Source organism: Prevotella sp. BV3P1 (assembly GCF_000479005.1).
Lineage (GTDB): Bacteria > Bacteroidota > Bacteroidia > Bacteroidales > Bacteroidaceae > Prevotella.
In genome coordinates, this window is the sequence record NZ_AWXC01000011.1 from 1 (window position 1) to 57,671 (window position 57,671).

The window sequence follows — 57,671 nt, forward strand, 5'->3', positions numbered from 1 at the left end:
ATAAAAAAAGGAGCAGAAAGCACGGCCGAATGGGTTCCACAGATTGACGAAACAGGCGAATACGCTGTTTATGTAGCCTATCATACCGTGCCAGGAAGTACCAATGCAGCCCGTTATACCGTTTATCATCGGGGAGGAATCAGCGAGTTTAAGGTGAATCAACAAATGGGTGGCGGTACCTGGATTTATCTTGGCAAATTCGCTTTTGACAAGAATTTAGGCAAGAGTCAGCGCATCGTCCTCAGCAACAAGACAGGTAAAGCAGGCGAAGTGGTGACAGCCGATGCTATTAAAATTGGTGGAGGAATGGGGAATGTCGGCAGACCAGAAATAAGTACCTACCCTCGTTTCACCGAAGCAGCACGCTACTGGATGCAATGGGCAGGCGTACCAGACAGCATCTACAGTCCTACGGCTGGCAAAGACGATTACAAAGACGATTATCAAGCACGTGGCGAATGGGTGAACTGGCTGGCAGGAGGGTCAGAAAGCTATCCCGAAGGCAAGGGTTTGCACATTCCCATAGAGATGTCTCTGGCGTTCCATACAGATGCAGGCGTTACCAAGAACGACAGCACGATTGGTACTTTGGGTATTTACTTCACACAATCGTATGATAGTGTGTTTGCCAATGGTGCGTCACGACAGCTTTGTAAGGAGTATGCTGAAACCATTCATAACAGCATATTACATGACATACGGGCACAATTTGACCCAACGTGGCACAGCAGGGGCAACAGAAATGGTTCTTATTATGAGGCACGAACTCCACGAGTGCCAGCTATGTTGTTGGAATTGCTGTCGCATCAAAACTTCGCAGACATGCGTTATGGACTTGATCCTCGTTTCCGATTTGCAGTAAGTCGCGCTATCTACAAAGCCATGCTGCGCTTTTCGTGCAAACAACATCAACAGAAATATGTGGTGACACCGCTCCCCGTGAGTCACATGGCAGCCCATTTGACGGATAAGGGACAGGTGGAACTTACTTGGCAAGCTGTTGAAGACACGCTTGAACCCACGGCAAAACCCAATCGCTACATTGTGTATACGCGCTATGGAAATGGAGAGTTTGACCATGGAAAAGTGGTAAAACAATGTAAATATGTGGCAGACGTACCCAAAGGTATGGTGTGCAGCTACAAAGTGGTGGCGATGAATGAGGGCGGTGTGAGCTTCCCATCCGAGATTGTAGCCGTAGGACGCAGCAGTAAAGCAGACGCTAAGAAGGCTTTAGTGGTCAATGGATTCGACCGAATTTCAGCTCCGGCCGATTTTGTTGCACCTGCTCCATTGGACACCTTGTATGCTGGATTCTTGGATAGCGAAGACCATGGTGTACCCTATATGGTAGATATCAGTTATGTAGGCAGCCAAAAAGAGTTCAACAGGTCGCTCCCATGGCTCGATGATGATTCGGGTGGCTTTGGTGACAGTCACGGAAATGAAGAAACAACGGTTATTGCGGGCAACACGTTCGATTATATCGCCCTGCACGGAGATGCCATTTTAAAGGCAGGTTGTTCGTTCGAATCGTGTAGTCGAGAGCGCTTCAACCGTGTTGAAAAAGACATCCAATGGATTGACATCATCTTAGGAAAACAGCGACAGACAAAGTTAGGTAACGGCAAAATATACCCTTTGCGCTACAAAATCTTTACGCCCGAAATGCAACAAATACTCACTGCTTACACCCAACAGGGCACATCCATATTCGTATCGGGGGCATACGTAGGCAGCGACTTGTGGAATAACAAATTGGCAAAGCCACAAAAAGAAGACATTCTCTTTGCAACAAACGTACTGAAGTACAAGTGGCGCAACAGTAGAGCAGCCGTCACAGGACGCTTGTCGACCGTAAAATCACCAGTCAATCTCGCACCAGCGGCCTATAACTACGCGCATACGTTGGGGCCTAAAACCTATATTGTGGAATCACCAGACGCTATTGAACCTGCTTGCGACAACGCCTATACGGTGATGCGTTATCCCGAAAACAACTTTAGTGCAGCAGTGGCATACCGCGGTGACTACAAGACATGGGTCATGGGCGTGCCATTTGAGTCGATATTAGATGCCACCAACAGAGAGAAGCTGATGGCAGAAATCATACAGTTCTTTAAACAATAAATCCCATTACTAATTTCACCCATCATCATGAAGAGAATACAGACCTTTATATACAGCTTATTAGCTCTTGCTTTCTGTGTGCAAGTACAAGCACAAATAGGAACTTTTCGCTTTGCTCAACTGACAGATATACACCTCAATCAAAATAATCCCAATCCAACCGAAGACTTGCTTCGATCCATTGCACAGATTAATGCGACGGACAGTCTTGACTTTATTCTCGTTACGGGCGACCTTACCGAGGAGGGCGACAATGCAACGCTACACAAAGTAAAACAGTGTTTAGACCTTTTACGCTATCCTTATTATACCGTGATGGGCAATCATGAAACCAAGTGGAGCGAATCTGGATGTACCATGTTTGCCAAGATATTCGGTGGCGAACGCTTCTCATTTTTTCATAAAGGCATTCAGTTCATAGGTTTCAATACAGGTCCTTTCATGCGCATGGCATTCGGTCATGTGAAACCGCAAGATATATCGTGGATTCAATCAACCATCAAGGACAAGAAACAACCGGTGATATTGGTTACCCACTACCCCATTTTAGAAGGCGATGTAGACAACTGGTATGAGGTGACCGATGCTGTGAAGCCATATAACATACGCCTTTTCATTGGTGGCCATTATCACCGGAACAAACAATTTACTTACGATGGAATCCCAGGCGTACTCATCCGAACCAATCTTCGTGATAAAGACGCACTGCCAGGATATGGCATTTATGAAGTTTCGCCTGACTCTATCATCGTTTACCAGCAACGAATAGGAGAAAAGAAACAGCGTCTATGCGCCTATTCTTTAACCCTACAGCTGTTCAGCCACGACAAGAAAGCTGACAAGTATCCTGACTTTTCAGTCAACAAGACCTACCCAAACGTGAAAAGAAAATGGTGCGTACAGACGGGTACGGCCATCTATAGTTCGCCTGTCGTTGAGGAAAACCGAGTTTTTGTGGGCGATGATGCCGGCATACTAACGGCATACAACTTGAAAACGGGTAAAAAACTGTGGGCATACCAGTCGGGAAACCGTATTGTGGGAACGCCTGCGGTTGAAAATGGGATTGTTGTTTTTGGCTCAGCCGACCAGTACATCTACGGCATTGATGCCAAAAACGGCAGTTTAAAATGGCGTGTTCAGGCCGAAGCGCCTGTGTTGGGAGCCGTTACCATACAGCAAGGCATCGCATATATAGGCAGCAGTGACCATATTTTCCGTGCCATTGACATCCAGAACGGAAAAGTAGTGTGGACCTATAACAAGGTAAAAGGATATGTAGAAACAAAGCCTTTGGTTTCAAACAATCAAGTTATCTTCGGTGCATGGGACAACACACTTTACTCGCTGAATCAAAAGAACGGTCATGAGAACTGGCGTTGGACAGGCAATCTCACTCGAATGCACTTTTCACCAGCAGCCGTTTGGCCTGTTGCCACGCAGAATCGCGTTTTCATTGTAGATCCCGAACGAGCCCTCACGGCCATCGATTTAACAACGGGTGCAACCATTTGGCGCACCTATCAGTCGAAAGTACGAGAAACGATTGGCCTGTCAGCAGACCAAACGCGCATCTATGCCAAGACCATGCAAGACAGTGTGGTGTGCTACAGCGCCACCTCTGAACAACCCAAACAACTATGGAGAGCCAATTTACAGTTTGGTTACGAACACGCTACCTCCATGATGGCAGAACAGGGCGATGTGGTTTTAGGTAGCACCAAAGAAGGTTTGGTGTTCGCTTTGGATGCCAAAACAGGAAATTTGAAATGGAAACACAAAATTGGCAACTCACTCATCAACACCGTTGTGCCTGTTGGACGCCGACAACTGTTAGTAACTGCCGCCAGTGGAGAGTTATGCCTCTTAAAATATCAATAGCATTTAACCACAAAAACATTTATAAGTTATGAAACAAATAGATTGCTTTTTACCATACATTGATGAAAGTCAGTACAAGAAACTGCAAAAGGCATTTGAAGATGTCAGCGCATTCGTCACACTTCACGCATTGAAAGACAGCCTTTATCAAACCACAACCATTCAACAAATTGCGAAGGAAACGAAGGGCGAATACTGCTTAATCATCACCAAGTCCACACCGTTAAAGCTGCATTACTTGGCTTTAGAACGCTTACAGCTAATAGCTGAAGACACCAAAGCAGGACTTGTTTATGCTGACCATTATCAATTAAAGGACAACAAGTGTGTTAATGCGCCTGTGATAGACTACCAACAAGGCTCTTTGCGTGATGATTTCGATTTTGGATCGGTCTTGCTTTTCAATTCAAAAGCATTGAAAGAAAGTTGTCAACGAATGAAAAATTCTTATCAACACGCAGCTTTATATGACCTTCGACTAAAATTGAGCCAACGTTATGACTTGGTTCACGCTAACGAATACTTGTACACAGAAATAGAAGAAGACAACCGTAAGAGTGGCGAAAAGCAGTTCGATTATGTTGATCCACGCAACCAAGAACGACAAAAGGAAATGGAAAGGGCGTGTACTGAACATCTCAAGGCGATTGGAGGATACCTCAAACCATCTTTCAACACAGTAGACTTTGTTCATGATGCGTTTGAATTCGAAGCTTCAGTCATCATCCCTGTGAAGAATAGAGAGACTACTATCAACGCTGCCATACATTCTGTGCTGGCACAAAAAGCCAATTTTAAGTATAACATCCTTGTGATAGACAACCATTCTACGGATGGTACTACCGAAAAGGTCGACCAGTATAAGGACGATGAGCGTGTGGTACACATTGTTCCAGAACGTAACGATTTGGGAATAGGCGGCTGTTGGAATCTCGGAATACACCACCCAAAGTGTGGAAAGTTTGCCGTTCAACTTGATAGTGACGACCTTTATCAAGACGAGAACACCTTACAAACAATTGTCAATGCTTTCTACGAACAACAGTGTGCAATGGTGATTGGCTCTTATCGCATGACCGATTTCGACCTCAACACGCTCCCTCCCGGGGTGATTGACCACCGTGAGTGGACACCGGAGAATGGAAGAAACAACGCACTGCGTATCAATGGGCTCGGTGCTCCTCGTGCCTTCTACACCCCTATTGCACGAGAAATTGGATTCCCCAACACAAGTTATGGTGAAGACTATGCCATGGGACTGAACATTTCGCGCCACTATCAGTTAGGACGTATCTACGACGTGCTGTATCTGTGTCGTCGTTGGGGTGGCAATTCAGATGCGGCCTTGAATATAGAGCAAGTAAACGCCAACAACATCTATAAAGACCGAATCCGCACTTGGGAGTTACAAGCTCGTATGGTTCTTAACAAACAAAAATAGAATAAGAACAGCTAATTTTATACTGAATATCAAGTAGTTATAGAATGATAGAATCTATGCGTTACAAACTCAATGAGATTAAGGCTCAAACTCAATGAGATTAAGGCTCAAACTCAATGAGATGAAGGCACAAACTCAATGAGATTGTAAACCCAATGTTTTACTCCGTACATAGAAGCTGTATTAAAACAGAGAATAAAGAATGAAACATATAACATCTAACATCAGTCCTTGGGCCTGGATACCCACGCTCTATTTTGCCGAAGGCATCCCCTATTTTATCGTTAACAACATATCGGTTATCATGTTCACCAAAATGGGAGTGCCCAATGGTGACATGGCCATGTTTACCAGTTTGTTGTATCTGCCGTGGGTTATCAAGCCCCTGTGGAGTCCGTTTGTCGACATCCTGCGCACCAAGCGTTGGTGGATTGTGATGATGCAAGCCCTCATGAGCTTGGCTTTCATTTTGCTTACGCTTACCCTTCCACATCCTTCACCCGACATCATCGCTTCGGGCAATACACCCGTGAGCATGTTTACGCTTACTTTGGTGCTGTTTATCATCACCGCCTTTGCATCTGCTACCCACGACATCGCTGCTGACGGATTCTATATGTTGGCACTCAATCCTTCACAGCAATCGTTCTTCGTCGGCATCAGGAGCACATTCTATCGCTTTGCCTCTATCTTCGGACAAGGCGTTTTGGTGTTCGTTGCTGGATATTTAGAGCTGCACACGGGCAACATTCCGTTGTCGTGGATGATTACCTTGGGCATTACAAGCGTTTTGTTCACCATCATTACCATTTATCACACCTTCTTTATTCCTTATCCCCAACAGGACAAAGGAAAAGTAGGTGCCACAGGTGTGCATGCTAAAGACATCGTTTCAGAGTTCGGACGTACCTTTGCAACCTATTTCAAGAAGCCCGGACTGTGGATTGCCATTGCTTTCATGTTGCTGTATCGCTTGCCCGAAGCCTTCTTACTCAAGATGGCAGTGCCGTTTCTTGTTGACTCTGGGGCAGACGGAGGTTTGTCCATGTCTACACAAGAAGTTGGATTAGTTTATGGAACCATTGGGGTTATTGCACTGACCATTGGTGGCATCATCGGTGGTATTGCGGCTTCCAACTGGGGACTCAAGAAGTCGTTGTGGCCAATGGCTGCCTGCATGACGCTCCCCTGCTTTACCTTTGTATATCTTAGTATGTTCCTTCCTCACAACATCATTATCATCAGTGCTTGTGTGGCTGTCGAACAGTTTGGTTACGGATTTGGTTTCACCGCCTACATGTTGTACATGATGTATTTCTCTGAAGGCGAATTTAAGACCGCCCACTATGCCATTTGCACGGCATTCATGGCATTAAGCATGATGATTCCAGGCATGTTTGCCGGTTATCTGCAAGAGTGGTTGGGTTACGAACACTTCTTCTGGTTGGTCATTGCCTGCTGTTTGGCTACCGTCATGGTAACATTAATTATCAAAGTTGACCCTCACTATGGACGTAAAGATCCTGAAAATGTTAAATAATTCATTCAAAAAACTATTTTTACTTGCCTTCATGCTTTGTTTCATTGCCCCCGCTTTACCGGCAAGAAACAAACAAGTATTAACTGGTATTGATGTGTTAGAACGTCAAAATTTCAAACAGTTGCAAGGCAAGCGCATTGGTCTTATCACCAATCCTACAGGGGTTAACCGCTATTTGAAGTCGACCATCGACATCTTGCACGATGCTCCTGGTGTCAAACTGGTGGCACTCTACGGTCCTGAGCATGGTGTACGAGGCGACATCCATGCAGGTGCCAAGGTGCAAGACCAAAAAGATGAGAAAACAGGTTTGCCCATCTTCTCCCTCTATGGCAAGACACGAAAACCCACCAAAGAGATGCTTCGTGACATCGACGCTTTGGTGTACGACATCCAAGACATTGGCGCACGCTCGTTTACCTTTATCAGTACCATGGGGTTGGCCATGGAAGCGGCTGCCGAGAATGGCATCGAATTCATCGTTCTCGACCGCCCCAACCCACTTGGCGGTCTGCACGTCGAAGGCAATGTGGTGGAAGATGATTGCATGTCGTTTGTCAGTCAGTTCCGCATTCCCTACATCTACGGACTGACTTGTGGTGAATTGGCGCAGATGCTCAATGGCGAGCGGATGTTGAAGCATGGCGTTCAATGCAAACTAACGGTCATTAAGATGAAACGTTGGAAACGAAAAATGACGTACGAAGACACCAATTTGCCATGGATTGCATCGTCTCCACACATCCCACAAGCAATTACCGCCTGGTATTATCCTACTACAGGCATTGTTGGAGAGTTGGGATATCTGTCTATTGGCGTTGGATATACCCTGCCCTTCCAACTGTTTGCCGCACCTTGGATTAAGGCCGAAGAATTTGCCAAGGCCATGAATGCCCATCGATTACCTGGTGTTACCTTCCGTCCCATTCATCTTAGTCCGTTTTATAGCGTAGGGAAAGGCGAGCAACTGCAAGGCGTTCAGATACATATCACGAACTATAAGACAGTTCAACTCACCCCCATTCAATTTGTATTTATGCAAGAAATAGCTCGTTTATATCCCGAACACTCGGTGATGGAGCATGCCAATCAGGCCCGTTTCTCCATGTTCGACAAAGTTTGTGGCTCTAAACAAATACGCGAACGCTTCATGAAACGCAACCGCTGGGAGGATATTGCACCTTATTGGAACAAGGACGTGAAGACTTTTAAGCAACTGTCAAAGAAATATTATCTATATCGTTAAAATCATATTGCGCTATGAATGTTACACAAAAGCCACAGAGTAAACGCATCTTAGCCATCGATATTCTCCGAGGCATCACCATCGCTGGCATGATACTCGTGAACAATCCAGGCAGCTGGGCACACATCTTCGCCCCCCTCGAGCACGCAGAATGGAACGGAATGACACCCACTGACTTGGTGTTTCCTTTCTTCATGTTTGTCATGGGAATGTGTATTTTTATTTCCATGCAGAAATATCAGTTTGCGTGCAACCGCCAAACGGTTTACAAAATTATACGCCGCACGCTGCTACTCTACCTCGTAGGCATATTCGTTGGTTGGTTTTCAAGGTTCTGCCATCGCTGGGCTTTCCCTTTAGAAGACGCCACTTTAGGCCAGCAGATATGGCATACCGTATGGTCGTTCGACACCATTCGGCTGTCAGGCGTGTTGGCACGGTTAGCCATTTGTTACGGCATCACGGCCCTGTTGGCCATCACCGTGCGTCATCGTTACTTGCTCGGCATCGTCATCACCTTGTTGATAGGCTATACCATCTTATTGCTTTGCGGCAACGGTTTTGCGTATGATGAAACAAATATCCTGTCCATCGTCGACCGAGCCGTTCTTACCGATGCGCACATGTACCACGACAATGGCATCGATCCCGAAGGATTGTTAAGTACATTTCCAGCCATTGCCCACACCCTCATTGGCTTTTTGATTGGAAAACTGGCTTTTAGCAAACAAAAAAACACAGTTGCCACCACCTCAAGCGACCCCAAGGCAGGCCTTATTTTACACAACATCGTTCCGCTGTTCATTGCAGGAACCATTCTGACCTTCAGCGGTTTGTTGCTTGCCTATGGATGTCCGCTCAACAAAAAGATATGGTCGCCCACCTTTGTACTGACAAGTTGTGGATTGGCCTCAACACTTTTAGCCTTGTTAATATGGCTCATCGACGTGAAAGGATATAAGCGTTGGTGCCGCTTTTTTGAAGTATTTGGCATGAATCCACTTTTCTTATATGTCATGAGTGGTGTGATTGCCATCTTGTTTGGTTCGTTCCAGTTCCCATTTGGCGATGAGCCAACCTCAATCACAGGTTTTCTTTACCGTGATATTTTTTCACCGTTGTTAGGACAAACCTTTGGATCGCTGGCCCATGCCCTGCTCATCATCACGATACTTTGGAGTCTCGGCTACATTCTCTACAAGAAACGTATATTCATTAAATTATAAAATTACTGCACGACATGAAACAAAACATATATTTGATAGCCGACAGTGGCTCGACAAAAACAGACTGGGCGGTCATTGAAAACAATCAATTGGGAAAGGTCATCACCACAAAAGGGATGAATCCTGTCTTTCAATCGACCGACGAAATAATAGCTGAAATCACAGAAAATCTTCTGCCTCACCTGCCAACCAAACATTTTTCCAACATCTTCTTTTATGGAGCCGGCTGCATACCCGAAAAGGTTTCGGTGGTTGAAAATGCCCTACGACAGGTGCTCACGGTAGACGAAAAGGTTGAAGTAAACTCAGACCTCTTGGCTGCGGCCCGCGCTTTGTGTGGGAAAGAGCCCGGCATTGCCTGCATCTTGGGCACTGGGTCGAACTCATGTTTCTACGATGGTGCGCAAATAGCGTGGCAAGTGCCTGCCCTTGGCTTTATCCTTGGCGATGAAGGGAGTGGCGCCAACTTAGGTAAGCGGTTGGTGAGCGACCTCTTAAAAAACCAGTTGGATGACCAACTCAAAGCGGATTTTTTCGCACAGTTCAACACCAACATGGCCGACATTATAGAAAATGTTTACCGCAAACCATTTCCAAGTCGTTATTTGGCCAGCCTAAACGTATTCTTGGAGCAGCATAAAACACACAAAGCCGTGCACGCGCTGCTGGTAAACGCTTTCTCTGATTTTATCCGCCGCAACGTCATGCAATACGATTACCATGAGTATCCCATGAATTGCATTGGCACCATCGCCCTTGTCTATCAATCGGAACTCACCGAAGCCGCACAGGCATTGGGCGTGAAGATAGGAACCATCAGCAAAGCCCCCATGGAGGGACTGCTCAAATACCACACATTATAAAAATAGGAGGATATGTCATGAGCTTTAAGAAGATAACCGAAGAAGCTTCGCTGTACAACGACTTGGAGCATAAGTCGGTAGAAGAACTTTTACAAGACATCAACACCGAAGATCAAAAGGTGGCGTTGGCCGTACAAAAAACCATTCCACAAATAGCCAAATTGGTGAAGCTGATTGTGCCAAGAATGAAACAAGGCGGTCGCATTTTCTACATGGGAGCCGGAACCAGTGGCCGTTTAGGCGTGTTGGATGCTTCTGAACTGCCCCCTACCTTCGGCGTTTCAAAGACATTAGTCATCGGACTCATTGCTGGTGGCGACACGGCTTTGCGCAATGCGGTTGAAGCGGCAGAGGACGATGAGGAACATGGTTGGAACGAGCTGGCTGAGCATAACATCAACAGCAATGATACCGTGATTGGCATTGCCGCATCGGGTACGACGCCATACGTTGTGGGCGCACTGCGCGATGCACGCGAACATGGTATTCTGACAGCCTGCATCACCAGCAATACTGATTCGCCAATGGCAGCCGAGTCGGACATAGCCATCGAAATGATTGTAGGACCGGAGTATGTTACCGGTAGCTCGCGCATGAAATCGGGTACGGGACAAAAGATGATTCTCAACATGATTAGCACCGCCGTCATGATACAATTAGGACGAGTGAAGGGCAACAAGATGGTCAACATGCAGCTGACCAACCAAAAACTCGTAGACCGTGGCACGCGCATGCTGGTCGACATACTGGGGTTAGACTATGGCAAAGCCAAAAGTCTGCTGCTGCTTCACGGTTCTGTAGAAAAGGTGCTGCAAGAAACAAAACTACCCACGAAGGACAAATGATGACCACCCTTAACTTAAAAACATATCAACGATGAAACGAATGAGCTTTCTGTTGCTCTTAATCGTGGGGATGCTTTCCTCCATCAGGGCCAACGATATCCCGGTAGTCTACCCCGAACAGGTAGGCATGAACAGGCTGCGTCTGCAAAATGCTGACTGCGTTATCAACCAAGCCATCCGTGAGAAACAAATTCCCGGAGCAGTGTTAGCGGTGGTTAGACATGGCAAGATGGCCTATCTCAAGGCCTACGGCAACCGTCAGCTCATTCCGACGGTGGAACCCATGACCACAAACACGGTATTTGACTTGGCGTCGTGTACCAAACCAGTGGCTACAACGATGGCTACCATGCTCCTCATTGAACGGGGAATGTTGCGCACTGCGGATGCTGTCAAGATGTATCTGCCCCACTTTCAAAGTTGGAACAGCCAACAAAATGACACCACGACCATACGCATCAGTAACCTGCTGACGCATACATCAGGCCTGCCTGCCTACGCGCCCGTCAAACAATTGAGCAACGAGCGCGGCGCTGACAAGCAACAAGTGTTGGCACGTTACATCGACCAATGCCAGCGACAATACAAACCGGGAACGGACATACGGTATAGTTGTCTTAACTATATCACCTTGCAACGCATCATTGAACACATTACCCATCAATCGTTAAGAGCCTTTTGTGCTGAAAATATCTTCATTCCGTTAGGTATGAGCCACACCGACTTCATACCCTGCGCACAAGATAAAAAGGGAAATTGGACGAACACCGATGACCCACGATGGGACAAAAGTAACGATGCTGCCGCTTATCCCCTCGCTCCTACCGAGCAACAAGCCAACGGACAAGTGCTCAAAGGACAGGTTCACGACCCCTTGGCACGCGTCATGAACGCGGGGATATCGGGCAATGCCGGCTTGTTTTCTACAGCTTCCGACTTGGCTGTGCTTTGTGCCATGCTGCAAAACGGAGGTTCGTGGAACGGCAAACGCATCCTGTCACCCATCACCATCCAAGCCATGCGCACCATTCCATCAAGCCTGAAAGACTTTGGACGCAGCTTAGGATGGGACGTGTCGTCGCCATACGCCTCGAACAAAGGCGATCTGTTGAGCAACGAAACCTACGGACATACGGGATATACGGGTACTTCTATCGTGATAGATCCCGTGAACGACCTCTCCATCATCCTGCTTACCAACTGCGTACATCCGCATGACAAGGGCAACACCGTACGTTTGCGTGCCTTGGTGGCTAACGCCGTTGCAGCCAGCATCACCAATGAGGAACCTTTGTACCATGAGCATTACTACCAACGCATGCTGCAATTTGAAAACGAACCTGCCATACAGACAAACAACATCGTGATGTTGGGAAACAGCATTACGGAGGGTGGTAAAGATTGGGCTGCCAAGTTGGGTAACAAAAAGGTCATCAACCGCGGCATCAGTGGCGATGTGGCCACAGGCATTTACGACCGGTTGCACACCATCTTGCCCGCACATCCTGCCAAGATATTCTTGATGGTTGGGGTAAACGACGTGAGCCATGACCTCAGCACCGACAGCATTGCACACATGATTATACGACTGACGGAACGCATTCGACGCGAATCGCCACAAACCAAGCTCTATCTGCAAAGCTTGCTTCCTATCCGCGAATCAACAGGCAGATGGAAACGACTGGTGGGTAAGACCGAACAAATACCCGAAATCAACGCGAGGTTGCAGGCATGGGCAAAGCAAAACCACGTTACTTACATCAATCTCTTCCCGCTATTCACTGAGCCAGGCACGCATATCATGCGCCAAGAACTAACCTACGATGGCTTACATCTGACAGAAAAGGGATATGAGGAATGGATTAAAGTGTTGAAAAAATATTTATAAACCCCAAGTTAAATGTACGAGGGAGATAGATGTTTATTTACCTCCTCTTATTTACGAATGCCATTGAACGAGAAGCCGCGTTGACAAGCATACGTCTTCTTCGTATCTATGGCTCCTTCTGACAGCATGAACAAGACTTGAGCCACCTTGAAAGTGGATCCGGGCGAATAAGATGTAGAAATGGCACGATTGACGCCATCGTCCAATTTGTCGTTACTAACCAGCGCAAGCACTCGCCCCGTAGCTGGCTCGATGGCCACAATACTGCCCTGCTTGTTTTGCAACAGGCGTTTCGCCAGGCGCTGTAGCGATTGGTCTATCGTCAGCTTTCCAACACTTGGACCCTCTTGGGAGTATCCTTGGAGGGGAAAAATAACCATGAAAAAAGCGAAAAGTATCTGGAAAACAGTTCGTATCATCGTTTAGTTCAACTCGTTGAATTTTCAGGCAAAGATAACAAAAAATATCGACCGCCGCAGCATTTTTTCTTAAAATGCAAGAACGACTCCAAACCTTTCTCATCTGGCGAAAGCGGTACGATTACGGCATCCGACCAGAGCGGAATTTTCATGACATTAAGGTACCTCATTAAAGTCATTGACTTTACGCCTCATAGTCAATGACTTTAACGTCTAAACTCCATGACTTTGGCGTGCAAACTCCATGAGTTTAAAAAGACTTCATAACACAATGACTATCAACACCTTATTTCATTGAACAATTACTCTAAAAAGAAGTAATGACCATCAATCATCAGCAGTTGTATTTTTCGTGGCATAACAGGCTCGTTCTCAGTGCGGGCTCATGATGCACATGAATCATTTGCATTTTTTCAAGCTGTCGTGTTCTTTTCCAAAAAATAATATCGTACCTTTGTTTCTGTTAACGGATAGGCCACCATCATTTGCAGTCAATGCAGCCTGCGCTGCCTAACTAAACTCTAACTTAACAATAAACTCATGAAAAGATCGGCTTTGCTCTCCATACTTCTTCCTTTCTTCACATACCAAGCTTGGGCCACTGAAGATGCATCCCTTCAACAAGACCGAGAGTTAGCAAAAGTTACTATACCTGGACATTGCCAATAATAAAAGTGAAAAATCAAATATCTATCAAATTACAAACATGAAACATGCATTATTAACATTACTTTTGCTGATTTCGGTAACGCTGTCAGCAAAGACCATTAGAGTGTTGGCCATAGGAAACAGTTTTTCCGAAGACGCCGTTGAACAGTATCTTTACGAACTTTGCGCCGAGAACGGTGACCAACTGATTATCGGAAATGCCTACCGAGGCGGACAAGGACTTGAATCGCACTGGAAAGTAGTGGTGAACCAAGAGCCGGCTTTCAGCTACAGGAAGATTGTAAAAGGCAAAAAGACAACATCTGAGAAGCGCACACTTACCTCCATCGTCATTGATGAAGAGTGGGATATCATCACCTTTCAGCAAGTAAGTCAGGACGCTGGGCTGTATCGTACCTACGAACCTTTTCAAACAAACCTCATCCGATACGTCAAGGCGATTGCAACGAACAAGAATCCGCGTATAGGTTTTCACATGACGTGGGCTTATCCTCAATATTCAAAACACGGAGGATTCAAGAGCTATAACAATGACCAAATGACCATGTACAATGCCATTCGGAATGCCGTTCGTCAAAACTTGGAGCATCATCCTGACATCCATTTCGTCATTCCTTCTGGTACGGCTGTGCAAAACGCTCGCGCCACCTATCTTGGCGATCACCTCAACCGCGACGGTTTTCATTTGGATTTGGGCATAGGTCGCTACATCGCCGCATGTACATGGGCAGAAGCACTGACGGGAAAAAGCTGTGTAGGTAAGAAGTTCCGCCCCGCAAAAGTAACGGCCAAGGATGCATTGACGGCACAAAAAGCCGCTCATGCAGCTGTTAAAACCCCGTACAAGTTGGCAGAATAGCAACGGCTGGCTGATGCAATTTATCAGCCAGTTGCACCAAAATTGTAGATAAAAATGATTACCTTTGCACCCAAATAATAAATAGTTAAGGTAAAGAACATGATAACAGTTTCAAATCTTGCCATCCAATTCGGCAAGAGAGTGCTCTACAAGGACGTCAACATCAAATTCACGCGCGGAAACATCTATGGGATTATAGGTGCCAACGGTGCAGGGAAATCAACATTATTGAAAGCCATCAGCGGCGAATTAGAGCCAAACAAAGGGACCATTGAACTGGGACCAGGTGAGCGTTTGTCGGTACTCGAACAAGATCACTTTAAATATGATGAATTCAAGGTGATGGACACCGTGTTGATGGGTCACGAGCCTTTGTGGAACAACATGAAAGAGCGCGAAGCCCTTTACGGCAAAGCCGAGATGACGGAAGAAGATGGGAATCGCGCAGCAGATTTGGAACTGAAGTTCGCCGAAATGAACGGATGGGAAGCTGAGAGCAATGCAGCCCAGCTCTTGCAGAATCTTGGCATCAAAGAAGACTTGCACAACAAGCAGATGGCAGAGCTGTCGAACAACGAGAAAGTGCGTGTCATGCTGGCAAGAGCCTTGTTTGGCAATCCTGAAAACTTATTGCTTGACGAGCCTACCAACGACTTGGACCTCGACTCGGTGCAGTGGTTGGAAGAGTATTTGAGCAATGTAGAGCAAACGGTGTTGGTGGTTAGCCACGACCGTCACTTCCTGGATGCCGTCAGCACACAGACCGTTGACATCGATTTTGGTAAAGTAACGGTATTCTCTGGTAACTATTCGTTCTGGTATGAGAGTTCTCAGTTGGCATTACGTCAGGCTCAGAATCAAAAGATGAAAGCTGAAGAGAAGCGCAAGCAGCTGGAAGAGTTTATCAGACGGTTCTCTGCCAATGTGGCAAAAAGTAAGCAAACCACCTCTCGCAAGAAGATGTTGGAGCGGCTGAATGTGGAGGAAATTCGTCCGTCGAGTAGAAAATATCCTGGAATTATCTTCCAAATGGATCGAGAACCAGGTAATCAGATTCTGGAAGTTGAAGGACTCAAGGCGGTAGACACCGATGGAACGGTACTCTTTGACAACGTCAGCTTTAATGTAGAAAAAGATGAGAAGATAGTTTTCTTGAGCCATAATCCCAAGGCCATGACAGCGCTCTTCGAAATCATCAACGGCAATCGACAGGCTGATGCGGGTACGTACAAATGGGGGGTGACCATCACCACCGCCTATCTCCCACTCGACAATGCCGAGTATTTCAACTCAAAGCTGAATCTCGTTGACTGGCTCAGCCAGTTTGGGACGGGCAACGAGGTGGTTATGAAAGGCTATTTAGGACGCATGCTGTTCTCTGGCGAGGAAGTATTGAAAGAGGTCAACGTATTGTCAGGAGGTGAAAAAATGCGCTGTATGATTGCTCGCATGCAACTGAAAAATGCCAACTGCCTGATATTAGACACACCAACCAACCACTTGGATTTGGAGAGCATCCAGGCGTTTAACAACAACCTCGTGTCGTTTAAGGGTAACATTCTGTTCTCCAGTCATGACCATGAATTCATTCAGACAGTAGCCAATCGCATCATCGAATTGACACCGAATGGCACTATAGACAAATTGATGGAATACGACGAGTATATCTACGATGAGCAAATCAAAGAACTGAAAGAAAAGATGTACAATGCTTGAGAAAGAACGGCGTACATTCTATCATATCATATAAAGACAGAACAGCTTGACAAGTAATTGAAACTTGGCAAGCTTTTTGCTATAACAAAAGAAGAAAAAGAAATAATTATGAGGAAAATGAGCAATAAAAATAAATTTAAGCACCAAGCGAAAGAAGACATTCTCAAAAATCAAGAAGCTAACGTAGAAACACAAGCTACAGAAGACAGTGAAGCGAACGCCGAGGTATCGGAGGAACAGAAAGAAGTAGAAGCGGCAGAAGATACTACAGAAGATCCGCTTCAGAAGGTTGAGGCCGAGCTTGCAGAACTGAAAGACAAATATCTACGCACCGTCGCTGAGTTTGAGAATTACAAAAAACGCACGCAAAAAGAGAAGGCTGAACTGATTTTCAATGGTAGCGAGAAAACGGTTTCGGCCATTCTGCCCATCCTTGATGACATGGAAAGAGCTGTGGCCAATTCAGCCAACACAGAGGACATCCAGGCTTTGGAAGAGGGTTGGGAACTAATTTTCAAGAAACTTCAAACCACTTTAGAGGGCTTAGGCGTCAAGAAAATAGAAACAGAGGACAAAGACTTTGATGTAGATTTTCATGAAGCCGTTGCCATGGTTCCTGGTGTGGAAGAAGACAAAAAAGGAAAAGTAGTTGACTGCGTACAAACAGGATACACCCTAAACGAAAAGGTTATCAGACATGCCAAAGTGGCTGTAGGCCAGTAAACGAGGAACAGTGTATATAAGAGTGTATATATAGGATTAAATAAATGGCAAAACGTGATTACTATGAAGTGCTTGGCATTGACAAGAACGCTTCAGAAGACGAAATAAAGAAAGCTTACCGCAAACTGGCTATCAAATATCACCCCGACCGCAATCCCGACAGCAAGGAAGCTGAAGAGAAATTCAAGGAAGCAGCCGAGGCCTATGACGTATTGCACGATCCGAAAAAGAGACAACAGTACGATCAGTTTGGCTTCAACGCTCCCGGTGCAGGAGGCTTTGGAGGATTCGGAGAAAGTGGCGGATTCTCCATGGACGACATATTCTCTATGTTCGGTGATGTATTTGGCGGGCATGGAGGTTTTGGTGGATTCAGTGGATTTGGTGGCGAAGGCAGTAGGCAACGACCTCAATACAGAGGTTCTGACCTGCGGCTGAAAGTGAAACTCTCGCTACAAGAAATCGCAACCGGAGTTACCAAAAAGTTCAAAGTAAAAAAGGATGTCACCTGTACGCACTGCCATGGTAGCGGTGCAGAGAATGGAAGTAAGTCAGAAACCTGTCCGACCTGCCACGGAAGTGGCGTTGTGGTCAAGACGGTAAGGACCATGCTGGGCATGATGCAAACACAAACAGAATGTCCAACCTGTCATGGTGAAGGCACCGTTATCAAGGACAAATGCCATCAGTGTCATGGTACCGGAGTAGTAAAAGGCGAGGAAATCGTTGAGATTAAAATACCGGCAGGCGTGGCAGAAGGCATGGTCGTGAACGTACCAGGCAAGGGTAACGCAGGCCAACGAAACGGTATCAGCGGGAATATCCAGGTGTACATCGAAGAAGAGGAAAACGACACCTTTATTCGTGATGGTCAGGACATCGTTTATAACCTGCTGCTTGACTTCCCAACTGCCGCCCTTGGCGGTGAGGTAGAGATACCCACACTGGAGGGAACGCGCGTTAGAATCAAGATTGATGCTGGTACACAACCCGGAAAGACATTGCGCCTGAGAGGCAAAGGACTGCCTGCCGTTCAAGGTTACGGCAGCGGAAAAGGTGACTTGGTTGTCCACATCAGCGTTTTCGTACCAAAGACTTTGAGTCGTGACGAGAAGAATCTGCTGGAGAATTTGCGCAACAATGATAATTTCAAAGGCGACAACGTGACCAAACGGTCTATCTTCAAGAAGTTCAGAAATTATTTTGATTAAGTTAAACTCGCAGTTGATGACTATCATCAACTGCATTTTTTTCGTTTAAGATGACATACGAAGAAACGATTGATTACCTTTTTCACGCAACTCCAGTGTTTGAAAATGTGGGTGCTTCGGCCTACAAAGAAGGATTAACCAACACCTTGGCACTGGATGAGCATTTTAATCATCCACACAGACAATATAAGAACATACATATAGCAGGCACCAATGGCAAGGGGTCATGCTCGCATACATTAGCTTCGATTCTGCAAGCAGAAGGATATAAAGTAGGACTTTACACCTCTCCTCACCTCATTGATTTCAGGGAACGCATACGCGTCAACGGCAAATGCATCGACCAAGAACGCATCATCAGATTTGTAGAAGAAGAAAGAAGTTTCTTTGAACCCCTTCATCCCTCATTCTTTGAACTGACGACAGCACTGGCATTTACATATTTTGCAGAGCAGAAAATCGACGTTGCGGTTATAGAAGTGGGACTGGGAGGTAGGCTCGATTGTACCAATATCATCACCCCTATCCTATCCATCATTACCAACATCAGTCTGGATCACACCCAGTTTCTGGGTAACACACTGCCATTAATCGCCAAAGAAAAAGCCGGTATCATCAAAAACCGCATTCCTGTGGTGGTGGGTGAGACAACAGCAGAAACAAAAATGGTGTTTGAAGATGTTGCAAACCAACATGAAGCTCCCCTTATTTTCGCCGAAGATAACAATGAAATCATCACCTCTAAATATGATAATGCGTTGCAAGAAAGAGTCTATAAAGCTCAATCGTTTGGACAAATTCATGGCGACTTGATGGGAAATTATCAAGACAAAAACGCCAACACCGTCTTGAATGCAGTTAAAGTGCTGAAGAACAACAACCTTATCAAGTTGTCTGACAACAGTGTACGCCAAGGCTTCAAACAGGTTTCGACAACCACCGGACTGCTGGGAAGATGGCAATGCATTCAAAAGTCGCCGGCAACATATTGTGACACAGGACACAATGTTGGCGGTTGGACTTACCTAAGCCAACAATTGGCGCAACAAGATTGTGCGCAAATGAGAATTGTATTCGGCATGGTGAACGATAAAGACCTGTCGACAATCATGAAAATGTTGCCCAAGAATGCACAATATTATTGGACACAACCTTCATGCCAACGCGCTTTTCCTGTTGAAAAAGTTGCACAACTGGGTCGTGAAAACCATCTCCATGGAAAAGCGTTCCCAACCGTGAGGGAAGCATACCAAGCAGCCATGGATGACGCAGATGCGCAAGATTTCATTTTCATCGGTGGAAGTAGTTATGTGGTAGCCGATTTATTGACCTTTCTCAAACGATGACACTTTAATAGATTTTAACACCAAAAGTCAATGTTTTTTTATGACTTAAGTTTGTCATATTCATTTTTTTTCAGTTACTTTGCAAAAGCATCAAGTAACTAAAAACTTATTTTTATGACGAACACAACAGAAACAGAAAACCTCTGTGGATTGAAGTCTAAGGATTTTCAAACCACCATAGACGGGAAAAATACAGATCTTTATATTCTCAAAAATAATGTTGGCAACGAAATAGCCATCACCAACTACGGAGGTGCCATCGTTGCCATCATGGTTCCTGATAAAGAGGGCAAACTCGCCAACGTCATTCAAGGACACGACAACATCCAGGACGTCATTGATTCGCCTGAACCTTACCTGTCTACTTTGATTGGGCGATATGGTAATCGCATCGCAAAAGGTAAATTTCATTTGCATGGCAAGGAATATCACTTGCCCATCAACAATGGACCAAATTGCCTTCATGGTGGCAATAAAGGGTTCAATGCCCGCGTTTGGGATGCCCTTCAGATGGACGATCAAACCCTGGTTCTTAAATATGTAAGCCCTTATGGCGAAGAAGGCTTTTCAGGAGAATTAAGGACAACGGTTGTGTATTCGTTCAATGATGACAATGAACTGTCGATAGAATACATGTCGACCACCAATAAAAAGACAATTATCAACCTTACCAGCCATGGCTTTTTCTCACTGTCAGGCATCGCAAATCCTACTCCTACAATAGAAAACCAGATTTGCGAAATCAATGCAGATTATTATATTCCAATCGATGACACCTCTATTCCCACTGGTGAAATCAGATTTGTAGAAGGAACCCCATTTGACTTCCGCCAGCCTAAGCCCATCGGTCAAGACATAGAAGCAGACGACGTGCAAATCAAAAATGGTGCTGGATATGATCATTGCTTCGTGTTGAATAAGAAAGAAGAAGGTGAACTTAGCTTTGCAGCCAGATTGACAGAACCAACGAGTGGCCGCATCATGGAAGTGTATACCACCGAACCAGGCGTACAATTGTACACTGACAACTGGGCAGACGGTTACAAAGGGCAGCATGGTGCTACATTCCCACGCCGCAGTGCCGTTTGTTTCGAGGCACAACATTTCCCCGATTCTCCCAACCATCCATATTTCCCATCAGTGGTATTGAAACCTAACCAAGAATATAAGCAAAAGACTGTTTATAAATTTTATACACAGAAATAACCCAGGAAGAAATATCTAAAATAACTAATAAAAAAATCTTTCAACTAAAAATGGAACAACAGACAAACAAAAATGGCGTCATTGTTGCGATTATCTCAATGATGTTCCTCTTTGCTATGATTTCATTCGTAACCAATCTTGCAGCACCATTCGGAAACATTTGGGGTAAAACCTACTCTTGGGCTGGTATGGTTGGTAACTTAATGAACTTCTTGGCTTATCTTTTCATGGGAATCCCAGCAGGCAAGATGCTTGTGAAATACGGTTACAAGAAAACCGCTCTGATAGCTATCGCAGTAGGTTTCATCGGCTTGTTCGTACAGTATTTATCAAGTACGTTTGGCGGAAGCAGCGAGATGTTCAGCGTTCAGGGACAACCTGTCATGCTCAATTTCATCGTCTACTTGCTTGGTGCGTTCATTTGTGGATTCTGTGTATGTATGTTAAACACGGTGGTGAACCCTATGTTGAACCTTCTTGGCGGAGGTGGTAACCGTGGAAACCAACTCATCCAAACTGGAGGAACATTAAACTCACTCGCAGCAACACTCACCCCGTTCTTTGTTGGTGTGCTGATTGGTCAGGTTACCGACAAGACCAGCATGACTGACATCACCCCCTTGCTTTGGGTAGCCATGGGCGTGTTTGCTGTTACCTTCCTGATTATTTCATTCGTAGCCATTCCAGAACCACAGTCAACCGCCCCAGGCGTTAAGTCAGAATACAGTCCATGGAACTTCCGCCACTTCATCCTCGGCGTGATTGCCATCTTCTTCTATGTGGGAATTGAAGTTGGTATTCCAGCTGAATTGAATTTCTACATCACCAAACTTGACTTCCCAGGTGCGGCAGCCGTAGCTGGTGGTATCGTAGCCATCTATTGGTTGTTGATGCTCGTTGGCCGTTTCGTCAGCAGTTTCATCAGTGGCAAGATATCTTCACGCACACAGATGATTTTCACCACATCGCTGGCCATCATCCTGTTATTGATTGCCATCGTGCTCCCCGAGAGTTCTGCTGTGTCATTCCGTGGTTCAGAAGTACCCATCAAGTGCTTCTTCATCATTTCATGTGGTATCTGCACATCAATCATGTGGGGCTGTATCTTCAACCTGGCAACAGAAGGACTGGGTAAATACACGGCCGCAGCGTCAGGTATCTTTATGATGATGGTTGTTGGTGGTGGTGTGATGCCATTCATCCAAGACCAAATTGCAACAAGCCTGAACAATTACATTGCCAGCTACTGGCTTGTTATTGCCATGCTCGCATACCTACTCTACTACGCTCTCGTAGGGTGCAAGAATGTGAACAAAGACATTCCTGTAGAATAATAAGCAACATAAAATGCTGAATGCTTATCCCAGATAAGTACATTCAGCATTTTTTATGATAAAACAATTTTTAGATTATAAACCTCTAAACCCTATTAATTATGATGGACATAGATCATGTAAGAAGTCGTTTCATCAAGCACTTTGATGGTAAAACAGGAAATATTTATTTTTCACCAGGTCGTATTAATTTGATTGGTGAACATACAGATTATAACGGTGGATTCGTATTTCCTGGCGCAGTAGACAAGGGTATCATGGCTGAAGTTCGCCCTAATGGCACTAATACGGTCATGTGTTACTCCATAGATTTGAAAGACCGTGTAGAGTTTAAGGTAGACGATCCCGAAGGTCCCCGCACCAGTTGGGCACGCTACATCTACGGCATGGTGCAAGAAATGAAGAAGCTCGGCGTTGACGTAAAAGGCTTCAACACCGCTTTCTCTGGCGATGTGCCACTTGGTGCCGGTATGTCTTCCTCGGCAGCGTTGGAAAGCTGTTTCGCATTTGCCTTGAATGACTTGTTCGGTGAGAACAAAGTGTCCAAATGGGACATGGCTTTGGCAGGACAAGCTACAGAGCATAAGTATGTAGGCGTTAACTGTGGCATCATGGATCAGTTTGCCAGTGTCTTTGGACAAGAGGGTAAGCTCATGCGCCTCGACTGCCGTAGTCGTGAGTTCGAATACTTCCCATTCAACCCACAGGGCTACAAACTCATGCTCGTCAACTCATGCGTGAAACACGAATTAGTGGGTTCGCCGTACAACGACCGTCGCAAATCCTGCGAGAATGTCGTTAAGCACATTGCAGCCAAATACCCCAACGAGAAATTTGAAACCCTGCGCGACTGCACATGGGAGCAATTAGAAACAGTGAAAGCCGAAGTTGGTGAGGAAGATTACAACCGCGCCCGCTTTGTACTGGGTGAGAAAGACCGTGTGCTGGCCGTTTGCGACGCATTGGAAGCTGGCGACTATGAGACAGTGGGTAAGAAGATGTACGAGACACACGAAGGTCTAAGTAAGGACTATGAGGTGTCTTGCGAAGAGCTGGATTTCCTCAATGACGTTGCGAAAGAGAACGGCGTTACAGGCAGTCGTATCATGGGTGGCGGCTTCGGTGGCTGCACCATCAACCTGGTGAAGGATGAAATTCATGACAAGTTCGTGGCCGATGTCACAGAAAAATATCTTGCTAAATTTGGCAAGAAACCAGAAATCTATGACGTAGTGATCAGCCAGGGCTCTCACAGAGTATGCTAATTGATAACAAATGAAGATATCTGTTATCAACATTGTGATAACAGGTATCTTTTTTGTTTTTATTCACTCATAACAAATATTACCAAAACATTCAAGATGAAACTAACAAAAGGATTATTCGTGGGCGCAGCATTTGCCATGGCACTGTTTACGGCTTGCTCGTCCAGTAACAACAGTAAATTAACCGTTTCCGGTCTTAACCCCGCCAAGTTCGACACAACACTCAACGGAAAGCCTGTTAAGTTGTTCGTTTTGAAGAACAACAATGACATGGAAGTTTGCGTCACAAACTTTGGTGCACGCGTCGTGTCAATCTGCGTACCCAACAAAGCCGGTGTAGCTACCGATGTCGTGTTAGGATATGACAACATTGCACAGTATGCCGACTCTGTCAATAATGCCAGCGATTTCGGCGCAGCCATTGGTCGTTACGCCAACCGTATCAATCAGGGTCAAATCACGGTTGCAGGAAAGAAGATTCAATTGCCACGCAACAATTTCGGACACTGCCTGCATGGTGGCCCCTCAGGTTGGCAATATTCCGTATACGAAGGTAATCAGCTGAACGATTCAACGCTACAGCTTGTCTTGCATTCTCCCGACGGTGACAACAACTTCCCCGGCAATGTAACAGCAACAGTTACCTACACGGTAACAAGCGACAACACGCTGGACATGAAGTTTGAGGCCACCACCGACGCAGAAACCGTCATCAACATGACGAACCACTCGTACTTCAACCTCTCGGGCGACCCTTCAAAGGCTGGCACCAACATGGTTCTTTATATAAATGCCGACAACTATACACCATGCGACAGTACCTTCATGACAACTGGAGAAATCAAACCTGTTTACGGTACACCCATGGACTTCACCAAGCGTCACGCACTGTATGAAACCATCGGAGACACAACCTTCACACAACTCAAATATGGTAGAGGGTACGATCACAACTATGTGCTGAACACCTATAAGGACGGTAAGGGCGACGACACCAAGGTGGCTGCCAGCCTATACTCTCCCGAATCGGGCATCTACATGGAAGTGTACACCAACGAACCGGGCATCCAGGTTTATTCTGGCAACTTCCTTTCTGGCAGTGTCATCGGCAAAAAGGGCATCGCCTACCCACAGCGTGCCTCGGTTTGTCTGGAAACACAGAAATTCCCAGACTCTCCAAATAAGAAGAACTGGCCTTCACCTTACTTGAAGCCTGGTGAAAAATATTTCAGTCACGTTGCCTATAAGTTTAGTGTAAGATAAACATTGCTGCGGACCCATCGTTCCGCATCAACGCTATCAAGTAGGAGATAAACACCCATCATGGATGTTTATCTCCTACTTTTATCTTTGCCTCCGTCAACTGCTACGTACTTTTGGTACAACATTTTGAGGATCGGTTTGGTCATAATCATCTGTATCAGAATGGGATTTCTCAAAAGAAGCCAACAAGTATGAATTGTTGCAATTACATGCACAAAGGATGCAAAGGAAGTTTAAATGGCAGAATAAAAATATAATTTATGTTATAAAAACGCCCTGTACAGACCAGAAAACTTGCACGGATGAAACATTTTACTACCTTTGCATTGTGTTTTTCATGGTATTAGATTATTAAGGTTAATGAAGATTGGTTGTCGTGAGACAATCAATTTTTTTTTGATAGGCCACGTTGTCAGATTACACAGACAAAAGCACGCCTTCGGGAGTCCATTCAGCGAAAACAAAACACTTTTTTTTATAAGGGAAGACGACTAATAATTGTCCGTTTATTTCAAAATTGTCAAGTTTCAAAATAGAAAAAATGCGAGGGTTCAGAGGACGTTTTTATGCACCTCAAAATATTGAAAAACCGTTTTTCACAGCAACGGCATACGGTTTGTGTCCCTATTATCATCATCTTGCCGTGTTAGAAGTAGCATATTGACTCGCAATTAGTATGATATTGTTGCATAATAGCATGCATATTGGCCGTCAATAAGCATGCTATTGGCACAAGAATGGATTCACCTATGAAATGAAAAAGCGCTTCATCACAATAACTCATTGTACCATAAGGAAATACGGAAACAGCCTATAATTTGCGTATTTGCGCTCTACCTTCCTGTTGGTTGCAAATACGCGAGTTTTGAAGCCGCAAGTAAAAATATTTCATCGACGAGCCAAATGGATTGCAGGCATGACGTAATTCATCACATCCCTACAATGCGGAACGTGAAGAATCACGCACCTACGGTTCAAAATCCTATCAGAAGACTTTATGTTTGTAATCTCAATATTTCAGAATTTTCTTACCATTCGATATGTATATCCCCTTTGGCAGGGCATCGAGTTTGGTTCCCACGAACTGCCCATTGAGATTATAAATTTTGAAAGGCTGGCGAGTGTTGGGCTTGGCCTCAAGCAGTTTGATACCAGTTTCCTGCTTGTTCGTAGGTCCTATCACCTTTACGTCATCCAAGAAAAAGCGGTTGTAAGGTATAAATTGGAGAGTTGACGCTCCTGTTCCAATGAAAGGAACCTTGACGGTAGTCCACTTCCCTCTGTCCAATGTAAAGACGCCTAACAGCGAATCGTTGATATACACATCCAACGTGTTTTTATCTTTTCCAAAAGGTGCAGCTACGAAGATGAGCGTGTCTTTACCATGCGCATAGAATTCGGGTGACAACACGGTACCATTCTTTGACGATGTGCCAAACTTCGCGCATCGGTCGCCACCGTAAGCGGCGCCAGACAGCACATACCAGCCATCCATATCCGTCATGAAACCATTCTTGCTCCGAGCCACCTGCCCATCAAACCTGCCGTCATTTCCACCCGTACCCTTGCACTGGTCAAATGTTTCATGGAATAGGATGCCATCAGACGGCGTCTGATTTGGTTTTGTTGAGGCAGTAACCACCTTGAAGTGAAAAGATATGGTTCCATCCTCATTTCTTGTAATCTCATTCACGTCCTTATTCATGAAATAGGTTCCCCACCGATTCGCATTGTACAAACTGGCCGCAGGCTTTGAGTTCGCTGTCAGACTGTCATTAGCCTTATACGGATAAGCATCGCCAGCAATCTCCGAAGCACTATAAATTCCCAATTTGTCGAGGTAAGCATCAGAATTGTCGGCATGAAAGATGGTACATCTCTGATGATTTTTCTGGCTGTTAACGGTATTATCTGCCCATGTCTTGGCATCAAAATCAACGTGCAGAATCAGCAATCCTTCTCCGCCAAGCCCTGCATCCCAACCTGTTTTGCGCCTGTTTTCCAACAGATAGTATTCGTTTCTATTGTTTTCGTTGTAAATGGCATACGCCTCACCCTGCTCACTGAGCGGTTTCATGTTCGTGACAGTGAGATCGCTGGTCAGTTCTATCGGATCTAACCAACCTAAATAAGTGCGTTCATAACTGGTATAACCAGCTGGAACGAATCCACCAACGTTGTAACTTCCTTGATCCATCAAATCCCATGAAAACATGCCATAAGCCTCGCCATTGAGGGTGTCATACATGTCAGGCAACCCCAACACATGCGACAACTCATGACAGATGGTTCCGATACCATCAATTTTTGTTCGTGAAGACAGTTCTGGACCACAGGCATAAGAATCGATGGTTGCCTGATCCAAGTTAAAATCAAAGTGGGATTCAGACAGCTCCGCCTGGTGAGGCCAAACGCGCTTGGAATCTTGTCCATCTGCTGAATTTTCACCTTGACCAGCATATAACACGTACAGCGCATCCACTTTCCCATCATGATCCCAATCGTAATCTCGAAAATCCACCTCCGCATCTGCACCCATGCAAGCCTCTTGTATCATTTCTTGTGGTCGGATATCGTAACCTTCACGATCGTTGGCACCATAGTAAGCATAACCTTTCTTCATGCGTATGGGACCTACAACATCAAAGGACAAGTCAAATTTCCCTCTGCTCTGGTCGAGGAAATAATCTCTTACACTTCCTTTAAATCCCAACTCGTGTACAAAACCCAGCTTGTTGGTAATCTGTTGATAAAGCTCTTTCGTATGCGTTTCGTTGAATTTAGCATCATCAAAATCCACCAAAATCATCAAACCTTTTTTCTTTCCTTCGTAGCCAGCATGCTTTTCGCCCAAGGAACCACGGGTCTTTTCATATCTATGAGCGGCAGCTCTGCGTCTTTTTGCAGCAGCTTTTCTTGCTAAAGTTGTGAAATCGGCAGGTCGATAAGCCTGAAGTTGTTCATCGAAAACGTATTTCTGACCATCTTCAGCCTCCATGTAATGCAGGTGTTCATCGCCTTTGAACATCGCTCTAACCTCCACTCCACTCGCAAGACGAATGACTTTCCACCCGCTCTTTTTGACTGGTATGGCGACAAGCCACTGCGTCATCCATATAAATAATAAAACGGAGAATAATCTTTTCATGCCATATTTTCTATCTGATGACAAAAATAATGAAAAGTTTTTTAAAATCATCGCAGGCATCCCATATTTGACATCTTGCCCACGAACAAATATCTTGATAGACAACAAAACCGATAAGGATAATTAAATAAAGTTGAAAGACGGCAAATACGGAATGCTTACGCTTCAATTTATCGCAACAAAAAAAAGAGAGGTACCTTGTATGTTGATACGCTCTCTCTCATCATGTACGATGACAATATAGGAAACTGTGCAAAAGAAACTTACTTATTTCTTTGCGTCAGCTTTTTTCTTTGTGTCGATTGGCTTATAAGCCTTGTTCAAACCAGCAACTACATCCTTGGTGATATCATAGCTCTTGTCGGCATACAGCAGATTATCTCCTGCCTTGGAAAGGATAAGACTATACTTTTTATCCTTGTTATAGCTGGCCAAGAAGTGCTGAATGGAGTCGCGGAGAGCCTTATTATACTTATCGGTTTCTGTTTGAAACTCATTGCTCAGACGCTGATTGAGCGCCTGAAGATCGGCACTTTGCTTCTGCAATCCAGCTTGAATGGATTCGGCCTGGTCACGAGTGTATGCGTTTTGTTGAAGCTTCTGCTGGAAGTTAGCAGCTGCTTGCTCCAATTGTTTCTGCTTTCCAGCCAACGTATTCTGGATGTTTTGTCCCTTCTTCTGCAAAATCAAACTATAATCCTTGCAGAACTTGTACTGGGTCATGATGCTGTCTACCTCAACATAGGCAATTTTCATGTCTGTAGGAACAGCAGCTGTTGTACCTTCTGACTTCTTATCAACCTGAGGTTTTGAATTGTCACATGCCGTGAAAGCCAGTGTTGCGAGTGCTGCAACCGCCACCGAACGGATAATCTTTTTCTTCATTTTATATTCTGATATTTAATTGTTTACATATTATTATGTTTCATGACCTTGACAGTATGCTGCCCATGACATCCATTTCAATACGCTTTGTTCTGCTTTCTTGCCTCTTTGTCTTGATCTACCACACAATGAATGCCACGCTTTTTCATAGCGTCACTGTCATGTATGTGCATGGAATCGAACTTTCCATTCTTTTGAAAAATCAATTTCACTGCCATCAATGCAATACATATTGCAATTATTAACATGCTAAGAAGTAAGGTTTTCAGCATTTCTTATTATATTTGCAGTGTCACTTTGTCATTTCAATTTGGCAAAGGTAGTGCAAATAGAGCAATATACAAAATAAAATAAGAAAAAATAGTATGGAAAAGAAAGACTTACAACCAGCTTGCGTCTTCAAGCAGTTCGCCAAAATTAACGAGATACCACGCCCTTCCAAGCGTGAGGAAAAGATGATAGAATACCTCAGAGAATTTGGCAAGAGCCACCATTTGGAAACGTCAGTAGATGAAACAGGCAACGTGATTATCCGCAAACCAGCCACCAAAGGCTACGAGGATCGTGCTACGGTGATACTCCAGAGCCACATGGACATGGTGTGTGACAAGCTTGTGGACGTTGAGTTCGATTTCGATAAGGATGCCATCCAGACCTACATTGATGGTGAATGGCTCACCGCCAAGGGCACAACGCTCGGAGCAGATGATGGTATCGGCGTGGCTATGGAATTGGCTGTGCTCGAAAGTAACGACATCGAACACGGCCCGATAGAATGTGTTTTCACCGTTGATGAAGAAACACAACTAACGGGAGCGTTGGGGATGAAAGCGGGATTCATGACGGGCGAATACCTCATCAACTTAGATTCTGAAGACGAAGGCAAGATATTTGTAAGCTGTGCGGGTGGACGCAGCACCATCGCCACATTCGATTACACGGCGGAAGAGGCGCCGAAAAACCACTTCTTCATGCAAATCTCACTGAAAGGTTTGGTGGGAGGCCACTCTGGGGATGACATCAACAAGAAGCGCGCCAATGCCATCAAGGTTTTAACGAGATTTCTTTTCAACGAACAAGAGAAGTTTGATTTGCGCTTGGCAAGTTTTAATAGTGGCAAATTGCACAACGCCATCCCGCGTGACGGAAAGGTGGTGTTCGCCGTTCCCAATGATGCGAAAGAGCAAGTGCGCGCCGATTGGAACGTCTTCCATCATGAAGTGATGCAAGAATTCCATGTTACAGATACCGACATGGTGTTCAACATGGAAAGTACCGAGCCTCAACAGGTGCTGCCAAAGGACGTAAGCAGCAAACTGATACTGGCTCTGCAAGCCGTTGACAATGGTATATTTGCGATGTGCCAAGATGAGTTGTTGGCCAATATGGTTGAAACATCAAGCAACGTGGCAGCGGTGAAGACCATGGATGGCAAGATTGAAATTTTGTCGTCGCAACGCAGCAACGTGATGAGCAATTTGGAAAATATGTGTAACACCGTGAAGGCCGCTTATCAATTGGCAGGCGCAAAGGTGGAACAAACTGATGGCTATCCAGCTTGGAACATGAACCCAGACAGCAAATTAGTCAAGCTGACGGTCGAGACTTACAAGAAATTGTTCAACAAAGAGCCAGAAGTATTGGGTATTCATGCAGGACTTGAGTGCGGATTGTTCTCTGAACGTTATCCCCATATCGACATGGTTAGCTTCGGACCCACGCTTCGTTTCGTTCATACACCCGATGAACGTTTGCACATCCCTACTGTACAAATGGTTTGGGATCACCTTCTTGAGATATTGAAGAACATCCCTGTGCGCAAATAATGCGAGTAAATAGCGAAAATGGATTCATGGTTTCTACCGACACCGTGAATCCATTTTTCATGCTCTTTTCACAAGTCTTTACCAAGAAGTTAAAGACATTAAACTGAGCTTACAACCCTCTCTACCCTCATTCTTCGAAGAATTGAAGTATTGGCCTCATGAAGGGAGTGATGTCGCGCGGGTGAGAACGATTGTAATAGTCAATCCTTGTGGTCGACCAAGCCACATAAAGACGTTTCTTGGCCCGCGTCATGGCTACATAAAATTTACGCTTGTCTTCGGCCAACAGCCGTTCGTTGTTTTGATTGTAGAAGTTGGGATAGCGTCCGTCAACGGCATCAAAGATGATGACATTGTCAAACTCCAGTCCTTTCGCTTTGTGAACGGTTGTCACGAAGATACGCTCTTGCAGCGTTTGACTGTTGCACAAGTCGGCCTCTTTCAGCGTGTTTATTTCCGTGACGTAGGCCCACAGCTGCTCCACCAACGATGGTGCCGCTGCCTGGTCAATGATATCATCCGTGAGAAACTGCGTGACATAATGCAACTTATCTTGCGGTTCCAGCAGTTTCTCGCTACAAAGAAACGCATAGAAGCGTTGCATTTCCCGCACCAATACAGGTTCATCGCCAGGTTTTTCTCGCTGATACAACTGCTGTTTAGCCGCATTGTATATGTCTGAATAGTTTTTTCGCAACACCTCTGCCCGCTTCTTGAACCGCGGATGGCGTATCCATTCCAACTGAGAAGGCACCATGAGCTTGGCTTTTCCATAGCAATGGCGCACCACATTGCATGTTGCGTCAACGTCGGCATCGGCCAAATGGGCGTTTTCTCCTTCCAAATGCAACACTGAGAGCAAGTGCTTGAGTTTGTACTCACGCAGGTTTGGCTCCAACAACCGAACGAGTTTGAGCGAATCCAGATAGCGTGGACACTGCTTTTTCAACGATATGGTGGGCAAATAGCGTTGCAGATTGAAATCCAGAATGTGATAATCGTAGTCGGCATTGTGTCCCAAAAGCATGCTGTCGCCCACGTATTCCATGAACATCTGTAACCCTTCTGTGTGACTATGCAGCACATGTCGCTGCATTTCAGCAATCAATGGATTTTCTATCTCTCCCAGTTGTTGCGGGATGTCACGGTCGGTTTCCATAAAAACGACAAACGACGAGCCGGGAACCACTTTCCCCTGCCGCATCCTGACAGCTGCAATCTGCACGATGTCGTCCTCAAAAACATTCAGTCCGGTGGTCTCCGTGTCGAACACCACAATATCCTGCTGTTCGTAACACTTTACAAATTCCTGCACATAACTGCTCTCTGGGTACGTCAGAAGGTCGGTTGGCAGCATCGCCCTGTCCAACAATCCCCGCACAAAGCCACGCGCCGCCGCATTGCTCTCAAAGACATGCAGCCCCATGAACAATCGTGACCACCCGATGAAGTTGTGTTCGTTGGCCAAAACATTCAGGTGTGCCAGCAGCAACTTCACGCCCTGTGAGGCAAACAAATCATCTCCCGACACCTTAAAATGCGATAATGACAAGTCATTCAACGCCCTACTCATCATTTCTGCATCGGCATTGGCGCTCACGATGACCGCCGTTGTTTCCCCCGCATCAGCGGCTTGCAACCGATTCACCACATCCGCGACGTCACGATATTCCGAGTCAATGGTCACACTATCCATCACCTGCAACTCATCTCCCTTGCGTTGGGGAAGATAGTTGGTCGTTGGCAGCACGCTCTTGTCTATTCCCAGCTGCTGTTCGGCATACACATTGAACACGTCAAGCAGATATTGAGGGGAACGATGGTTGACAAACAACCGGTGAAGATGCCCCTCACAACGTTCCCTCAGGGCGTCCAGCGTGCTCATCTTTGCACCCATGAACGAAAAAATGGCCTGCTGCTCGTCACCCAAATACATCACGGTGTGGAAGTCGCTACTTGTAAATCCGTCGACAAGTGCCAGCTGCAACGGGTTGAGGTCTTGCACCTCGTCAACCTGTATCCAGTCATAACGCTTCAGCTCATGCTTGTCGTCGGCCCGCAGCGCATCGTAGGTAAGCATCAACAAGTCCTCAAAATCCAGCAGTTTATTCTCTTTTTTGTATGCCATGTAATGCCGCGCCTGCTCCATCTTTTTCAGCAAGGCACCAATGTCACGCTGACTTCCCAAGTCGTATGCCTCGGTTTGGATGAGATCCTCATACACATCCGAACGCCTGAACACATCCAACATCGTGGCAGGTGTCATCTCCATTCGCTGCACTTGGCACAGGGTGCGCAACGCCGTCACGTCCCTTGCCGTCACACATTCAGGGTGTAGGCGCAGTTTTTTGGGATGTTCATGCACCAGTTGATGGATGAATCCCGCAAAATGAAACACCTCTATATATTCACTTTTCGCTCGATAATTCGCCTGCACCGCGTATTCGTCCTCATCCCGATAGCGAGCCAGGATGCTGAAAGCATCGTCATCGTCAATGACCGAACTCTCGGCAGGCACCAAACTGTTGTCGAACAAGAATTTGGAACAAAACCGATGCACGTTTCCTACATACACCTCGTCCACACCTTCATCCGCAATATGGGCCTCAATACGTTCTTTCATGCCACGGGCAGCGCGGTTGGTAAACGTTAAACACAGCATCTTATCGAACGGCATCCCTTGTTCGTGCGCCCTACGAATGCGCTCGGTAAGAATTTGTGTCTTGCCACATCCCGGCGGAGCCAGCACCAAGTGGTACCCTCCCTCGGCCTGTATCACCGCCTGTTGAAACCGGTCGGGCGTAAAAGTTGTCTGAATCTTATTCGTGTTCATGGCCTGCATCGTTATCGTTTAATCCTACAAATATATCATTTTTATTTGAGCTACCTTACATTCTCCAAAAAAATACTATATTTGCATTTGATTTGTAGACGATGAATGACCATCTACTCGCAACGCAAACCCAATTAAACATGATGAACAATAAGAACAAAATACAGGCACACAGTGCCGTGATACTGGCCAACGTAATCTTTGGTTTAGGTGTACCCGTTACCAAACTCTTGCTCGACGAATGGGTGTCGCCCATGGGATACATGTTCACCCGATGCCTGGGTGCTGCGGTGATATTCTGGTTGATTAGTCTGTTCATGCCCAAAGAGCCTGTTGAACGCAAAGACTTACTCATCATTATGTTGGGCGGTTTGCTTGGATTCGTGGTTTCGCAAACGCTCACCGCCTGGGCTTTGGTATACACCACGCCCGTTTACTTTTCACTGATTGCCACACTGACACCCGTTGCCACCATGCTGATGGCAGCCGTTTTTCTGAAAGAAACGCTCAATGGAAAGAAGACGATGGGCGTACTCATCGGTATTGCCGGCGCGCTCTTGATGGTCTTCATGGGCTGGCAGGGCGGCTCGGGAACCAACGACGTGCTGGGCATCCTTCTCACTATTCTGAGTCTGCTCACCTGGGTAATCTATTTATTGATTACCCGAAACGTTTCTCAGAAGTACTCGGCAGTGACACAGATGAAATGGATTTTCCTCATTTCCACCCTCGCCGTGCTGCCATTTGCCGCACCCGAATGGGGTCAGCAGAAACTTTTCTCTGCCGCATGGGCCTGGACAGGCGTAGCCGAAATGGCCTTCATCGTACTGTTCGCCACCGTGATGGGCTACTTCGCCATACCGTTCGCCATGCGCTACCTACCCGCTACCACTGTGAGCATTTACACCAATCTGCAACCCGTGGTCGCTTCGTTGGTAGCCATCTACATCGGACAGGACGTGCTGACCTGGGACAAACCGGTGGCCGGCATTCTCGTTTTGCTGAGCGCCTACATCATAACCAGAAAAAACGTGGAATGACAAACCACGAAACACGCAAAAATTGTTCACATCACCTCCATGCTCATCGTTCACAACCGGCTGATACCCTTCAAAAATTATGACGCCATCAACATTCTGGGAATGTTGTTTTGCCGCAAGGGAACGACCATCACGGCCGACCTTATCCAGCATGAGCGCATCCATACCCGACAGATGATTGAGCTGGGATTTGTATTCTTCTATCTCTTCTACGTCATCGAGTGGCTCGTTCGCCTACCGATGAGCGGGCGCGCCTACCTGAACATTTCGTTCGAGCGCGAGGCGTACAAGCACATGGACGACCCCAACTATTTGCTCAACCGACGGCCATACGCTTGGACTCGCTATCTGAAAAAGCCGAGTAAACCTCGCACGAAATCTCCCAGCAAATCGAATTAAAAACGGGGCTCACAGCCCCCATGAATGGCATCCCACAAAGGCCGCCAACCAAAGGCGTTGACTTTGGGCACCAATGTCTATGAGTTTAGACCCCAAAGTCATAGACATTAACCTTCAAAGTCAATGCTTTTAGTTTCACAAGGGAAAAAAGAAGAGAAACGAGGACATGCTTTACTTCAAAAGAAGTAAATAATAAGCTGTGTATCAAACCATTTATAAGACATACGGTATCAGCAAGTCATCACCTGCCAACGACACTTTCAAGCGATACTTATCGGTATACTCCAGATGCATGAGTTGTTTGGGAGCGGTAGACTGCGGTTCCGTCAACGCCAAGGCCACATGCCCCATGGTACGGCGGAGATTGAGTTCGACACAAGGATGGATGCACAACTCCTCGCGATTCTCCATCCTCACCACCATCATGTCGATGCCAAACGGCCCCACATATTTGCCTTTGAAGAGCGAACCCACCAGCGAGATAACATGCTCTTGAATGAAATCGAGCAATTCGAGGGGCACATACCGCGCCATCATGTCGCGCTTCACCGCCTCCGAAGCGATGACGTTACCCGTATAAGCACCATGAACTGTCGAGAACAGTGACAGACCAAGGTACGCCACACGGCCGTTGTCCATAGCCATGAATTCCATTCCAAAATCACAGACCTTATTATATTGCGGTTCTATCATGATGCCACCCTGCTTTTTGATGAGGTTTCGGCACCACCCTTCAACATGGCCGCTGAAATCATGGTCTACATATCTCAACCCCCTACCGCTACTGCTCCAGGGTGCCTTCAATACAAATCGTTCGCCATCGGCCATGAGCCGGTCGGCCAACTGAGCGGCATCGCCCGAGAAAAAAGTGCTGGTTCCTACAAAACGCTCGTGTGACGCCGCAAGAACAGGTAGCAAATGGGTTGCAGCGAACGTGCGACTGCTCAGTTTGCGCATAACATCCAATTGCTTGGCCGTGGGCACTGTTTGTCTAAACGTCGCGTTGGACGACACTAAATAGTGACACAAAGCCCTGTTCCACCCCCAAGGTTCAACCTTCACCGTTGAGAAATCGATGGGAACACGGCACAAATCGGCATGCGAAATAAACAACACATCATGCACCAAACCGCCAAGACGGCGTGCCGATTCGAGTGCAGCCGACACGTCATCCACCAGCACCATATCACCGTCATCAGCCCACAGAGCCGGCAGATAGCCTAAGTCGGCACGCAATTCGCGTGCAGCATGCGGGGCCGTGAAAGCATCCATATTGGATGCCAATGCTACATCGTGATCTGGATTGAAGATATGTAATTTCATTGTCAGAAAGCCTCATTCTTTTAACTGGGTACAAAAATAATAAAAAAAGATGATATTTTGCAATATAGAGTTTGCAATTATAGAAATTAATAGTATCTTTGCAGTGACGATTATGCAATTTAAAAGGATTTAGAAATGGAATCTTTCTTCCGCACCCACAAAAGCCTTGTAGAGCACACCAAAGCGCCAGTTCGTCGCACCCTCATGGATGAGATTGACTGGAACGACCGCTTGATTGGCATCAAGGGGACAAGAGGTGTGGGAAAGACCACTTTCTTATTACAATATGCACAAGAAAATTTTGAGAGTACTGATCGCCGCTGCCTGTACATCAACATGAACAACTTCTATTTCCAAGGCTGCGGAATAGATGATTTTGCGAAGCAATTTGTTCAGCAGGGCGGTAAGGTGCTGCTCATTGATCAGGTGTTTAAGCAGCCAAACTGGAGTGAGGAGCTAAGGCGATGCCACGACCGTTTTCCGGAGTTGAAGGTGATTTTCACCGGCTCGAGCGTGATGAGGCTCAAGGAAGAGAATCCCGAACTGAACGGCATCGTGAAGAGTTACAACCTGCGAGGGTTCTCGTTTCGCGAGTTTCTCAACCTCAAAACCAACAACCAGTTTACGCCTTACACGCTTGACGAGATACTCACGAATCACGAACACATCATCAAACAAATCCTGCCAAAGGCCAGTCCGGCGAAATACTTCATGGACTACATCCACCATGGCTTCTATCCGTTCTTTCTGGAGAATCGCAATTTCTCGGAGAATCTGCTGAAGACCATGAACATGATGACGGAGGTAGACATTCTGCTCATCAAGCAAATCGAACTGAAATACCTCACAAAAATCAAGAAGCTGTTCTACCTGTTGGCCACTGAAGGGCAGTGTGCGCCCAACATCAGCAATCTGGCGCACGAGATACAGACAAGTCGCGCTACGGTGATGAATTACATCAAATACTTGGCCGATGCCCGATTGATTAATATCATCTATCCTATGGGCCAAGATTTCCCGAAGAAGCCCAGCAAAGTGATGATGCACAACACCAATCTGCAATATGTCATCTATCCGAATAAGGCAGATACACAAGACTTGATGGAAACTTTCTTCGTGAACTGCATGTGGAAAGACCACGCAGTGAACCAAGCTGGCAAAGACCGTTTCTACCTGGTTGACGGCAAACAGAAGTTTAGAATTTGCGATGCAAAGAGCGAACATAAAATACATTACAGCAGTGATACCGTCTACGCCCGATACAACACAGAGGTGGGACAAGACAACCGCATCCCCCTATGGCTGTTTGGTTTTCTATATTGACAGGCGACAGAGGGGCGAATCAAGACAAGCGAACAAATAAATACAGCAACAAAAGAACAAGAATGATAGTAAAGAATTAAAAGATTCATACGAAACATTTATTCATATTTTATTTATAACAAAATGGCAAAAGAAAAAAAGTTTATCACTTGTGATGGTAACGAAGCCGCAGCTCATATCAGTTACATGTTTTCTGAGGTAGCTGCCATCTACCCCATCACACCGTCTTCTCCTATGGCCGAACATGTTGACACATGGGCTGCCAAGGGACGAAAGAACCTATTTGGTCAAACGGTTACGGTACAAGAAATGCAGTCGGAAGGAGGCGCAGCCGGTGCTGTGCATGGCTCTCTTCAATCAGGCGCATTAACCACAACCTATACAGCATCGCAGGGTTTGCTGCTCATGATACCAAACATGTACAAGATAGCTGGCGAACAGCTGCCTTGCGTCATCAACGTTTCGGCGCGTACCATTGCCACACACTCATTGTGTATCTTTGGTGACCACTCTGACGTAATGGCTTGCCGTCAAACCGGTTTCGCCATGTTCTGCGCTGGATCCGTTCAAGAGGTGATGGATTTGTCGACTGTACCTCATTTGGCTACCTTAAAGACAAGCATTCCTTTCATCAATTTCTTCGATGGTTTCCGTACTTCGCATGAGTACCAAAAAATTGAAATGATTGACGAAGAGGAAATCAAGAAGTTGATTGACTATGACGACATCAAACGTTTCCGCGACCGCGCACTGACACCAGAGCGCCCAGTAACTCGTGGTACGGCTGAAAACCCAGAAACATTCTTCACACATCGCGAAGCATGCAACAAGCATTATGAGGATGTGCCAGATGTTGTGGAAGGCTATCTGAAACAAATCTCCGAGCTTACAGGTCGCGAATACCACATCTTCTCGTATTATGGAGCTAAGGATGCAGAGAACATCATCATCTTGATGGGTTCGGCTACCGAAGCCGCTCGCGAGGTGATTGACCACCAGTTGAAGGAAGGTAAGAAGGTCGGAATGATTTCGGTACACCTCTATCGTCCATTCTCTGTTAAACACCTGTTGGCCGCAGTGCCAAAGACTGTTAAGCGTATTGCTGTGCTGGATCGCACGAAAGAGCCAGGTGCCGAAGGCGAACCGCTGTACCTTGACGTAAAGAGTGCTTTCTATGACGTAGAAAACAAGCCACTGATTGTGGGTGGACGCTATGGACTGGGGTCAGCTGACATCACGCCAAGCCACATCATCTCTGTGTTTGACAACCTGGAGATGAACGAGCCGAAGAACCACTTTACGGTTGGTATCGTTGATGACGTGACCTTTACTTCACTTCCTTTGCTCGAAGACATTCCTCTGGGAGCCGAAGGAACGTTCGAAGCTAAGTTCTTTGGACTGGGTGCCGACGGTACTGTAGGTGCCAACAAGAACTCTGTGAAGATTATCGGTGATAATACCAATAAATATTGTCAGGCCTACTTCTCATACGACTCGAAGAAGTCAGGAGGTTTCACCTGCTCACATCTTCGCTTTGGCGATCAGCCCATTCACTCTACCTACAAAGTAATCACACCTAACTTTGTGGCTTGCCACGTTCAGGCATACTTGAGAATGTATGACGTGATTCGCGGTCTGCGCAAGAATGGTACCTTCCTTTTGAACACAGTATTTGAGGGAGAAGAGTTGGTAAACTTCATTCCAAACAGACTGAAGCGCTACTTTGCTCAAAACAACATTACTGTATATTACATCAATGCGACGAAGATTGCGCAAGAAATTGGTTTGGGCAACCGCACCAACACCATTCTCCAGAGTGCCTTCTTCCGTATCACCGAAGTGATTCCTGTTGATCTTGCCGTAGAACAGATGAAGAAGTTCATCGTGAAGTCTTATGGTAACAAGGGACAGGACATCGTTGACAAGAACTATGCCGCTGTAGAACGCGGTGTGGAGTATCAGCAATTGACGGTTAACCCGGCATGGGCAGACCTTGCAGATGACGAAGAAGCACCAGAAGAGGATGTTCCGGCATACATCAAGGAAATCGTACGTCCTATCAATGCACAGAATGGCGACTTGCTGAAAGTATCCGATTTCGTGAAATACGATATGATTGACGGTACCATGCTGAATGGTTCGTCTGCCTATGAGAAGCGTGGCGTTGAAGCATTCAACCCCGAGTGGACACCCGAAAACTGTATCCAGTGTAACAAATGTGCTTACGTTTGTCCTCACGCAGCTATCCGTCCATTTGTATTGGATGAGGAAGAGGTAAAAGGCTTCAATGACAAGACCCTGGCTATGAAGGTTCCAAGACCAATGGCTGGCATGAACTTCCGCATTCAGGTAAGTGTGCTCGACTGTGTAGGTTGTGGTAACTGTGCCGATGTCTGCCCTGGCAACAAACAAGGTAAGGCGTTGAACATGGTGCCATTTACACGCGACGAGAAGATGATTGAGAACTGGAGCTACCTCACCAAGAATGTGAAGAGCAAACAACATCTTGTTGATATCCAGAGCAATGTGAAGAATTCTCAATTTGCACAACCTTTGTTTGAGTTCTCGGGTGCATGTGCAGGATGTGGTGAAACACCTTATGTAAAATTGGTTTCACAATTGTTTGGCGATCGTGAAATGCTTGCCAACGCAACAGGTTGTTCATCCATTTACTCTGCATCACTGCCCTCAACACCGTACACGACCAATGCAGACGGTAAGGGTCCGGCCTTTGCCAACTCATTGTTTGAAGACTTCTGCGAATTTGGTATGGGTATGGTAATGGGCAACAAGAAGATGCGTGACCGTATCGCTGTCCTGCTCAACCAATTGGCAGAAAAAGAAGATACTTCAAGCGAGTTGAAAGAAGCTGTACAGAAGTGGATGGAAGTGAAAGATGACGCTCAAGGTTCTAAGGAAGCTACAGCCCAAATCAAGCCTCTCATCAAAGCAGGTGCAGAGAAAGGTTGTGACACTTGCAAAGAACTGATGACACTGGAGCACTACCTCATCAAGCGTTCACAGTGGATAATTGGTGGTGACGGTGCATCGTATGACATCGGTTTCGGTGGACTCGACCACGTCATCGCATCGGGCGAAGATGTTAACATCTTAGTTCTCGATACTGAAGTTTACTCGAACACAGGTGGACAGAGCTCAAAGGCAACACCACTTGGGGCCATTGCTCAATTCGCAGCCCAAGGAAAGCGCATCCGCAAGAAGGACTTAGGCTTGATGGCTACGACCTATGGGTATGTGTATGTTGCACAAATAGCAATGGGTGCCGACCAGGCTCAAACGCTGAAAGCCATTCGTGAAGCTGAAGCTTATCCTGGACCATCTGTCATCATCGCCTACTCACCATGTATCAACCACGGTTTGAAAGCCAAGGGTGGCATGGGCAAGAGCCAGGCAGAGGAAGCTCGTGCCGTTGCTTGCGGCTACTGGCACTTGTGGAGATACAATCCTCAGCTGGCCGATGAAGGCAAGAATCCATTCGTACTCGACTCTAAAGAGCCAGACTGGAGCAAGTTCCGCGATTTCTTATTGGGTGAAGTTCGCTACCTGTCTGTGAAGAAAGCATATCCTCACGAAGCCGATGAACTATTCCAAGCTGCAGAGGATATGGCGAAACTGCGCTATAACAGCTATGTTCGCAAATCGCAAGAGGACTGGAGTACTTCAAATAAAGAAGTAGACGAAACAGCCAATGAGGATCCTAATACAGCCGAAGCTACAGAAAAAGTGGTAGCAAGTGAGCCGAAGGAGAATTCAAAGGCCGAGCATGTTGATGCTAAATCTTAAGCAAGAAACATAGCTCATCATATTTAGAAAAGAGGGAGTATCAACAACATGATACCCCTCTTTTTTTCTTATTTTACGATGGCTTGAAGGTGATTGAATTATTTCCTGGCTTTCTAAGAATATGAATATAGGAGTGTATTCTATCTTGTGCAGCAAAATTTGGGACGTAATTCATCGCATACAGCGCTTAAACATATCTAACGAACGAGACTTCTGTATAGATTTAAGCCTCATTTGGCATGAGAACCAGTTAATAGAAGTCTAACGCCCGCGCTATCTGTTAACAAAATTTAAAGGCGGTAAAAAGAATTGGCAGGTGACCGTATGCTGCATTCTTTTTTTGTATCTTTGCAAGCAAATAAAAACATACAAAGTCGTTTCTCTTCTGAAACGTAGAAATTTCTATCAACACTTATTATACAACAATGTATAGCAAAGACGAATTATCATCTAAAGATATCCAGGAACTGTCGGATATCGCTCAAAAACTGGGTGCCGAAATTGACGAAAACAATACGCCAGAAGAAATCATATATTCAATACTCGATAAACAAGCGATGTCAGAAACAGATGAAAACGCCACGGGTACCAAGCGGCGTCGTATTCGCATACCGGTACGTGAAACTGACAGAGTGTACTCGGTGAATGGGAAAGAGGGTGAGAACTTCGACCTGAAAAAGAAAAAACCAGCAAGCGAGCCTGCTTCCTTATTCAAAGAGGAAGACAAGAACGAAGAAGATACTTCGTCTAAAGAGGAGAAGGAACTAACACCAGAAGAAGAACTTGCAGCCATCCCTAAGCATAGAGGGAGAAAGACAAAACGCGAGCTTGAACTTCTTGCAATGATTGATGCCAAGAATGAAAAGAACCAAGAAGATACAGAAAAACAAGAAAAAGAGGAAGAAGATAATGACGATACCGAAGCATCACGCTCAAATGAAGCACATGATGAGGTGAATGAAAAAGATTCTGAGAACGCGGAAGAAGAAACTTCAGAGGCAGACGCAGAAGGCACATATCATAAAGACTCTGGTATGAGTAACTTACTGGAACGCTTACAAGCGAAAGTGAATGCGCACAACGAGAACGAGCAAGAACGTCGCGAGGCTATCGCAGATGGTATTTGGGAAGGAGATCCTGCCGATGGTACTGATTTCATTGTTGTGCAAGACTTACCAATCTTGGATCAAGGAGCCGTTCCCAGTTATGACATGTTTGACAATCCGACCACACCCATCATGCCATCGGCTTCATACCAAACGCCTGTAAACACGAACGCTTCCAACCAGCCTGCATACGACTTCTCTGACATTATTGAAGCAAATGGAGTCCTGGAAATTATGCCTGATGGCTATGGATTCCTGCGCTCAAGCGACTATAATTATCTGTCTTCGCCTGACGACGTGTACGTTGCTAGCTCACAAATCAAGAAATATGGCCTGAAAACAGGTGATGTGGTACAGTGTCATGTTCGCCCTCCACATGACGGAGAGAAGTACTTCCCACTAACCAACATCGACAAGATCAACGGAAGAAACCCTAATGAGATTCGTGACAGAATACAATTTGAACATCTCACTCCGCTCTTCCCAGAAGAGAAATTCACACTCTGTGGCGACAAAGCAACGACCAATCTGTCTACAAGGGTGGTCGACCTCTTCTCTCCTATCGGCAAAGGACAGCGCGCACTCATTGTGGCACAACCCAAAACCGGTAAGACCATTCTGATGAAAGATATTGCCAATGCCATCGCTGCCAACCACCCCGAGGCTTATTTAATGATGCTTTTAATCGACGAACGACCAGAGGAAGTGACCGACATGGCGCGAACTGTGAATGCAGAGGTCATCGCATCCACGTTTGATGAACCGGCAGAGCGACATGTTAAGATTGCCGGAATCGTGCTTGAGAAAGCCAAACGGATGGTTGAATGTGGGCATGATGTGGTGATATTCCTTGACTCCATTACACGTTTGGCCCGCGCTTACAATACCGTGAGCCCTGCCTCAGGTAAAGTCTTAACAGGTGGTGTGGATGCCAACGCATTACAAAAGCCGAAACGATTCTTTGGTGCAGCCCGCAATATAGAAGGTGGTGGATCACTGACCATCATCGCTACAGCGCTGATTGACACGGGTAGTAAGATGGATGAGGTAATCTTCGAAGAGTTCAAGGGTACCGGCAACATGGAACTTCAATTAGACCGGTCACTTTCTAACAAGCGCATCTTCCCTGCTGTCAACTTGGTTGCATCGAGTACCCGTCGTGACGACTTGCTACAAGACAAGACCACATTGGATAGGATGTGGATTCTGCGTAAGTATATTGCCGACATGAACCCAATTGAAGCAATGAACTCAATTCATGACAGAATGATAAGAACCCACAGCAATGACGAGTTCTTGATGTCAATGAACTCATGATAATGAACGAATATATTGAAATAAAAGGTGCCCGTGTCAACAATCTGAAGAACATCAGCATCAATATCCCCCGAAATCAATTTATTGTTATAGCCGGCCTATCGGGTTCCGGCAAATCATCCTTGGCCTTCGACACATTATATGCCGAAGGCCAACGTCGCTATGTAGAATCACTTTCCTCCTATGCAAGACAGTTCTTGGGGCGCATGAGCAAACCCGAATGTGACTTCATCAAGGGACTGCCACCTGCCATTGCCATTGAACAGAAAGTGATTTCACGCAATCCTCGAAGCACAGTTGGCACGTCAACCGAAACATACGAATACCTACGTTTGCTTTATGCCCGCATTGGTAAGACATACTCCCCCATCAGTGGCGAAGAGGTAAAGAAGCATTCAACTGACGACATCGTCAACTGTACGCAACAATATTCCAAGGGAACCAAGTTTGCCATCCTGGCTCCATTGCACCTAATTGAAGGCAGAACGCTGGAAAAACAGCTTGAAATGGAAATTCAGGAGGGCTACACTCGTCTTTGGTTCAAGAATGATTTCGTGCGGATAGACGACTTTCTGGCGGACAAAGAAGCGTTGAAAAAAGCAAAGGTTGATGAGATTTTCCTATTGATTGACCGACTGTCTGTTGACGACGCCAAGGATGTTGTCTCTCGATTGATAGACTCTGCAGAGACTGCTTTCTACGAAGGACACGGGGAATGCCGACTGGTGTTCTTCCCCTCCAACATAACTTATGAGTTTTCCATGCGTTATGAAGCTGACGGAATGACCTTCGAGGAACCTAATGACAACATGTTTTCATTCAATTCTCCTTTGGGAGCATGCCCCACTTGTGAAGGATTTGGCAGTATCATTGGCATTGATGAAAAACTGGTCATTCCCAACTCTACCCTCAGCGTCTACGATGGTTGTGTACAATGTTGGCACGGTGAAAAGATGGGCCAGTGGAAAGATGAGTTCTGTCGACGAGCGAAACGAGACAATTTCCCAATATTCAAGCCCTACTTGGAGTTGACAAGAAAAGAAAAGGACATGTTGTGGCATGGCTTACCATCCGACATGCACGAAGACGAGCGTGACCGAGTGAGCATTGATGCCTTTTTCCAAATGATGAAAGAGAATCAATACAAGATTCAATACCGTGTGATGATGAGTCGCTATCGCGGCAGGACCACTTGTCCAACCTGCCATGGCACACGACTCAAGAAAGAGGCCAGTTGGGTGAAAATCAATGGTATGAGCATCACTGACTTGGTAGAAATGTCCATCTCCAACCTCCATGCGTGGTTCAAACAACTTGCCTTAGACGACCATGACGCAGAGATTGGCAAACGATTGCTCACAGAAATCAACAACCGATTGCAGTTTCTCATTGACGTGGGACTGGGCTATCTCACTCTCAACCGCCAATCCAACACATTGAGTGGCGGTGAGAGTCAGCGCATCAACCTCACCAACTCACTGGGAAGTTCCTTGGTGGGCTCACTTTATATCCTGGACGAACCCAGCATTGGCCTGCATAGTCGCGATACAAAACGATTGATCAGTGTGCTAAAAAAGCTACAAGCATTGGGCAATACCGTCATTGTGGTGGAGCATGACAAGGAAATCATGCAAGCCGCAGACACCTTGATAGATGTAGGTCCCAATGCGGGTAGACTGGGTGGAGAAATTGTTTTCAATGGATCCATCAAAGACATTGACCGCAACAAGGAGCAATTTGCCAAACAATTCTCTCGCTCTCACACCATCCAATACCTCACAGGAAAAGAAACAATCGATAAACCCAGTTCTCGAAGGTCATGGAACATGGCCATCGAACTGAAAGGTGCCAGACAAAACAACTTAAAGGGAATTGATGTAAAGTTCCCGCTGAACGTGCTGGATGTGGTGACTGGCGTTAGCGGTTCGGGTAAATCAACCTTGGTGAAGGGCATCCTCTACCCCGCCTTAAAGCGACATTTGAATGAGGTAGCCGATCAGCCTGGCGAATATATTTCGCTGGTAGGCGACTGGAAACACATCGAGCATGTAGAGTTTGTTGACCAAAATCCCATAGGCAAGAGTACGCGCAGCAATGCGGCAACCTACGTCAAGGCCTACGATGCCATCAGACAATTGTTTGCCGATCAACCGCTTGCCAAGCAAATGGGTTTCTCACCTCAATACTTCTCCTTCAACACTGAAGGCGGCAGATGCGAAGAATGTAAAGGCGCAGGAACCATCACCGTTGAGATGCAGTTCATGGCCGACCTTGAATTGGAATGTGAAGCGTGCCATGGCCAACGATTCAAGAAGGACATACTGGATGTGCGGGTAGATGGAAAAAACATCAATGACGTGCTGAACATGACGGTTACAGAGGCCATTGAGTTCTTCAATCACTTGAATGAGAAAACGGTGGTCAGCCGACTGCAACCGCTGGATGACGTGGGATTGGGATACATCAAGTTGGGACAAAGCTCGTCTACGCTTTCGGGTGGTGAAAACCAACGCGTAAAACTGGCTTACTTCATTGGGCGCGAGAAGCAAGAACCTACCTTATTTATCTTTGACGAGCCAACCACCGGACTACATTATCTGGACATCAAACGTTTGCTCTCGGCATTCGACGCATTGATAGAACGAGGACACTCCATCATCGTCATCGAACATAATCTGGATGTCATCAACTATGCCGATTATGTCATCGACCTAGGTCCGGACGGAGGTGACAAGGGCGGCTCATTGGTTGTTGCTGGCACACCTGAAGAGGTAGCCAACTGTAAGACAAGTCTTACGGGGCAGTACCTTAAAGCTGAGCAGTCGTAACAACCAACTGAACTCATCTCAAACGATATCATTCCCATTATTTCAGTCAACCATGAATCGCAGCGAGCTATCCATCCTAATCCCTACCTACAACGATTGTTGTGTAGATTTGGTCAAAGCACTGGCTTGTCAAGCAGCCAACATACCCAAACTACACTATGAAATTATTGTGATAGATGATGGATCCACGCACATGGAAACCAGACTTCAGGCTACTGAAATCAATGCGTTGAACAACTGTCGCTTCATCAGTAGAAGCATCAATGTAGGACGTGCTAAAATTCGTAACATACTCACTGTCATGGCGCGCCATCACTGGCTGCTGTTCTTGGACAGTGACATGAAAATCACGAGAGACGATTTCATTCTGCAATATCTGCAAGCCGACCGACAGGCAATGGTCATCTATGGCGGCAACTGCGTGCAACGCCCGATGAAACCTGCCGATGGAACGTTGAAATATCGTTATGAGGCTGCGGCTGAGGATTCACATTCGGCTGCAGAGCGCAACAAGTCACCCTATCAACAGTTTAACACTTCCAACTTCATGGTGGCCAAGTCGGTGATGGAGGTCCATCCTTTTGATGACCGAATACAAACCTATGGCTATGAAGACGTGATGTTTGGCAAGTCTTTGGAGGCAGCCGGAATTCGCATTTACCACATTGACAATCCTGTTGGTTTTCAACAGTTTGAATCAAACGTCAGCTTCCTGTCAAAAACGGAGGAAGCCATGTACACGCTCAACCTATACCACGAAGAATTGAAAGGCTATTCGAAAGTTTTGGATACGTATCAAAAACTTCGTCTTCTGGGCCTGGCCCCACTCCTTCGGTGGCTCTTTCATGCCGCACAAACAAAGATGAAAACCAACCTGCTTGGTATCCATCCTTCTCTCTTCATCTACAAATGTTACAAATTAGGGCTTTACGCATCCATTGCACACGGTAAGCATCGTAACAAGAAAGAAATAAAAGATTAAATTTTGCTGGACGCTCATTCAGGTGCTGAACTCTAAAGAAAATTGAAAGAATTGGCTTATTAGCGTAGGATGTAACGCATTGAACCTCAAGTGATTCCGTTGGGGTTCGAACCCAAGACCCACAGCTTAGAAGGCTGTTGCTCTAATCCAACTGAGCTACGGAACCGATAATCGAGTGCAAAAGTAATCATTTTGATTGAGAGTAAGGCGATGAAACGGCTTGTTTCAGTAGAAGTTAGTATTTTTTAACAAACATGCTTGGTCATTTGATGGTGAACCTCACACTACTCTCAATCTGCTGTTACTCAAAAAGTTCGTTCGTTATTTTTGTCCTATAAAATGACAATAAAACGGTTATGAAAAATATCTAATCTAGAAAAAATTGATAGGCAGATGGTATGCAAACATGCCATATCTTGGTTAGGAAAAACGAATTTTCAGCTTAAACGATGTAAAAGTAGCCTTTTTTAGCACCATATTGACGGTCAATCTTCATGATTTAAGCTGCCAAAAGCATGCAAATTGGTGACCAAGAGCATTGCTTTTGTGGCCGAGATGAACTTCAGAAGGAGCAAAGATGCTTATCAATAACCGCAAATCATTCATTATCAACCAACTACAAATATCTCTCATTTTGACCATATTTCGAAGCAATGGAAGGTTGATTCATCAATAAGCGAAATATAAGCGGGCTGTTGTCAAGATAAATTCATCATCAACCACCTGCTTACCAAAGGGCTCAATGACATTATGGCAGGCATGACAAACGCCTCATTGAGAAATGATGACAGCCTCTTCTACCTATCATTCAATGCGTTCGAGCATCTTTAATCCATTGAGCGTGCATATTCCACGGATGAATAATAAAATGATGTTACGAAAGACCATCTGTAAGCCATGTTCCTTATACAGTTGACTTGTCATGGCAAAACGTACGGCTTCACGCGCTACTTCCACAACGATGTGATAATTAGTGTCTGGCCTAAAGAAGCCCTCTTTCACGCCTCTGTCAATAAAGTTATACGCATCTTCATCCCGCTTCTTATGCTTATTCTCAAGATAAGCTTGCACACGCTTGTACTTTTGTACTTCGTCTAAAAATAACGGAGAAATCCTTGACAAACGCTGGGCCTGACAATTGTAAAATTCAATCAACGTATCCATGACATGATGGTTGTCCTGCTCACTGAAATCCTTCATGTGTTCATCAAAGTCTTGCTCGGCAGCTTTCATGCCTTCCAGCAGCAGTTCCTCCTTGTTGCTGTATATCTCGTACACCGTGCGCTTGGATATGGATAATCTTCTGGCGATGTCATCCATCTTGACCGCCTTGATACCTTTCTCGAAAAACTCACTCATGGCAGCTTTCAAAATACGCTCACGCAGCTCTTGCCGATAAGGCGTTTGACCGCTCACTCTATTTATTCTTTTTACCATAACAGCGCAAAGATACAAAAAAGCATAAAAACTTATTCTTCTTTAATGGTTTTTTCTTAACTTTGTTCCGTTATCAACTATTTGAACGTTTAATCATTGGGAGAGAAATCTGGGTACTGCTCTACGAAGCTCATGCCCTTTTCGCTCTCCATTCAGTACTATAATTCAATGTTAAAAATTACCAAAGAAGCAGCTCTTGCTTACCATGAGGGAGAACGTCCCGGCAAAATTGAAGTAAAACCGACCAAACCATACAGAACACAAACAGACCTGAGCTTGGCCTATTCACCAGGCGTGGCCTATCCGTGTCTTGAGATTCAGAACAATGAAAATGACGCTTACAAATATACTAACAAGGGAAACTTAGTCGCAGTGATTTCTAACGGAACGGCTGTGCTGGGCTTAGGGGACATTGGTGCCATGAGTGGCAAGCCCGTGATGGAAGGCAAAGGCTTGCTGTTCAAGATATATGGCGGCATCGATGTTTTCGACATTGAGGTAGACGAGAAAGACCCCGTGAAGTTTTGTGAGACCGTTGAAAGAATCGCACCATCGTTTGGCGGCATCAATCTGGAAGACATCAAAGCACCGGAATGTTTCTACATAGAGGAAAGATTGAAGAAAAATCTCGACATCCCCGTGATGCACGACGACCAACATGGCACGGCCATCATATCAGCCGCAGGTCTGAAAAACGCTTTAGAAGTAGCCGGCAAAGACATCAAGCAGGCCAAACTGGTTATTAATGGCGCTGGAGCCGCTGCCATCAGCTGTACCAAATTGTATGTAGCCTTGGGGGTAAAGAAAGAAAATATCCTGATGCTGGACTCGCACGGAGTGATTACAAAAGACCGTACAGACCTGAACCCACAAAAAGAAATGTTCGCCACCGACCGGAAGGACGTACACACGTTGGAGGAAGCCATTAAGGATGCCGATGTGTTCGTGGGCTTATCAAGAGGTAATATCCTATCCAAAGACATGATTCGTTCGATGGCTTCCAATCCTATCGTGTTCGCATTGGCCAATCCCGTGCCTGAAATTAGCTACGAAGATGCCCTTGACAGTCGGCCAGACGTCATCATGTCGACCGGTCGCAGCGATTATCCTAATCAGATTAATAATGTCATCGGCTTCCCATACATCTTCCGTGGAGCACTGGATGTACATGCCAAGGCCATCAATGAGGAAATGAAGATGGCCGCCGTACATGCCATTGCCGACCTTGCGAAACAACCCATTCCGGATGTGGTCAATGAAGTTTATCACATCAATGACTTGAATTTCGGCCCCAAGTATTTCATTCCAAAGCCCATAGACCCGCGCCTCATCACAGAAGTGAGTGCGGCTGTAGCCAAAGCAGCCGTAGACAGTGGGGTGGCCAGGACACCTATCAAGGACTGGAATAAATACAAGGAGAATTTGAAGTTGCTGCTCGGACAGGAATCTAAGTTTACGAGAACGCTGCATGCCACGGCCGCTCGCCATCCACAGCGCATTGTGTTCGCAGAAGGTGCCCACCCCACCATGATGAAAGCAGCCGTGCAGGCGAAGCAAGAAGGCATTTGCTTCCCTATTCTGTTGGGAAATCCGGACAGACTTAACCGACTGGCCAGCCGACTGAAACTCGACCTCACGGGCATCAAAATTATAGATATGCGCGCAGATAAGGAACAAGGAAAGCGTGCGAAGTTTGCCAAACACCTGTCAGAAAAGCTTGAACGACAAGGGTATACCTTCGAAGAAGCTTACGACAAAATGTACGAGCGCAACTATTTTGGCATGTCGATGGTTGAACATGGTGATGCCGATGGGTTCATCACAGGACTCTACACAAAATACTCGAACACCATCAAGGTGGCCAAAGAAGTGATTGGTATTCGTCCTGGATACAATACCTTTGCCACCATGCACATCCTTGACACCAAAAAAGGCATCTACTACATTTCTGACACCTTAATCAACAGGCACCCAGACGAGAATGTGCTGTATGACATTGCACGCCTCAGCGCTGACGCAGTAAGATTCTTCAATGACAAGCCGGTCATGGCGATGATCAGCTATTCCAACTTCGGAACAGATACGATTGGAAGTCCGCAAAAGGTTCATGCCGCAGTAGAAAGAATGCAACAAGAGTTCCCTGACTTGACTATCGATGGAGAAATGCAGGTTAATTTTGCCATGGATAAAAATTTACGCGACGACAAATATCCATTCACACGCTTGAGGGGAAAGAACGTCAACACGCTGGTTTTCCCCAATATGAGCAGTGCCAACGGCTGTTATAAATTGCTACAAGCCCTCAATTCGGATGCAGAAATCATCGGACCGATACAAATGGGATTGAAAAAACCAATCCATTTTACCGACTTCGAATGTTCTGTGCGCGACATTGTAAACATCACTGCCGTAGCTGCCATCGATGCATACGTGGAGAAAATCAAGAATTCAAAAAAATAAATTTAATGTAGAAAGTGCCAACAACGCAGTTAATGCTGCTTGTTGGCATTTGCATTTTGTATATCAACCCATTGCTACATGATTACATTTCCATGTGCCAAAATCAATTTAGGCCTTAACGTAGTAGGCATTCGGCCAGATGGTTACCATGACATAGAAACCGTGTTCTTCCCTATTCCGCTGCACGACACGCTTGAAATAACACGCATGGACGAACAGTTTCCATCCGATAATCCGTGCGATTTGAAGATAACAGGGAAGGCACTCGATGTTCACGAAGACAACAATCTCGTCATCCAGGCTTACCATTTGCTGGCAAAAGACTTCCCACTACCGCGCATTCACGCTCATCTTTACAAGAAAATCCCCTCACAAGCGGGCTTAGGAGGCGGGTCGAGTGATGCAGCTTTCATGATTAGACTGCTCAATGAGCAATTCAAACTCAATCTCACCACCGCTAACATGGAGCAATATGCTGCCCAACTGGGTGCTGATTGCGCCTTCTTCATCACCGCCAAGCCTTCATTTGCATCGGGAATTGGTGACCAACTCGTGCCAACAGAGCTGCCAAAAAGGAATCTTGAAGGGTGTTTTCTCGCACTGATTAAGCCCGACATAGCCGTTTCTACCAAAGATGCTTACGCCAAAATTGAGGTGAAACGACCTGTCAAATGCTGCCGTGACATCATCGGTCAGCCCATAGAAACGTGGAAAGACGAACTGATGAATGACTTTGAAATACCCGTATTCAAATTGTATCCGAAGTTGAAGCACATCAAAGAGCAGCTCTACCAGCAAGGGGCTGTGTATGCAGCCATGAGCGGAAGCGGCAGTACCATCTATGGTATTTTCAAAAAAGAGCCACAAGGAATCAGTCAGTTGTTCAACGATTGCTTTACAACCGTACTTACATTATAGGTTTTGAGAGTTGACTAAGGTGAAGCGTCTGCTCACAGTTGATGCAGAAACTCTTCAGCTGCATGCAGCGTTTCTTGCTTGCCAACATCCATCAGCTTAAAGTTTGACTCTACATGTCCAATGATGGGAACCTGATTGCACACGCTTAAATAGAAATCAATCACGCCAAAACGGTCAGGAAAAGAATCCATCCATGGAAACAATTGTGGTGAAAAGGTGTGAATACCGGCGAAGGCAAGCTTCTTGTACTGTGCCACATTTAAGTTTGAATAGGGCGAACGAACCTCCCCTGTCTTCACGTTCGTCCAACCAACCAAGCGCATATCGTCGTCAAAAAGCAAGTAACGATTGGTATTACGCTCGCTTACCAACAAGGTTGCCGCAGCTTCCGTATGCGCGAAATAAAAGCGTTGAAGGTTGATGTTGCTTAGTATATCAACGTTATGAATCAATATTCTGGTGTCTTCAAACAAATGTTTGGCAGCCTTAATACCACCTCCCGTATCGAGCAACTGGTTGGTTTCGTCGCTGATACGGATATCTAAACCAAAATAATGATTTGCCTCTAAGTACTGAATGATTTGCTCGGAGAAATGATGCACATTGACAATAATACGATTAAAACCCGCATCTTTTAACTTGAATATCACCTGTTTGAGCAAAGGTTCACCTCCAACTTCCACCAAAGCCTTAGGCACATGGTCGGTCAGCGGTTTGAGTCGGGTTCCCAATCCCGCTGCTAAAATCATTGCTTGCATCATATTTTGATCTTCCTTCATCATTACTTATCGCTCCAAATCGTCGCTGTCAAAACCGATAGACATTCAAGTTTTCACGCTCAGAATGGCTATTTTGCCTCCAACGTTTGCTCTATTTTCTGTTCACGGTGGTTAATTCTTACCTCAATTCCGAACTTGTCATGAATGTGTTCTGCCAAATGTTGCGCACAATATACGCTGCGGTGTTGTCCGCCTGTGCAACCAAATGAGAATATCAAACTGGTAAATCCCCGCTCAATGTATCGTGCCACGTGACGATCGGCCAATTGGTATACGCTTTCAAGGAAGACGAGTATCTCGCCATCATCTTCCAAGAAACGAATCACAGGCTCATCCAAACCCGTCAAATTCTTATAAGGTTCATATCGTCCGGGATTGTGAGTGGACCGACAGTCAAACACATAGCCGCCCCCATTTCCTGTGGGATCTTCAGGAATACCTTTGTGATATGAAAAACTGTTCACACGAACAATCAGCTCACCTTTATCATCATATTTGGAAAAAGTGGCGGGTCCATCCACCGGATTGGCCTTAAATATATTGTTATCCGTAATCTTGAAGCCATCAGTTCTTTTCACTTTTCTCTCCTCCTTGTTAGCAAATTGAGGCAATTCCGTCATCTCTTTGAGGACGCTCATCATGTATGGATAGGGAAAAACATGCTCGCCAAGCTTTATAAGCTCACGAAGATTCTGCATGGCTGCTGGAATAGACTGAATGAAATGTTTCTTCCGCTCGAAATATCCACGAAAGCCGTAAGCTCCCAGGACCTGTAACGTGCGAAACAACACAAAGAGATTCAATCGCTCAACGAAGTGCCTGCTTGATGGAACTTCCGTATATTGTTTCAAAGACTCATAATAAGCGGACACCAAATCACGACGCAATTTAAAAGGATATTTAGCTGATGCCTGCCATAGGAAAGACGCTAAGTCATAATAGTATGGCCCTTTTCTTCCTCCTTGATAGTCAATAAAATAGGGATTACCATCGTTGTCAAGCATCACATTGCGTGCTTGAAAATCGCGATACAAGAAACATTCCGCTGGCTCTGCCGTCAAATCTTTGGCAAACATACGAAAGTTGGCCTCTAACATCAGCTCGTGGAAATCGATTCCAGTCGCTTTCAGAAAGCAATACTTGAAATAATTCAGGTCAAACAACACGCTTTCTACATTGAATTCGGGTTGCGGATAACACTGTTGAAAGTCGAGTCCAACGGCTCCCCTCACTTGCATTTCGGACAGTGCTTGAAGCGTTTTGGTCAACAGCTGCTTTTCTTTTTGCGTGTATCTGCCGCCAGCATCACGGGCACTTTTCAACATATCAAACAGCGAAGTATGTCCCAAATCAGTCTGGAGATACCTCAGTTCATCGTCACTAACAGCCAAAATCTGAGGAACCGGAAGCTGTTTGTCCGTAAAATGCTCCGTGAGATAAATGAACGCATGATTTTCATCCCGACTGGTACCTATCACTGCAATCACCGATTGGCCTGATTTGTTGCCAAAACGATAATAAACACGATTGCTGCCAGCCCCTTCCAACTTCTCTATAGTGGAAGGTTTCTCACCCGCCCATTGCGCATAAAGTTCTATAAGTTTCTCCATATATTTCAATTCTTCTCCCCTTTGCTCCACAGGATTACAGCTCATTGAACCGTAACACATTCGTTGTTGAAAGGTGATTTCGACAGAATGACAAGACAAAATTAAGCATTTTTTAATGAAAAAACGGATGAATGGACAGGAAAAGAAAAATATATCCTCCCTCAACAACAGCCCCAAGCATGCGGAAAGGTCTAACTAAAAAAAGAATCGGATGTCATCCCGACATCCGATTTAAAAAACAAACTACTTAAAAACTAATCTACTAAAACAAATCAAAAATATCTTTTCTACTTAACACTTTAATCAATATTTTCCTATTTACGTTGCAAAGATATATGTTTTGATTTATATTTCAAAATTTTTTGATATGAAAAAAAACACATTTATAATACAACATGCATAAAAAAAGAGGGTGCACCTACAAATAGACACACCCTCTCGTTTATATGAATCAAATTGTTTTTTACATCATGCCGCCCATACCTGGCGCTGCCGGCATGGCAGGTTTCTCCTCTGGTTTGTCAACAATGAGACATTCAGTGGTTAAGAACATGCCTGCAATCGACGCGGCATTCTCCAGTGCCACACGAGCAACTTTCGCCGGATCTACGATACCCTCTTTGCGCAAGTCCTCGTAAGAATCGGTACGAGCATTGTATCCGTAGTCATCTTTGCCCTGACGTACCTTGTCAACAACAACGGCACCTTCGCCACCAGCGTTGGTTACAATCTGTCGAAGTGGCTCTTCGATGGCACGCTCCACGATGTTGATACCAGTCTGTTCGTCAGTATTCACACCCTTCACATCCTTCAATGCGTCGAGCGCACGGATGTAAGTGATGCCACCACCGGCCACAACACCTTCTTCAATGGCTGCGCGAGTTGCACACAGAGCATCGTCAACGCGATCTTTCTTCTCCTTCATTTCAACCTCGCTGTTAGCACCTACATAAAGAACGGCTACGCCACCGGAGAGTTTGGCCAAGCGTTCCTGCAACTTCTCCTTATCGTATGTGCTTGTTGTGTTTTCAATCTCAGCCTTGATTTGATTGACACGAGCCTGAATGTTCTCGCTCTGTCCACCACCGTTAACAATCGTCGTATAGTCCTTGTTGACCGTAACTTTCTCAGCAGAACCCAACATTTCAAGGGTAGCCTGCTCAAGTTTCAAGCCTTTTTCCTCACAGATAACCACTCCACCCGTCAAGATGGCGATGTCTTCCAACATGGCCTTACGGCGATCGCCAAAGCCAGGAGCCTTAACGGCGCATATCTTCAAACCGGCACGCAGGCGGTTCACTACCAACGTTGTCAAAGCCTCTGAATCAACATCCTCTGCGATGACCAACAATGGGCGGCCACTTTCGGCTGCATTCTGCAAGATAGGTAAGAATTCTTTGATGTTGGATATCTTCTTTTCGTAAATCAAGATGTAAGGATTTTCCATCACACTCTCCATCTTGTCCGTGTCAGTTACGAAGTAACTTGACAGATATCCGCGGTCAAACTGCATACCCTCTACCACGCCAATGTTGGTGTCGCGGCTCTTACTCTCCTCGATGGTGATCACACCGTTCTTGCTCACCTTACGCATAGCGTCGGCCAAGAGCTTACCAATCTCTGGATCGTTGTTAGCAGACACGGTAGCCACTTGTTCTATCTTATCGTAATTGTTACCCACTTGTTCTGCGTGCGCCTTGATATATTCAACCACTGCACTAACAGCCTTGTCGATACCACGCTTCAAATCCATGGGGTTGGCACCAGCGGTCACATTCTTCAAACCTTCAGACACAATGGCCTGTGTCAAGATGGTTGCCGTTGTGGTACCGTCACCAGCATCGTCACCCGTCTTGGATGCAACGCTCTTTACAAGCTGTGCACCGGTATTTTCAAATGCATCCTCCAGCTCTATTTCTTTTGCTACGGTCACTCCGTCCTTGGTAATTTGCGGAGCACCGAACTTCTTCTCAATCACAACGTTGCGACCCTTAGGCCCCAGTGTGATTTTTACTGCATTCGCCAACTTGTCAACGCCCTGCTTGAGCAAGTCTCTTGCTTCAACATCGAATTTAATATCTTTTGCCATAATTTTTATATTCTGTATTTATATTGGTTCTATAGTATGTTAATCGTAAAAAATGCACCTGTGTGGTACTTACTTGACCACAGCAAGAACATCGCTCTGACGCATAATTAAATAGGTGTCACCGTCAAATTCTAATTCCGTGCCACTATATTTTCCGTATAGCACCTCATCCCCTTCCTTAAGAATCATCTCTTCGTCTTTCGTACCGTTACCCACGGCTACCACTTTACCATGCAATGGTTTTTCTTTTGCGGTGTCTGGAATAATGATTCCACCTACTTTCTCTTCTGCTGGTGCTGGAGCAACCAACACTCTGTCTGCTAATGGTTTAACTTTCATAATAATAATTTTTAAGTTCTTCTATTTTCAATTAGTCAATCTTGAGAGATGTTCAATATCTTCAGAACACCAAACTACAAGACTCACCCTTTCCATGCGAAAAACGTGCCAACTCAGCCGCATGTCATTTTTGTCAGTCTGCTGTCTGCCACTT

At 45.7% G+C, this 57,671-nt stretch carries 39 protein-coding genes and 1 tRNA gene; 28 read left to right on the forward strand and 12 right to left on the reverse strand.

Annotation, left to right across the window (positions count from 1 at the left end):
• The 9 genes from HMPREF1254_RS03240 to HMPREF1254_RS03280 form a co-directional block, all read left to right on the forward strand.
• Window positions 1–2,130: golvesin C-terminal-like domain-containing protein (locus tag HMPREF1254_RS03240; RefSeq protein WP_023057235.1), on the forward strand; the 2,130-nt coding region annotated here is incomplete at its 5' end.
• Window positions 2,131–2,157: 27 nt separating this feature from the next.
• Window positions 2,158–4,011 carry an outer membrane protein assembly factor BamB family protein gene (locus tag HMPREF1254_RS03245; RefSeq protein ID WP_023057258.1) on the forward strand — a complete coding sequence of 618 codons (1,854 nt, stop codon included), beginning with the start codon at window positions 2,158–2,160 and terminating at the stop codon, window positions 4,009–4,011.
• 28 nt (window positions 4,012–4,039) lie between these two features.
• Complete coding sequence (locus HMPREF1254_RS03250) at window positions 4,040–5,452, forward strand: glycosyltransferase family 2 protein (protein WP_023057239.1); 1,413 nt, start codon at window positions 4,040–4,042, stop codon at window positions 5,450–5,452.
• A 202-nt stretch (window positions 5,453–5,654) separates the two neighbouring features.
• Complete coding sequence (locus tag HMPREF1254_RS03255; protein ID WP_023057228.1) at window positions 5,655–6,992, forward strand: MFS transporter; 1,338 nt, start codon at window positions 5,655–5,657, stop codon at window positions 6,990–6,992.
• The gene (locus HMPREF1254_RS03260; RefSeq protein WP_023057223.1) at window positions 6,982–8,238 is read left to right on the forward strand and encodes an exo-beta-N-acetylmuramidase NamZ family protein; all 1,257 of its coding nucleotides are present in this window, start codon (window positions 6,982–6,984) and stop codon (window positions 8,236–8,238) included. The genes HMPREF1254_RS03255 and HMPREF1254_RS03260 overlap by 11 nt, the downstream gene beginning before the upstream one ends.
• Before the next feature lie 14 nt (window positions 8,239–8,252).
• The gene (locus tag HMPREF1254_RS03265) at window positions 8,253–9,464 is read left to right on the forward strand and encodes an acyltransferase family protein (protein ID WP_023057227.1); all 1,212 of its coding nucleotides are present in this window, start codon (window positions 8,253–8,255) and stop codon (window positions 9,462–9,464) included.
• A 14-nt stretch (window positions 9,465–9,478) separates the two neighbouring features.
• The gene (locus tag HMPREF1254_RS03270; protein WP_023057226.1) at window positions 9,479–10,327 is read left to right on the forward strand and encodes a hypothetical protein; all 849 of its coding nucleotides are present in this window, start codon (window positions 9,479–9,481) and stop codon (window positions 10,325–10,327) included.
• A gap of 17 nt (window positions 10,328–10,344) precedes the next feature.
• Window positions 10,345–11,172: an N-acetylmuramic acid 6-phosphate etherase gene (gene murQ / locus HMPREF1254_RS03275; protein WP_023057240.1), complete on the forward strand. Its 828-nt coding sequence runs from the start codon at window positions 10,345–10,347 to the stop codon at window positions 11,170–11,172.
• Between the two features lie 31 nt (window positions 11,173–11,203).
• Window positions 11,204–13,060 carry a serine hydrolase gene (locus HMPREF1254_RS03280; protein WP_023057232.1) on the forward strand — a complete coding sequence of 619 codons (1,857 nt, stop codon included), beginning with the start codon at window positions 11,204–11,206 and terminating at the stop codon, window positions 13,058–13,060.
• 47 nt (window positions 13,061–13,107) lie between these two features.
• Here HMPREF1254_RS03280 and HMPREF1254_RS03285 read toward each other — a convergent pair whose 3' ends face one another.
• Window positions 13,108–13,479: a penicillin-binding transpeptidase domain-containing protein gene (locus tag HMPREF1254_RS03285; RefSeq protein WP_023057266.1), complete on the reverse strand. Its 372-nt coding sequence runs from the start codon at window positions 13,477–13,479 to the stop codon at window positions 13,108–13,110.
• A gap of 706 nt (window positions 13,480–14,185) precedes the next feature.
• Here HMPREF1254_RS03285 and HMPREF1254_RS03290 point away from each other — a divergent pair.
• The 9 genes from HMPREF1254_RS03290 (at window position 14,186) to HMPREF1254_RS03330 (ending at window position 25,071) form a co-directional block, all read left to right on the forward strand.
• On the forward strand, window positions 14,186–15,007 hold the full coding sequence (locus tag HMPREF1254_RS03290; protein ID WP_023057246.1) for a DUF4886 domain-containing protein: 822 nt from the start codon (window positions 14,186–14,188) through the stop codon (window positions 15,005–15,007).
• Window positions 15,008–15,106: 99 nt separating this feature from the next.
• On the forward strand, window positions 15,107–16,723 hold the full coding sequence (locus HMPREF1254_RS03295) for an ABC-F family ATP-binding cassette domain-containing protein (protein WP_023057249.1): 1,617 nt from the start codon (window positions 15,107–15,109) through the stop codon (window positions 16,721–16,723).
• A 117-nt stretch (window positions 16,724–16,840) separates the two neighbouring features.
• On the forward strand, window positions 16,841–17,446 hold the full coding sequence (locus HMPREF1254_RS03300) for a nucleotide exchange factor GrpE (protein ID WP_036879059.1): 606 nt from the start codon (window positions 16,841–16,843) through the stop codon (window positions 17,444–17,446).
• Between the two features lie 44 nt (window positions 17,447–17,490).
• A complete protein-coding gene (gene dnaJ, locus HMPREF1254_RS03305) occupies window positions 17,491–18,657 on the forward strand; it encodes a molecular chaperone DnaJ (protein WP_023057241.1) in 1,167 nt (388 codons plus the stop codon).
• 50 nt (window positions 18,658–18,707) lie between these two features.
• Complete coding sequence (locus HMPREF1254_RS03310; RefSeq protein ID WP_023057256.1) at window positions 18,708–20,003, forward strand: bifunctional folylpolyglutamate synthase/dihydrofolate synthase; 1,296 nt, start codon at window positions 18,708–18,710, stop codon at window positions 20,001–20,003.
• A 114-nt stretch (window positions 20,004–20,117) separates the two neighbouring features.
• A complete protein-coding gene (locus tag HMPREF1254_RS03315; RefSeq protein WP_023057269.1) occupies window positions 20,118–21,209 on the forward strand; it encodes an aldose epimerase family protein in 1,092 nt (363 codons plus the stop codon).
• 50 nt (window positions 21,210–21,259) lie between these two features.
• Window positions 21,260–22,543, forward strand: coding sequence for an MFS transporter (locus HMPREF1254_RS03320; RefSeq protein ID WP_023057265.1), 1,284 nt, complete (start codon window positions 21,260–21,262; stop codon window positions 22,541–22,543).
• A gap of 104 nt (window positions 22,544–22,647) precedes the next feature.
• Window positions 22,648–23,808: a galactokinase gene (galK, locus tag HMPREF1254_RS03325; RefSeq protein ID WP_023057254.1), complete on the forward strand. Its 1,161-nt coding sequence runs from the start codon at window positions 22,648–22,650 to the stop codon at window positions 23,806–23,808.
• A 96-nt stretch (window positions 23,809–23,904) separates the two neighbouring features.
• On the forward strand, window positions 23,905–25,071 hold the full coding sequence (locus tag HMPREF1254_RS03330; RefSeq protein WP_023057242.1) for an aldose epimerase family protein: 1,167 nt from the start codon (window positions 23,905–23,907) through the stop codon (window positions 25,069–25,071).
• Between the two features lie 1,009 nt (window positions 25,072–26,080).
• Here the strand turns inward: HMPREF1254_RS03330 and HMPREF1254_RS03335 are convergent.
• The 3 genes from HMPREF1254_RS03335 to HMPREF1254_RS12235 all read right to left on the reverse strand — a co-directional run bounded on the left by HMPREF1254_RS03335 (window position 26,081) and on the right by HMPREF1254_RS12235 (window position 29,376).
• A complete protein-coding gene (locus tag HMPREF1254_RS03335) occupies window positions 26,081–28,219 on the reverse strand; it encodes a M6 family metalloprotease domain-containing protein (RefSeq protein WP_036879023.1) in 2,139 nt (712 codons plus the stop codon).
• A gap of 267 nt (window positions 28,220–28,486) precedes the next feature.
• Entirely contained in the window at window positions 28,487–29,104 is a 618-nt protein-coding gene (locus HMPREF1254_RS03340; protein WP_004349517.1) for an OmpH family outer membrane protein, read from the reverse strand.
• A 77-nt stretch (window positions 29,105–29,181) separates the two neighbouring features.
• A complete protein-coding gene (locus tag HMPREF1254_RS12235; protein ID WP_036879020.1) occupies window positions 29,182–29,376 on the reverse strand; it encodes a hypothetical protein in 195 nt (64 codons plus the stop codon).
• A gap of 93 nt (window positions 29,377–29,469) precedes the next feature.
• Here HMPREF1254_RS12235 and HMPREF1254_RS03350 point away from each other — a divergent pair, with 93 nt between their 5' ends.
• Window positions 29,470–30,930 (forward strand): aminoacyl-histidine dipeptidase, encoded by a 1,461-nt coding sequence (locus HMPREF1254_RS03350; protein ID WP_023057268.1) that lies wholly within the window; start codon window positions 29,470–29,472, stop codon window positions 30,928–30,930.
• Window positions 30,931–31,057: 127 nt separating this feature from the next.
• Here the strand turns inward: HMPREF1254_RS03350 and HMPREF1254_RS03355 are convergent, their stop codons facing one another.
• Window positions 31,058–33,772 (reverse strand): 3'-5' exonuclease, encoded by a 2,715-nt coding sequence (locus HMPREF1254_RS03355; RefSeq protein ID WP_023057245.1) that lies wholly within the window; start codon window positions 33,770–33,772, stop codon window positions 31,058–31,060.
• Window positions 33,773–33,906: 134 nt separating this feature from the next.
• Here HMPREF1254_RS03355 and HMPREF1254_RS03360 point away from each other — a divergent pair, with 134 nt between their 5' ends.
• Both HMPREF1254_RS03360 and HMPREF1254_RS03365 read left to right on the forward strand, forming a co-directional pair.
• On the forward strand, window positions 33,907–34,803 hold the full coding sequence (locus HMPREF1254_RS03360; protein ID WP_036890931.1) for a DMT family transporter: 897 nt from the start codon (window positions 33,907–33,909) through the stop codon (window positions 34,801–34,803).
• Window positions 34,804–34,842: 39 nt separating this feature from the next.
• Window positions 34,843–35,202: a hypothetical protein gene (locus HMPREF1254_RS03365; protein WP_023057262.1), complete on the forward strand. Its 360-nt coding sequence runs from the start codon at window positions 34,843–34,845 to the stop codon at window positions 35,200–35,202.
• A 213-nt stretch (window positions 35,203–35,415) separates the two neighbouring features.
• Here HMPREF1254_RS03365 and HMPREF1254_RS03370 read toward each other — a convergent pair whose 3' ends face one another.
• On the reverse strand, window positions 35,416–36,525 hold the full coding sequence (locus tag HMPREF1254_RS03370; protein ID WP_023057225.1) for a hypothetical protein: 1,110 nt from the start codon (window positions 36,523–36,525) through the stop codon (window positions 35,416–35,418).
• 135 nt (window positions 36,526–36,660) lie between these two features.
• Between HMPREF1254_RS03370 and HMPREF1254_RS03375 the strand changes: the two genes are divergently transcribed.
• From HMPREF1254_RS03375 to HMPREF1254_RS03395, 5 genes are all read left to right on the forward strand, one after another.
• On the forward strand, window positions 36,661–37,848 hold the full coding sequence (locus tag HMPREF1254_RS03375; RefSeq protein WP_023057257.1) for an ATP-binding protein: 1,188 nt from the start codon (window positions 36,661–36,663) through the stop codon (window positions 37,846–37,848).
• 123 nt (window positions 37,849–37,971) lie between these two features.
• Entirely contained in the window at window positions 37,972–41,652 is a 3,681-nt protein-coding gene (nifJ, locus tag HMPREF1254_RS03380) for a pyruvate:ferredoxin (flavodoxin) oxidoreductase (RefSeq protein ID WP_023057255.1), read from the forward strand.
• Window positions 41,653–42,077: 425 nt separating this feature from the next.
• Entirely contained in the window at window positions 42,078–44,075 is a 1,998-nt protein-coding gene (gene rho, locus HMPREF1254_RS03385; protein WP_023057252.1) for a transcription termination factor Rho, read from the forward strand.
• Between the two features lie 2 nt (window positions 44,076–44,077).
• Window positions 44,078–46,903 (forward strand): excinuclease ABC subunit UvrA, encoded by a 2,826-nt coding sequence (uvrA, locus tag HMPREF1254_RS03390; protein ID WP_036890926.1) that lies wholly within the window; start codon window positions 44,078–44,080, stop codon window positions 46,901–46,903.
• A 52-nt stretch (window positions 46,904–46,955) separates the two neighbouring features.
• Window positions 46,956–47,885 carry a glycosyltransferase family 2 protein gene (locus HMPREF1254_RS03395; RefSeq protein ID WP_023057234.1) on the forward strand — a complete coding sequence of 310 codons (930 nt, stop codon included), beginning with the start codon at window positions 46,956–46,958 and terminating at the stop codon, window positions 47,883–47,885.
• Window positions 47,886–47,976: 91 nt separating this feature from the next.
• Here HMPREF1254_RS03395 and HMPREF1254_RS03400 read toward each other — a convergent pair.
• Both HMPREF1254_RS03400 and HMPREF1254_RS03405 read right to left on the reverse strand, forming a co-directional pair.
• Window positions 47,977–48,051, reverse strand: a tRNA-Arg gene (locus HMPREF1254_RS03400).
• A gap of 638 nt (window positions 48,052–48,689) precedes the next feature.
• Entirely contained in the window at window positions 48,690–49,322 is a 633-nt protein-coding gene (locus HMPREF1254_RS03405; RefSeq protein ID WP_051331269.1) for a TetR/AcrR family transcriptional regulator, read from the reverse strand.
• Window positions 49,323–49,490: 168 nt separating this feature from the next.
• Here HMPREF1254_RS03405 and HMPREF1254_RS03410 point away from each other — a divergent pair, with 168 nt between their 5' ends.
• Both HMPREF1254_RS03410 and ispE read left to right on the forward strand, forming a co-directional pair.
• Window positions 49,491–51,782: an NADP-dependent malic enzyme gene (locus HMPREF1254_RS03410; RefSeq protein WP_036878990.1), complete on the forward strand. Its 2,292-nt coding sequence runs from the start codon at window positions 49,491–49,493 to the stop codon at window positions 51,780–51,782.
• Between the two features lie 78 nt (window positions 51,783–51,860).
• A complete protein-coding gene (ispE, locus tag HMPREF1254_RS03415; RefSeq protein WP_023057247.1) occupies window positions 51,861–52,700 on the forward strand; it encodes a 4-(cytidine 5'-diphospho)-2-C-methyl-D-erythritol kinase in 840 nt (279 codons plus the stop codon).
• Window positions 52,701–52,732: 32 nt separating this feature from the next.
• Here the strand turns inward: ispE and HMPREF1254_RS03420 are convergent, their stop codons facing one another.
• The 4 genes from HMPREF1254_RS03420 to HMPREF1254_RS03435 all read right to left on the reverse strand — a co-directional run bounded on the left by HMPREF1254_RS03420 (window position 52,733) and on the right by HMPREF1254_RS03435 (window position 57,517).
• Complete coding sequence (locus tag HMPREF1254_RS03420; RefSeq protein ID WP_036879008.1) at window positions 52,733–53,461, reverse strand: sugar phosphate nucleotidyltransferase; 729 nt, start codon at window positions 53,459–53,461, stop codon at window positions 52,733–52,735.
• Between the two features lie 86 nt (window positions 53,462–53,547).
• A complete protein-coding gene (locus tag HMPREF1254_RS03425; RefSeq protein WP_036879006.1) occupies window positions 53,548–55,089 on the reverse strand; it encodes a RapZ C-terminal domain-containing protein in 1,542 nt (513 codons plus the stop codon).
• Between the two features lie 463 nt (window positions 55,090–55,552).
• Window positions 55,553–57,178 (reverse strand): chaperonin GroEL, encoded by a 1,626-nt coding sequence (gene groL / locus HMPREF1254_RS03430; RefSeq protein WP_023057244.1) that lies wholly within the window; start codon window positions 57,176–57,178, stop codon window positions 55,553–55,555.
• A 69-nt stretch (window positions 57,179–57,247) separates the two neighbouring features.
• Window positions 57,248–57,517: a co-chaperone GroES gene (locus HMPREF1254_RS03435; protein ID WP_023057230.1), complete on the reverse strand. Its 270-nt coding sequence runs from the start codon at window positions 57,515–57,517 to the stop codon at window positions 57,248–57,250.
• Window positions 57,518–57,671 lie beyond the last annotated feature (154 nt).

Coding starts and splice junctions, on each gene's coding strand:
- HMPREF1254_RS03425 (WP_036879006.1), bottom strand. CDS start 55,089: ATGGAGAAACTTATAGAACTTTATGCGCAATGGGCGGGTGAGAAACCT.
- groL (WP_023057244.1), bottom strand. CDS start 57,178: ATGGCAAAAGATATTAAATTCGATGTTGAAGCAAGAGACTTGCTCAAG.
- HMPREF1254_RS03365 (WP_023057262.1), top strand. CDS start 34,843: ATGCTCATCGTTCACAACCGGCTGATACCCTTCAAAAATTATGACGCC.
- HMPREF1254_RS03285 (WP_023057266.1), bottom strand. CDS start 13,479: ATGATACGAACTGTTTTCCAGATACTTTTCGCTTTTTTCATGGTTATT.
- HMPREF1254_RS03405 (WP_051331269.1), bottom strand. CDS start 49,322: ATGGTAAAAAGAATAAATAGAGTGAGCGGTCAAACGCCTTATCGGCAA.
- HMPREF1254_RS03355 (WP_023057245.1), bottom strand. CDS start 33,772: ATGCAGGCCATGAACACGAATAAGATTCAGACAACTTTTACGCCCGAC.
- HMPREF1254_RS03270 (WP_023057226.1), top strand. CDS start 9,479: ATGAAACAAAACATATATTTGATAGCCGACAGTGGCTCGACAAAAACA.
- dnaJ (WP_023057241.1), top strand. CDS start 17,491: ATGGCAAAACGTGATTACTATGAAGTGCTTGGCATTGACAAGAACGCT.
- HMPREF1254_RS03265 (WP_023057227.1), top strand. CDS start 8,253: ATGAATGTTACACAAAAGCCACAGAGTAAACGCATCTTAGCCATCGAT.
- HMPREF1254_RS03260 (WP_023057223.1), top strand. CDS start 6,982: ATGTTAAATAATTCATTCAAAAAACTATTTTTACTTGCCTTCATGCTT.
- HMPREF1254_RS03435 (WP_023057230.1), bottom strand. CDS start 57,517: ATGAAAGTTAAACCATTAGCAGACAGAGTGTTGGTTGCTCCAGCACCA.
- HMPREF1254_RS03245 (WP_023057258.1), top strand. CDS start 2,158: ATGAAGAGAATACAGACCTTTATATACAGCTTATTAGCTCTTGCTTTC.
- HMPREF1254_RS03350 (WP_023057268.1), top strand. CDS start 29,470: ATGGAAAAGAAAGACTTACAACCAGCTTGCGTCTTCAAGCAGTTCGCC.
- HMPREF1254_RS03375 (WP_023057257.1), top strand. CDS start 36,661: ATGGAATCTTTCTTCCGCACCCACAAAAGCCTTGTAGAGCACACCAAA.
- HMPREF1254_RS03300 (WP_036879059.1), top strand. CDS start 16,841: ATGAGCAATAAAAATAAATTTAAGCACCAAGCGAAAGAAGACATTCTC.
- uvrA (WP_036890926.1), top strand. CDS start 44,078: ATGAACGAATATATTGAAATAAAAGGTGCCCGTGTCAACAATCTGAAG.
- HMPREF1254_RS03250 (WP_023057239.1), top strand. CDS start 4,040: ATGAAACAAATAGATTGCTTTTTACCATACATTGATGAAAGTCAGTAC.
- HMPREF1254_RS03330 (WP_023057242.1), top strand. CDS start 23,905: ATGAAACTAACAAAAGGATTATTCGTGGGCGCAGCATTTGCCATGGCA.
- HMPREF1254_RS12235 (WP_036879020.1), bottom strand. CDS start 29,376: ATGCTGAAAACCTTACTTCTTAGCATGTTAATAATTGCAATATGTATT.
- HMPREF1254_RS03280 (WP_023057232.1), top strand. CDS start 11,204: ATGAAACGAATGAGCTTTCTGTTGCTCTTAATCGTGGGGATGCTTTCC.
- HMPREF1254_RS03335 (WP_036879023.1), bottom strand. CDS start 28,219: ATGAAAAGATTATTCTCCGTTTTATTATTTATATGGATGACGCAGTGG.
- HMPREF1254_RS03420 (WP_036879008.1), bottom strand. CDS start 53,461: ATGATGCAAGCAATGATTTTAGCAGCGGGATTGGGAACCCGACTCAAA.
- HMPREF1254_RS03255 (WP_023057228.1), top strand. CDS start 5,655: ATGAAACATATAACATCTAACATCAGTCCTTGGGCCTGGATACCCACG.
- HMPREF1254_RS03295 (WP_023057249.1), top strand. CDS start 15,107: ATGATAACAGTTTCAAATCTTGCCATCCAATTCGGCAAGAGAGTGCTC.
- nifJ (WP_023057255.1), top strand. CDS start 37,972: ATGGCAAAAGAAAAAAAGTTTATCACTTGTGATGGTAACGAAGCCGCA.
- rho (WP_023057252.1), top strand. CDS start 42,078: ATGTATAGCAAAGACGAATTATCATCTAAAGATATCCAGGAACTGTCG.
- HMPREF1254_RS03360 (WP_036890931.1), top strand. CDS start 33,907: ATGAACAATAAGAACAAAATACAGGCACACAGTGCCGTGATACTGGCC.
- ispE (WP_023057247.1), top strand. CDS start 51,861: ATGATTACATTTCCATGTGCCAAAATCAATTTAGGCCTTAACGTAGTA.
- HMPREF1254_RS03395 (WP_023057234.1), top strand. CDS start 46,956: ATGAATCGCAGCGAGCTATCCATCCTAATCCCTACCTACAACGATTGT.
- murQ (WP_023057240.1), top strand. CDS start 10,345: ATGAGCTTTAAGAAGATAACCGAAGAAGCTTCGCTGTACAACGACTTG.
- galK (WP_023057254.1), top strand. CDS start 22,648: ATGGACATAGATCATGTAAGAAGTCGTTTCATCAAGCACTTTGATGGT.
- HMPREF1254_RS03290 (WP_023057246.1), top strand. CDS start 14,186: ATGAAACATGCATTATTAACATTACTTTTGCTGATTTCGGTAACGCTG.
- HMPREF1254_RS03340 (WP_004349517.1), bottom strand. CDS start 29,104: ATGAAGAAAAAGATTATCCGTTCGGTGGCGGTTGCAGCACTCGCAACA.
- HMPREF1254_RS03310 (WP_023057256.1), top strand. CDS start 18,708: ATGACATACGAAGAAACGATTGATTACCTTTTTCACGCAACTCCAGTG.
- HMPREF1254_RS03320 (WP_023057265.1), top strand. CDS start 21,260: ATGGAACAACAGACAAACAAAAATGGCGTCATTGTTGCGATTATCTCA.
- HMPREF1254_RS03410 (WP_036878990.1), top strand. CDS start 49,491: ATGTTAAAAATTACCAAAGAAGCAGCTCTTGCTTACCATGAGGGAGAA.
- HMPREF1254_RS03370 (WP_023057225.1), bottom strand. CDS start 36,525: ATGAAATTACATATCTTCAATCCAGATCACGATGTAGCATTGGCATCC.
- HMPREF1254_RS03315 (WP_023057269.1), top strand. CDS start 20,118: ATGACGAACACAACAGAAACAGAAAACCTCTGTGGATTGAAGTCTAAG.